Origin of the sequence: Streptomyces sp. NPDC001532 (assembly GCF_040298625.1) — a bacterium.
Lineage (GTDB): Bacteria > Actinomycetota > Actinomycetes > Streptomycetales > Streptomycetaceae > Streptomyces.
Window position 1 is genome coordinate 56,449 of the sequence record NZ_JBEPAL010000018.1, and the last position, 55,235, is coordinate 111,683.

Sequence of the window (55,235 nt, forward strand, 5' to 3'; positions counted from 1 at the left end):
CATCGCCCTCGGCCACCCGCTGGGCGCCAGCGGCACCCGGCTGACCACCACCCTCGTCCACGCGATGCGCGAGCGAGGCGCCCGCTACGCGCTGCAGACCATGTGCGAGGCGGGCGGACTCGCCAACGCGATGGTCCTGGAGCGCGTCTGACGGATCAGCGGCCCCGCAGGTGGTGGCGCTTGCGCCAGGCCACCACCGCACCCACCAGGGCCGGTACGGCGATGCACGCCATCGCGATCAGGAAGGCCGGCGAGGTGGGCGTCGAGGCGCGCGCGCCGGCGACGACGTACGCGGCGGTGTTCGGCACCGAGCCGAGCGCCGTCGCGAGCAGGAACGGCAGCCAGCCCATCCGGGAGACGGCGGCGCAGTAGTTCGCCGCCGAGAACGGCACCCCCGGGAAGAGCCGCACCGCGAGCATCGAGCGGAAACCGTGCCTGCTCAACTGCCCGTCGACCGTGGTGAGCACCTTGCCGCGCAGCAGCGGACGCAGCGCGTCCTGGCCCAGCAGCCGGCCCAGTCCGAAGGCGAGCCCCGCGCCGAGCACCGTGCCCGCCACCGCCGCGCCCAGCCCGAGCTGCGAGCCGAACAGGGCGCCCGCCGCCAGGTTGAGCAGCGGGCGCGGCACGAACGCCACCGTGCACAGCCCGTACGCCACCGCGAAGACCAGCGCCGCCACGGCGCCGCTCAGCTCCGGTGGCCAGCCGCCCGCCAGCAGCCGCTGCGGCTCCAACAGCAGCACCGAGGTCCCCGCTCCCACGAGCAGCGAGACGAGCAGCGCGAAACGGGCCCAGGGTGAGAGCAGCAGCCGCGCGCAGCGCGCGAGCGGTCCGGCGGGTGCGGGTGCGGTGACGGCGAGTTCCGAGGCGGCGGCCAGGGGAGCGGCCGTGGCGGTGCCCCCAGAGCGGGTGGTGGCATCGAGCATTCGGTGACAGTAACCGACGAGCTTGTGTGATCGCCGCAAAAGAGGCGCCCGTTCCCGCCCCTTGTGCGCTCCCGAGGCCGCGGAAAACCATTCGACGTGCGACGACGCGTCGACCATGATCTGCGTCATGTTCCGGTACGCCTTCCTCCTCGCAGCATCCGCGGTCGCGGACGCGCCGAAGGCTGCCGTGCCCGTTCTCCTCGCCGCCGTCGACGGCGCCCGAAGCTGACCCTCCCCGGATCGTCCGGCGGACCCCGCAGGGGGAGGGTCGGGCAGTCCTCGGGGTCCCGTTCTTCCTCACCTAGCAGCTTCGAGGTACCGCCATGTCCAAGACGGCGTACGTCCGCACCAAGCCGCATCTCAACATCGGCACGATGGGCCATGTCGACCACGGCAAGACCACCCTGACCGCCGCCATCACCAAGGTCCTCGCCGAGCGCGGCACCGCCGGCGCCACCCGCTACGTCCCCTTCGACCGCATCGACCGCGCCCCGGAGGAGGCCGCGCGGGGCATCACCATCAACATCGCGCACGTCGAGTACGAGACCGACACCCGGCACTACGCGCACGTGGACATGCCGGGTCACGCCGACTACGTCAAGAACATGGTCACCGGAGCGGCGCAGCTCGACGGGGCGATCCTCGTCGTCTCCGCGCTCGACGGGATCATGCCGCAGACCGCCGAGCACGTGCTGCTCGCCCGCCAGGTGGGCGTCGACCACATCGTCGTCGCCCTCAACAAGGCCGACGCCGGCGACGAGGAGCTGGTCGACCTCGTCGAGCTGGAGGTCCGCGACCTGCTCACCGAGCACGGCTACGGCGGTGACTCCGTCCCCGTCGTCCGGGTCTCCGGGCTGCGGGCGCTGGAGGGCGACCCCCGGTGGACGGCGTCCGTCGAGGCCCTGCTCGACGCGGTCGACACGTACGTGCCCATGCCGGAGCGGTATCTGGACGCGCCGTTCCTGCTGCCGGTGGAGAACGTGCTGACCATCACCGGCCGCGGCACCGTCGTCACCGGCGCCGTCGAGCGGGGCACGGTCCGGCTCGGTGACCGCGTCGAGGTGCTGGGCGCCGGGGTGGAGTCCGTCGTCACCGGCCTGGAGACCTTCGGCAAGCCCATGAGCGAGGCGCAGGTCGGCGACAACGTGGCGCTGCTGCTGCGCGGGGTCCCCCGGGACGCCGTGCGCCGCGGGCACGCGGTGGCCGCGCCGGGCAGCGTGGTGCCGCGCAGCCGGTTCACCGCGCGGGTCTACGTCCTGTCGGGGCGGGAGGGCGGTCGTACGACCCCGGTGGCGACCGGGTACCGGCCGCAGTTCTACATCCGCACCGCTGACGTCGTCGGCGACGTCGACCTCGGCGAGACCGCGGTCGCCCGGCCCGGTGACACCGTCACCATGACGGTCGAGCTGGGCCGTGAGGTGCCGCTGGAGCCCGGTCTCGGCTTCGCCATCCGCGAGGGCGGACGGACCGTGGGCGCCGGAACGGTCACGTCGGTCGAGTGAACGGCGGGGCCCGCCTCGATGCGGAGGCGGGCCCCGCCCAGGGGGTCACGGGGGTGCGGGCGGGTGAGGTTCGGGCCGGTCTGTCATCTGTGCGCCTGATACACGCCCTTGTGATGGCTTTGTCGATCCCTGACCGTGGTGTCCGGGCGGGGTGACAGCGCGGACACGAGAGGGGGCCCGGTGCGCGGAGTCCGGGGTGCGGCGGGGTGGGCGCTGGTCGGGTGGGCGGTCCTGCTGGAGCGCACGGTGGCCGGCAAGGCGGCCGTGGTACGGCTGAAGCGGGCGCGCAACGCGGCCCTGCGCGCAGCCCACCGCCGCGGCGTGCCGGCGGAGACACTGGCGGCACGGCTCGGTCTCTCGGAGGCCTGGATGCGCCGGGTGGTGACCGGCCGGCCCGTGCCCCCCAGCACAATGGACTTGTGAACGAGCCCATCCCCGTCAGCCGAGACGTCGATCACGGCACCGCCAAGCTGATGCCCGACGTGGACCGGAGGCGGGCCTGGCTGCTCACCGTCGACGGGGCGCCGCAGTCGTACGTCGACCTCGACGAGCCGACGCATCTGGAGTTCGAGTACGCCAGGCGGCTCGGGCACGTGCTGGACACGGTGGCCGAACCGGGCCGCGCGCTGGACGTCCTGCACCTCGGGGGCGGGGCCCTGACCCTGCCCCGGTACCTCGCCGCGACCCGGCCCGGCTCACGGCAGGACGTCGTCGACGCCGACCGGGCGCTGCTGGACCTGGTCGTCGAGCAGCTGCCGCTCCCGGCCGGCGAGCCCGTCGCACTGCACGCCGCCGACGCGCGGGCCTGGCTGGCGGCCGCCCCCGGCGACCGCGCGGACGTCCTCGTCGCCGACGTCTTCGGCGGCTCCCGGGTCCCCGCCCATCTGACCTCGCTCGCCTACGCCCGGGAGGCCGAGCGGGTGCTGCGCCCGAGCGGTGTCTACCTGGCGAACCTCGCCGACGCCGCGCCCTTCGCCTTCCTGCGCTCCCAACTGGCCACCTTCGCCGCGGTGTTCGAGGAGGTGGCGCTGATCGCCGAGCCTGCCGTGCTGCGCGGCCGCCGCTTCGGCAACGCCGTGCTCGTCGCCTCGCACCGGCCGCTCGACCTCGCCGCGCTGGCCCGGCGCACCGCCGCCGACGTCTTCCCCGCCCGGGTCGAGCAGGGGCCCGCCCTGCGGCGGCTCATCGGCGACGCCCGGCCCGTCCGGGACGAGGACGCCGTACCGTCACCCGAGCCCCCCGACGGGGCGTTCGGCATCGGCTGAGCCGTCGCCGGCGGCGGGCGGGACCTGGGTGACCCGGGCCGCGACCTCCTTGGTCCGCCGCCGCAGATTGCGGACGTCCGGCACGCACAGCACCGCCGCGGTGACCAGCACGACCAGCGTGGCGCATCCCCAGAGTGCCGGGGTACGGCCGAACGCCGTCTCCGCCGGACCGGCCAGCGCCGTCGCCATCGGCACCAGCGCGACCGAGCCGAACCAGTCGTAGGCGGAGACCCGGGAGAGCTTGTCCTCGGGTATCTCCTGGTGCAGGGCGGTCATCCAGGAGACGCCGAACACCTCCAGCGTCACTCCGGTCAGGAACATCACCGCGCACAGCAGCCCGGCCGGCACCGGCACGGCCAGCGCCGCCGACGGCAGCGCCAGCGGGAAGACGCAGAGCGTGCCCGCGAGCAGCAGCCGGCGCGGCTTCCAACGGGTCATCAGCAGCGCGCCGACGACGGTGCCCGCCCCGAAGAAGCCCAGCGCCAGACCCCAGGGCGCCGCCCCGCCGAGATGGTCGCGGGCGACCAGCGGGCCGTAGACGGCGTCCGCCGCGCCGACCACCGCGTTGGCGATCGAGAACTGCACCACGATGCCCCACAGCCAGGGCCGCCCGGCGAACTCCCGCCAGCCCTCCCGCAGGTCGGACAGCAGGCCGCCGCCCGGCTCGCGCGGCGGCACACCGCTCACGTCGAGGAAGGAGCGCAGTGCCCCGGCGACCGCGAAGGCCGCCGCGTCCGCCGCCAGTACCCAGCCCGGTCCGATCGCGGCGACCATCGCGCCGCCGAGGGCCGCGCCGCCCACCGCCGCGCCCTGCATCGCCATCCGGAACACCGCGAACGCCCGGCCCGCCTGTTCGCCCCGCACGGTGGAGAGCAGCATGCCCTCGGCCGCAGGGCTGAAGAACGCCTGGCCGGTGCCGCCGAGCGCGGTCAGCAGCATCATCTGCCACAGCTGCGGCTCGCCGGTGAGCACGAGCAGGGCGAACAGGCCCTGGGAGACGCAGTTGAGGGCGTTGGCGGCGACCATCACCCGGTGCCGGGGCAGGCGGTCCGCGAGGGCGCCGCCGATCAGCAGGAACAGCACCAGCGGCAGGGTGCGCGCGGCGGCGACCAGGCCCACGTCGCCGCCGTCGCCGCCCGCGTCCAGCACGGCGAAGGCGGCGGCGATCAGCGCACCGTGGCTGCCCAGGTGGGTGATGGCCGCGGCGGCGGTCAGCAGGCTGTAGTTGCGGCCCGCCCATTCGGGTCTGCGCGGGCGGCGCCCGGAGGCGGCGGAGTGGTCGGCGGCGGTGTTCACCGGGTGACTATCACCGCCCGGGGCCCGACTTGCCAAACCGGTTCCCGGGCCCCGCCGCGGCGGGACCCGGGAACCGGGGAAGCGCTGGACCGGCCGCCGGTCAGCCGCCGGTCGGTTCGCCGTGCAGCCGGACCGTGCTGAGGATCTTCAGGACGGTCGCGTCCGGAACCTCCTTCTTGACGCCCTTGGCGCCGAAGTAGCTCCACGACACGTAGTCGCCGGCCGAGTTCTTGAAGCCGAAGGTGAGCGCCTTGCCGTCGCTCGCGCACTTGCCCTTGCGGGGCGTGTCCTTCGACCAGGCCCAGGCGTAGCTGCCCTTGATGCCCGACTCGGTGGTGAAGGCCGTGGCCTTCTCGTCGAACTTGACGCTCTTCTTGTCGGGCTGGGTGTAACCGCCGTAGATCCACCAGGCCACGGTGTTGATCGCGACTTCGTCGGTGCTCTTGGCGCCGTCGGCGCCCTTGGTGCCGGCCGAGCCCAGCGAGGTGTCCTCGGTGCGGCCGTCCTTGTTGCTGTCCGTGGTGCACCACTTGGACTGGTAGACCGCGGCGCCGGTCATGGTGACCAGCGGCTTGAGCTCGTCGGAGTTCTCCTCCTCGAAGGCGATCATCAGGCCCGGGTCCTGCACCTCCCAGTCGGCCGGCACGTCGAAGGCCACGCCCCACTTCGGGTTGACGACGACCTTCCATCCGGCGATGGTCGGCTTCTCCGCCTCATCGTCGCGCGGATTGTCGTCGGTCCCGGAGGACGTGGCGGTGGGCTCGGCGGACTTGCTGGGCGCCTGGCTGGACGTGTTCTTGGACCCGCCCTCGGCCTTGTCGTCCTTGTCGCCGCCCAGGACCAGGAATCCGGTCACTCCGGCGGCGATCACCACGGCGGTCGCCGCCACGATCGCGACCAGCTTGGTCCGGTTGCCGCCGCCACCGCCGCCGTCCGTGGGCGGCTGCGGGGCGCCCGCAGGGGCGGGGGTGTGCCACTGCGGCTGCTGCGGCTGCTGCCCAAAGGGGTTGGGCTGCTGGTAGCCCGGCTGCTGGTAAGGATTCGGCAGCTGGTACCCCGGCTGCTGATACGGGTTGTTCTGCCCCTGCGGGTTCTGCTCGCCCCCGGGCTGCTGCTGTCCTGGCCACATGAGCCGTAACACTAGTGGTGTCCACGACACGATTCGGTCACCGGCCTTCGTCAGGGCCGTAGCGAATCCGTGCGCGTTCCGGGGACTTCGGGACCGGCCGGACTTCGGGACCGGCCGGACTTCGGGACCGGCCCGTCACCGCCCTTCTCTGGCCAGTCGAGGCTACTCGTGGGTAACATCAAGTCATGAGCGCAGACCAGATGTCGATCGGCGAGTTGCTCGCCGCCACGGTGCCGATGGTTCGGACCCTGAACCTGGAGTACCTGGAGACCACTCCGGAGAAGGCCGTGCTGGCCCTCCCGGACCAGAGCGAGTACCGCAACCACGTCGGCGGTCCGCACGCCGGGGCCATGTTCACCCTCGGTGAGTCGGCCAGCGGCGCGATCGTCCTGGCCGCCTTCGGGGATCAGCTCTCGCGTGCCGTGCCGCTGCCCGTCCACGCCGACATCGCCTTCAAGAAGATCGCCCTGGGCCCGGTGACCGCCACCGCGACCCTCGGCCGGCCCATCGCCGACGTCGTCGCCGAGCTCGACGAGGGCAAGCGCCCGGAGTTCCCGGTGAGCGTGGCGATCCAGCGCGAGGACGGCGCCGTCACCAGCGAGATGACCGTCGTCTGGACCCTGCGCCCCAACGGCTGAGCGGTACGGCCTTCAGGCCCCGGCCGTCCTGCCGGGGCCCTCGGCGTACGCCGGTGCGCTCAGGCGGCGGCCGGCCCGCACGCGGCGGCCGGCAACGCGGACCGGCTCCGCCGCACCGTCGAGCCCGGCGACGAACTCCCGCAGCCAGGCGACGAACTCCGGGCCGAGATCGGGTCGCTCGCTGGCCAGCCGCACCACCGTGCGCAGATACTCCGCTCGGTCGCCGGTGTCGTAGCGGGCCCCGGTGAAGACCACCCCGTGCACCGTGCCGCCCGCGGCCAGCTCCTGGAGCGCGTCGGTCAGCTGGATCTCGCCGCCCCGGCCGGGCCGGACGCGCTCCAGCACCGGGAAGACCGCGGGGTCGAGGACATAGCGGCCGATGACCGCGTAACGGCTCGGCGCGTCCCGCCGGTCCGGCTTCTCCACCAGGCCGGTGACCCGCACCACGCCGTCCTGCCCGGTCGGCGCCACGGCCGCGCAGCCGTAGCGGTGGATCTGCTCCTCGGGCACCTCCATCAGCGCGACCACGCTCCCGGCGTACCGGTCGCGCACCCGGAGCATCTCCGCGAGCAGGGACTCGCGCGGGTCGATCAGATCGTCGCCGAGCAGCACGGCGAACGGCTGGTCGCCGACGTGCCGGCGGGCGCACAGCACCGCGTGGCCGAGGCCCAGCGGCTCGCCCTGCCGGATGTGGTGGATGTTCGCCAGCCGCGCGGGATCGCGCACCGCGTCCAGCCGTACGGTGTCGCCCTTGGCGGCGAGCGCCCGCTCCAGTTCGACGGCGTGGTCGAAGTGGTCCTCGATGGCCCGCTTGTGCCGCCCCGTGACCATCAGTATGTCGTCGAGGCCGGCCGCCGCGGCCTCCTCCACGACGTACTGGATGGCGGGTTTGTCGACGACCGGGAGCATCTCCTTCGGGGTCGCCTTCGTCGCGGGCAGGAAACGGGTGCCGAGACCGGCGGCCGGCACGACCGCCTTGCGTACGGGGGAGTGGGGGGCGCTCATGCGGCCCATGCTGGGGAACCGGGATGGGAACCCGCTCGGAGCGGGGTGGGAACGCGCTGTGGAGAGGGCGGGCCCGCTCCGGACGCGGCGACGTCACCGCCGGACGCGGCACGCCGTCACCGTCCGATGAGTGATGCCGTCACCGTCGTATGCGGCACGCCGTCACCGTCCGATGAGTGATGCCGTCACCGTCGTATGCGGCACGCCGTCACCGCCCGCTCCCGGGCGGGCGCCGGGATCGCCGCCCGGACCGCTTCCGCCCGCTCGACGAACGAGCCTCGGCGCCGGACCGTCCGCCGGGACGGCGTCCGCTGCCCGGTGTCACGGTGACCCGGTAGGCTGCACCGGCACGCGCCCGGCCCGGGCGCCTGCCGTCTACGTCGGTTACATCGGGAGGAGCGGCGGTGCACGTCCAGGAGTGGCTCGAGACCGTACCCGCGGTCAGCATCTACGCGCTGGTGGGCGTGGTCATCGGTCTGGAGAGCCTGGGCATTCCGCTGCCGGGCGAGATCATCCTCGTCTCCTCCGCCCTGCTCGCCTCGCAGCACGGCGACATCGACCCGGTGATCCTCGGCGCCTGCGCCACCGCCGGCGCGATCATCGGCGACTCGATCGGCTACGCCATCGGCCGCAAGGGCGGACGCCCGCTGCTCGCCTGGCTCGGCAACAAGTTCCCGAGGCACTTCAGCGAGGGGCACATCGCCACCGCCGAGCGCTCCTTCGAGAAGTGGGGCATGTGGGCCGTCTTCTTCGGCCGCTTCATCGCCCTGCTGCGCATCTTCGCCGGCCCCCTCGCGGGCGTGCTGCGCATGCCGTACTGGAAGTTCCTGATCGCCAACGTCCTCGGCGGCATCGTCTGGGCCGGCGGCACCACCGCGGTCATCTACTATGTCGGCGTGGTCGCCGAGGCCTGGCTCAAGCGGTTCTCGTGGGTCGGCCTGGTCCTGGCCGTCTGCGTCGGTCTGGCCTCCATGCTGATCATCAAGCGCAAGGCGGCCAAGGCGACGGCGCAGCAGCCGGTGGCCGAGCCCGAGCCGGTCCCGGCCACCACCGACTGAGCCCGAGGGCCGGTCGCACGGCCCTCAGTCGTGCACCTCGCGGTGCGCCTTCGCCAGCTCCGCGTACATCGTGCCGTTGAGCGTGATGCCCTCGCGCTCCTCGGCGGTCAGCTCCCGGCGGACCTTCGCCGGCACCCCCGCGACCAGCGAGCCCGGGGGCACCCGCATGCCCTGCGGCACCAGCGCCTGCGCGGCGACCAGGGAGCCCGCGCCGATCACCGCTCCGTTGAGGACGGTCGCGCCCATGCCGATCAGGCAGTCGTCCTCGACGGTCGCACCGTGCACCACGGCGTTGTGCCCGATGGAGACCCGCTCGCCGACGCTGACGGCGAACCCGGGGTCGGCGTGCAGCGTGCAGTTGTCCTGCACGTTGCTGCTCGCGCCCACCGAGATCCGCTCGACGTCACCCCGCAGCACCGCCCCGTACCAGACGCTCGCGCCCGCCCCCAGCGTCACGTCCCCGATCACCGCGGCCGTCGGCGCCACGAACGCCTCCGCGTCCACCGCCGGTCGTCTGCCGCCGATACCCGTGATCAGCGCCTGGTGAGCCATCGAAAGCCTCCTCGTCCTCGATTACCCCCGCACCGTACGCCACCCGGTGGGGCGAAGATCACAGGCCTCCGGCACCGTCCCCGCCACCGGCCCTGAGTACGGTGAGCGGGTGCCGAAGCCCAAGAACACGTTCTCATCATGGCGTCGCAGCCTGGCGCAGCGCGCGGTGCACGCGGGCTGGGCCTGGGTGCAGCGCACGGGTTCGGTCACCGCCGACCACCCCGGACGGTTCCGCTTCGGCGCGCTGGGCACCGGCACCCGGCTCGCCTTCCCGCTCGGCACGGTGTTCGGCGAACCCTGGATCCACCTCGGCGCCCACTGCATCGTCGGCGAACAGGTCACCCTGACCGCCGGTCTGATGCCCGACCTCGACCTCGGCCCCGAGCCGATCCTGCGCATCGGCGACGGTGTGGTCCTGGGCCGCGGCAGCCACGTCATCGCGGACACCACGGTCACCATCGGCAGCGACTGCTACTTCGGCCCGTACGTCTACGTCACCTCCACCAACCACTCCTACGACGACCCGCACGAGCCCATCGGCAAGCAGTGGCCCCGCATGGAGCCGGTGGAGATCGGCCCCGGCTGCTGGATCGGCACCGGCGCGGTGATCCTGCCGGGGGCGCGGATCGGGCGGAACGTGGTGGTCGCGGCCGGTGCGGTGGTGCGCGGCACGGTGCCCGACCACGCCGTGGCGGCGGGGGCGCCCGCCAAGGTCGTACGGCGCTGGACGCCCGCCGAGGGCTGGCAGCCGCCGCTGCGCACCCCGGCGCCGGTGCCGATACCGGAGGGTGTGACCTCGGATCAGCTGCTGAAGCTGTCGGGGCTGGACGAGGAGGCGGTGGCCCGGCTCGCGGAGCTGGACGGAGCCGCCGAGCTGGACGGGGCCGCCGAGCTGGACGGGGCCGCGGAGCTCGACGGGGCCGCGGAGCTCGACGGGGCCGCGGAGTTCAGCGGGGTCGCGGAGCTGGACGGGGTCCGGGAGTCCTGAGTCAGCCGGTGGCCAGCAGCAGCGTGCCCGCTAGGGCCAGGCCGGCGCCCGCCGCCTGGATCCCGCGCAGCCGTTCCCCGAGGAGGCCGCGCGCGGCCAGGGCGGTCACCACCGGGTAGAGCGAGGCGAGCACGGCGGCCACGGTGACCGGGCCGTGCTGGGCGGCGATCGAGTAGGTGCCGTTGGCGGCCACGTCGGCGAGCCCCACGAAGGCGAGCGCGGGCAGCGCACGCCAGGTCAGGCCGCCCTCGGGCAGCGCGGGGGAGCCGCGCCGCACGGAGACGTACAACGCCGTGCCGCCCGCGACGACGTTGGTGACGCGCTGCACGAACAGGGCGAGGAACAGACCGGTGAGCGTGGTCGAGGCCTCGGCGATCAGGGCCATCACCGCGCCGAAGCCGAACGCCGCGAGCAGGGTGAGCAGGACCGCCTGCCGCTGCACCGCGGCACCCTTCGCCTGCGGCCCGCCCGCGAGCACCACGCCCGCCACCGCCACCACGATCCCAGCGAACTGGAGCAGCCCGGGCCGTTCGCCCAGGACGAGCCCCACGCCCACCGGCACCGCGACGCCCAGCGAACCCAGCGGTGAGACGACGCCCATCGGGCCGAGGGCGAGCGCCTTGTAGAAGGCGAGCATGGCCACCGGGCCCACCAGTCCGGCGCCCACCGCGAACCACAGCTGCGGGCCGGCCTCGCTCCAGCCGCCGGTCGCCACCACGATCGCGCCGAGCACCACGACCGCGATCGTCTGCGAGAGCACGACCACGGTGAGCGCGGGGGTGCGCCGGGTCAGCAGCCCGCCGCCGAAGTCGGCCAGGCCCCACAGCAGGCTGGTGGCCAGGGCGAAGAGTGCTGTCACGGGACGCCTCGCAGTACAGTTCGGTGGACGATCGAGTGCACCCCACCGTAGTGCAGTGAAGTGAACTATGCCATCCAAGATATTGGACGAGACTTTGGACGGAACGTGTCGGACCTCGACCTGCTGACCCAGTCCCTGGCCCGCAACGTCAAACGCTGGCGCGCGGAGCGGGGCTTCACCCTGGACACGCTCGCCGCCCGGGCCGGCGTCAGCCGCGGCATGCTGATCCAGATCGAGCAGGCCCGCACCAACCCCAGCCTCGGCACCGTCGTGAAGATCGGCGACGCGCTCGGCATCAGCATCACCACCCTGCTCGACTACGAACAGGGCCCCAAGGTCCGCATCGTCCCCGCCGACCAGGCCGTCCGGCTGTGGCACACCGACAAGGGCAGCTACAGCCGCCTCCTGGCCGGCACCGAGGCCCCCGGCCCGCTGGAACTGTGGGACTGGCGGCTGATGCCGGGCGAGTCCAGCTCTTCCGACCCGCACCCCGCGGGCACCGTCGAACTCATCCACGTCACGGCCGGCGAACTGACCCTCACCGTCGACGGCACCGAGTACCGCGTGCCGGCCGGAGCCAGTGCCTCCTTCGCGGCCGGCGCGCCGCACACCTACGGCAACGACGGCGACGTCCCGACGGAACTGGTGCTCGCCGTCTCGGTCCCTCCCGTCGGCTGAGACGTCCGAACGGCCGCCGTGGCACGGCTGTTACCGTGCGGCCATGCGTGCACCCATCGGAGACTTCGACCAGGCCACCCCCGCCCCCGACCGCCTCGACGAGCTGACCCGCCCGGTCGCCGACGCCGTCCGCGCATGGCGCGGCGCGGTCCCCGCCGAGCAGATCCTGTACGTCGACACCGACCCGCTGTGGGCGGACACCTCCGTCTTCGTGCAGCACTACGGCCAGGACCTGCTGGAGCGGTCGGCGAACTGCGTGGTCGTGGCCGGCAAGCGCGGCGGCGAGAGCACGCTCGCCGCGTGCGTGGTGCTGTCCACCACCCGCGTCGACGTCAACGGTGTCGTGCGCCGCCATCTCGGCGCCCGCAAGGCCTCGTTCGCGCCGATGGACACCGCGACCGGGGAGACCGGCATGGAGTACGGCGGCATCACGCCGATCGGCCTGCCCGGCAGCTGGCCGGTGCTGGTGGACGCGGCCGTCGTCGACCTGCCCTACGTCCTGGTCGGCAGCGGCCGGCGACGCGGCAAGCTCCTGGTGCCCGGCAAGGCGTTCGCGGAACTGCCGGGCGCGGTGGTGCTCGAAGGGCTGGGCCTGCCGGGCTGAGCCCTTCCGTCCCTCTCCGGGGTCAGGTCGCGGTGTGGTGGGCCAGTGCGAGGTGCGGGTCGGTCTCACCCGGTACGGGCGCCGGATCGGCGTGCACCAGGGCGGCGGTGAGGCGCGGGACCGCGTGCAGCAGCGCGTGCTCCGCGTCGACCGCGATCGCGTGCGCACGGCGCACCGTCACCTCGCCGTCCACCACCACCGCCACCTCGGCCCGCAGCCGGTGCCCGATCCAGCGCAGCCTCAGCTCACCCACCCCGCGCACCCCCGGCACCTCGCGCAGCGCCCGCTCGGCCCGGTCGACCAGCGCCGGGTCGACGGCGTCCATCACCCGGCGGAACACCTCGCGCGCCGCGTCCCGCAGCACCAGCACGATCGCCGCGGTGATCGCCAGCCCGACGACCGGGTCGGCCGCCTGCCAGCCCAGCGCCGACCCGCCGGCGCCCAGCAGCACCGCCAGTGAGGTGAACCCGTCGGTCCGGGCGTGCAGACCGTCGGCGACCAGCGCGGCCGAGCCGATCTCACGGCCCACCCGGATCCGGTACCGGGCCACCCACTCGTTGCCCGCGAAGCCGACCAGCGCGGCCACGGCCACCGCCGGGACATGTGCCACCGGCCGCGGATCCAGCAGCCGGTCGACCGCCGCCCAGCCGGCGAAGGCCGCGGACGCGGCGATGGTCAGCACGATCGCGATGCCCGCGAGGTCCTCGGCACGGCCGTAGCCGTAGGTGAAGCGCCGGGTGGCCGCGCGACGGCCGAGCAGGAACGCGATGCCGAGCGGTACGGCGGTGAGCGCGTCCGCGGTGTTGTGCACCGTGTCGCCGAGCAGCGCGACCGACCCCGAGACCGCCACGACCACCGCCTGCGCCAGTGCCGTCGCCCCCAGCACCGCCAACGAGACCCACAGGGCGCGCAGACCTCGAGCGGACGACTCCAGCGCGGGGTCGACCTTGTCGGCGGTGTCGTGGGAGTGCGGGGTGAGGAGGTGGCCGAGGCGGTGCCGGAGACCGGGGCGGCGGCCGTGCGCGTGGCCGTGACCGTGATTGTGGCCGTGCCCGTGACCGTGACCATGACCATGGCGGTGATCGCGGTCATGGCCGTGGCTCGGTCCGTCGCCGTGGCCCGGTGCCTCGCCGCGGCGGAGTGCGTCGCCGTGGTCGTGCGGGTGTGCGTGCGCCTGTCGGTGCGGGTGGTCGTGTCCGGGGGCCTGGTCGTGGCGGTCGTTCACGGGGCTCTCCTCGGCGGTGCGCGCGGCGGAGGCGGATGCGCTCCCTCGGCCATTATGTGCGTATGAGCGCACGCATGCACCTATTAACTGCGCATGCTGCGCAGCAGCGCCTCGGCCGCGGGCCGCTACCAGGCGGAGAGCGCGGTCTTGCCGAGGTACTGCTCGGCGAACGCGGTCGCCGCGCCGGGCGATGAGAACAGCCGGCGCAGCCGGGCGAGCGTGGTGCCCGCGCGGTACGGATCGCCCGAGGCGGCCCCGTGGTACACCTCGGACAGCCACTGCGAGAACTCCTGGTAGTCCCACACCCGCCCCAGGCAGGCCGCCGAGTAGCCGGCCAGCCCGTCGCCGTCGCCCCGGCCCAGGTACGCCACCAGCGCGTCGCCGAGCAGGAAGGCGTCGTGCAGGGCGAGGTTCATGCCCTTCGCGGCGATCGGCGCGGTCAGATGCGCCGCGTCACCGGCCAGGAAGAGCCGCCCGTACGCCATCGGCTCCACGACGTGGTTGTGCAGGTCCAGCACCCGCTTCTCGATCAGCCGGCCCTCGGCCAGCGGCGCCGCGTCCGCCGCGTGCAGCCTGCGCCGCAGCTCGGACCAGACCCGCTCGTGCGGCCAGTTCGCCGGGTCGTCGCCGGGCGGGCACTGGAGGTAGTAGCGGGTGACCTCGGGGCTGCGGGCCATGTGCCCGGCGAAGCCGTCGGGGTGGACGCCGAACACCACGCAGTCGGAGGACGGCGGCGCCTCGGCGAGCAGCGCCAGCCAGCCGACGCCGTAGTCGTGCCGGGCGGTCCGGGCCCGCGGCAGCGCGGCGCGGGTCACCCCGCGCGCGCCGTCGCAGCCCGCCACGAACGCGCAGCGGATCAGCTGCCGGCGGCCGGACTCCGGGCAGCGGTAGGACACCGAGGGGCGGTCGGTGTCCAGGTCGTGCAGCCGGACGTCGCGCACTCCGAACCGGATGTCGCCGCCGCGCACGTCGGCGTACTCGCGCACGAGGTCGGTCACCAGCAACGGCTGCGGATAGACGAAGTGATGATGACCCGTCAGTTCGGTGTACGACAGCCGGTGGCGCTCCCCGCCGAAGCGGAACTCGCACTGCGTGTGCCGCTGCGCCCGCGCCAGCAGGTTCCCGGCCAGGCCGTGCCGCTCCAGGCCGCGCACCGCCCATTCCTCCAGGACCCCGGCGCGGGGCCGCCGTTCGATGAACTCCCTGCTCTCCACCTCCAGCACCACGCAGTCGACGGACGCGGCCCGCAGGATGTTGGCGAGGGTGAGCCCGGCGGGCCCGGCGCCGACGATGACGACCGGAAAGCCCTGCGGGGCAGGGGAGTTGGAGTGGGGGGAGGCGGAGGACATCCGAGCATTATGGCGGCCCTCCCCGGCCTGCCTGGCCGAGGCCTAGCCGAGCTGCGGGATCTCGATCGCCGGGCACCGGTCCATGACCATGTCGAGGCCGGCGGCGCGGGTGCGGGCGTAGGCCTCCTCGTCGACGACGTCCAGCTGGAACCAGACCGCCTTAGCGCCCTTCGCGACCGCCTCGTCGGCGACGGCCCCGGCGAGGTCGCTGTTGACGAAGACGTCGACCACGTCCACGGGGAAGGGGATGTCGGCGAGCGAGGCGTACCCCTGCTCGCCGTGGACGGTCTCCGCCTTGGGGTGGACCGGCACGATCCGCTTGCCGAAGCGCTGGAGGACCCGGGCGACGCCGTAGGCCGCGCGCCGCTCGTTCGACGACAGGCCCACCACGGCCCAGGTGTCGCCGCTCTCGGTGAGGATCTTGCGGATCGTCGCTGCGTCGCCGTACACCGTGGGGCCTCCCGGGCCTCGATGGCCTTGTTCTCGCCGTATTCGCCGTCTGCGTCAGGGCGGGAAAGTCCCTCTTCCCGCCCGTGAGCAGCACAACGGCCGACGGCGGGTGAAGATTCCCGCCCCGCACACCTGCGCGAGACCGGGGCCGGGCCTAGGCTCGCAGACGTGCTGCGCATCATCGACGCCCGAACCGGAGACCCCGTCGAGGCGGCCCCCGCCCGCCGCGGTCTCACCCGTGTCGAGGCGCACGCGCCGGGCCTCGACACCACCGCCCTGCGTGTGCTGCTGGTCGCCGATGTCCTGGTCCGGGCCCTGGAGCTCGCCGGGACGCCGGTCTGGGGCCTGCTGTCCGCCGAACGGCAGCGCGACGAGCTGCGGGCGGCCTCCGCCGCGCTCGGCGTCCGGCCGTTCGAGGACCGCCGGGAGGCGGGGCCGGGGCTCGGGGAGCGGCGGGTGCTCCATGTGGCCGCGGCGGACGGCGCCGCGCCGGACGGGGTGCGGGTGGACGTGGCCGCGGTCGAGCCGGACACCGTGGCGCCCGACGCCGACCCGGCCGCGGTACGGCTGGCCCTGCTGTCCCGGCGCAGACACGAGCCGGCCGTGCTGGACGCGGACGCCCTGGCCGCGGCGGGCGAGACGCTGGCCGGCTGGCGGCGGGCCGTCGCCGGATGGGCGCGGCAGCCCTCCCGGCCGGTCCCCGAGGAGGTGCGCGGACGGCTCCGCGCCGCCTGGGAGGACGACCTGGACGTACCCGGTGTGCTGGGCGTACTGCGGTGGGTCGCGGGCGAGCCGGAGCTGCCGGACGGCGCCCGCTTCGAGACGTACGTCTACGCCGACCGGCTCCTCGGGCTCGACCTCGCCATCGACATCGGGGCCCCGACATGATCACCCGCGCGGCGGTCGGGCCGCTGCACCGCCTGGTCGTGCTGCGGCACGCCAAATCCGCCTGGCCGCCCGGCGTCCCCGACCACGAGCGGCCGCTCGCCCCGCGTGGCCGCCGCGACGCCCCCGCCGCCGGGCAGGCCCTGGCGGTGGCCGACTGCCTGCCGGACCTCGCCCTGTGCTCCACCGCCCTGCGCGCCCGGCAGACCTGGGAGCTGGTGTCCGGGCAGTGGGGCACCCCGCCGCCCGTCCGGCACGACCCGCGGCTGTACGCGGCCGACGCGCCCGAGCTGCTCGCCGTGGTGCACGAGACACCGCCCGAGGTACGGATCCTGCTCGTCACCGGACACAATCCCGGCCTGGAGGAGCTGATCCTGACGCTCGCCGGGGACGGCCTGGACGACACCCTGGAGCGGGTCCGCGCCAAGTTCCCGACCTCGGCGCTCGCCGTCCTCGCCTGGCACGGCCCGGACTGGCGGGCCCTGCGCGCGGGCACCGCGCTGCTGACCTGGGTGACCGTACCGAGGGGGAAGAAGAAGTAGCCGCCGCATAGGCTGGCCCGATGCAGGACGAGTACCGCACGGTGGCCCGCGCGGGCGTGCACGAGACCGAGGTCAACCGCTCCCGCTTCCTGTGCGCCCTCGCACCGGCGGCCACCGAGCGCGAGGCCCAGGACTTCGTCGCCGCCGTGCGCAAGGAGCACGCCGACGCCAGCCACAACTGCTGGGCCTATGTGATCGGCGCCGACGCCTCGGTCCAGAAGGCCAGCGACGACGGCGAACCCGGCGGCACCGCCGGCGTTCCCATGCTCCAGATGCTGCTGCGCCGCGACATGCGGTACGTCGTCGCCGTCGTCACCCGCTACTACGGCGGCGTCAAGCTCGGCGCGGGCGGGCTGATCCGGGCCTACGGCGGAGCGGTCGGCGAGGCCCTGGACGCGCTCGGCACGATCACCCGGCGGCGCTTCCGGGTGGCCACGGTGACCGTCGACCACCAGCGCGCGGGCAAAGTGCAGAACGATCTGCGCGCCACCGGCCGCGAGGTGCGCGACGTGCGCTACGGGGAGGCGGTCACCATCGAGATCGGCCTGCCGGACGCCGACGTGGCCGCCTTCCGCGCCTGGCTCGCGGACGCCACCGCGGGGACCGCCGGGTTCGAACTGGGCGGGGAGGCGTACGGGGACGCGTGATCTGCCCGACGGACAAAAGGGGCAAAAGTTCCCAACGTTCCTATATGCCTGCGGTCATGACGGGCGATACAGGAGTAACCGGCCGTGATGTCGGACCCGGCCGTTAGTCTCGGGGATCATGCGACTGCTGCACACCTCCGACTGGCACCTCGGCCGGGCGTTCCACCGGGTGAACATGCTCGGCGCCCAGGCCGGGTTCATCGGCCATCTCGTCACCACCGTGCGCGAGCGCGGCGTGGACGCGGTGGTCGTGTCGGGGGACGTGTACGACCGCGCGGTGCCGCCGCTCGCCGCGGTCGAGCTGTTCGACGACGCCCTGCACCGGCTGGCCGACCTCGGCGTGCCCACCGTGATGATCTCCGGCAACCACGACTCGGCCCGCCGCCTCGGCGTGGGCGCCGGACTGATCGGGCGCGCCGGCATCCATCTGCGCACCGACCCGGCGGCGTGCGGCACCCCGGTCGTCCTGCGCGACGAGCACGGCGAGGTCGCCTTCTACGGGCTGCCGTACCTCGAACCCGCCCTCGTCAAGGACGAGTTCGCCGTCGACCGGCCCGGACACGAGGCCGTGCTGGCCGCCGCCATGGACCGGGTCCGCGCCGACCTCGCCGGCCGTCCGCCGGGCACCCGGTCCGTCGTCCTCGCCCACGCCTTCGTCACCGGCGGCGAGGCCAGCGACAGCGAACGGGACATCACCGTCGGCGGAGTGGCCGCCGTCCCGGCCGGCGTCTTCGACGGCGTCGACTACACGGCCCTGGGCCATCTGCACGGCTGCCAGACCATCACCGAGCGCGTGCGCTACTCCGGCTCCCCGCTGCCGTACTCCTTCTCGGAGGCCGGGCACCGCAAGAGCATGTGGCTGATCGACCTCGACGCCGACGGCGCGGTCACCGCCGAACGCCTCGACTGCCCGGTGCCGCGCGCGCTCGCCCGGCTCCGGGGCACCCTGGACGACCTGCTCGCCGACCCGGACCTCGCCCGGCACGAGGACGCCTGGGTCGAGGCCACCCTCACCGACCCGGTCCGCCCGGCCGAACCCATGGCACGCCTCACCGAGCGCTTCCCGCACACCCTCAGCCTCGTCTTCGACCCCGAGCGAGCCCCGGACGACCCGGAGGTGAGCTACGCCCGCCGCCTCGCCGGCCGCACCGACCAGCAGATCGCCGAGGACTTCGTCGCCCATGTGCGTGGTGCCGGACCCGACGACCGGGAGAAGGCAGTGCTGAGCGAGGCCTTCGACACCGTCCGCGCGGACCGGACCGTGCGGGAGGTCGCCCGATGAGGCTGCACCGGCTCGACATCACCGCCTTCGGGCCCTTCGGCGGCTCCCAGAGCGTCGACTTCGACGCGCTCTCCGCGGCCGGACTGTTCCTGCTGCACGGCCCGACCGGCGCGGGCAAGACCTCCGTCCTGGACGCGGTGAGCTACGCGCTGTACGGATCGGTGCCCGGCGCCCGGCAGAGCGGTCAGGGCACCGGCCTGCGCAGCGACCACGCCGCACCCGGCACCCGCACCTCGGTGACGCTGGAACTGACCGTCGCCGGACGCCGCCTGGAGATCACCCGGCAGCCGCCCTGGGAACGCCCCAAGAAGCGCGGCACCGGCACCACCCTCGACAAGGCCCAGACCTGGCTGCGCGAGTACGACACCGCGGTCGGCGGCTGGAAGGACCTCAGCCGCTCCCACCAGGAGATCGGCGAGGAGATCACCCAGCTGCTCGGCATGAGCCGGGAACAGTTCTGCCAGGTGGTGCTGCTGCCGCAGGGCGACTTCGCGCGCTTCCTGCGCGCCGACGCCGAGGCCCGCGGCCGGCTGCTCGGCCGGCTCTTCGACACCCAGCGCTTCGCCGAGGTCGAGAAGCGGCTCGCCGAGCGCCGCCGCGCCACCGAGACCGACGTCCGCGACGGCGACACCGCCCTGCTCGCCGACGCCCACCGCATGCAGCAGGCCGCCGGCGACGCCATGGAGCTGCCCGAGCTGGCCCCCGGCGACCCCGGCCTCGCCGACGCCGTGCTGAGCGCCGCCGCCGTCGCCCGCAGCACCGCCCGCGAACAGCTGACCGTCGCCGGCTGTCGCCTCACCGCCGCCGAGTCCGCGCGGGCCGCCGCCGACCGCGCCCTGGACGACGTACGCGAACTGGCCCGGCTCCAACGGCGGTTCACCGAGGCGCGGCAGCGGGCGCTGCGGCTGGAGGAGCGGGCCGGCGCCCACCGGGAGGCACAGACCCGGATGGAGCGCGCCCGCAAGGCCGAGGCGGTCGCGCCCGCCCTCGAACTGCGCGAGGCCGCCGAGGCCGAGCACCGGCGCGCGGCCGCCGCCGAGGCCCACGCGCGCGGACAGCTGCCCGAGCGGTACGCCGACGCCGGGGCCGCCGGACTCGCGGCCGACGCCCGCCGGGCCGCCGAGGAACTGGGCGGTCTGGAGTCCGCCCGCCGCGCCGAGCGCCGGCTCGCCGACCTCGTCGCCGAGCGCGCCGACCTCGACCGCCAGGAGCGCGCCGACGAGGAGCTGCTGGAGGACGCCGAGAGCTGGCTCGCCGGGTGGGAGACGGCCCGCGCGGACCTGCGGTCCCGGATCGAGTCCGCGCAGGAGGCCGCCGGGCGGGCCGACCAGCTCGCCGAGCGCCGCGACCTCGCCCGGCGGCGCCTCGACGCCGCCCGCCGCCGCGACCGGCTCGCCGAGGACGCGGACGCCGGCCGGCAGCGGGCCCTCGCCTCCGCGGAACGGGCCGCCGAGGCCCGCGCGCACTGGCTCGACCTCAAGGAACAGCGCCTCGACGGCATCGCCGCCGAACTCGCCGCGAACCTCGCCGACGGCGAACCCTGCGCCGTCTGCGGCGCCACCGACCATCCCGCCCCCGCGCGCAAGATCGCCGGACACGTCGACCGCGAGGCGGAGGGGAACGCCCTCGCCGCCTACCAGCGCGCCGACGAGCAGCGCGCCGAGGACGAACGCCGCCTGGGCGCCGTACGGGAGTCGCTGGCCGCCGCCACCGCCGAGGCCGGCGACCTGCCGACCGCGCGACTGGCCGACGAGGTCGAGGAAGCGGAACGCGGGTTCGCCCAGGCGCGCGAGGCCGCCTCCGTACTGCACGCCGGCCACGAGGAGCTGCGCCGCGCCGAGCAGGAGCACGAGCGGCGCACCGCCGCCCGGCAGCAGGCCGCCGTACGCACCGCCGCCCGGGTGGGCCACCGGGAGCGGCTGGACAGCGAACGCACCGCCCTGGAGGAGGAGCTGGCGCAGGCGCGGGGCGCGGCGGACAGCGTGGCCGCGCGGGCCGCGCAACTGGAGCGGTGGGCCGCCCGGCTCACCGAGGCCGCCGAGGCCGCGCGCGCCGCCGAGGACACCGCGCAGCGCCTCAAGGACGCCGACGCCCGGCTCGCCGACGCCGCCTTCCGGGCCGGCTTCGACACCCCGCAGGACGCGGCCGCCGCCCTCCTCGACGACGCCGCCCACCGCGAGCTGCAACGCCGGCTCGACGACTGGCAGACCGAGGAGGCCGCCGTCCGCGCGGTGCTCGCCGAGGCCGACACCACGGCCGCCGCCGCCCGGCCCCCGGCCGATCCCGCCGCCGCCGAACGGGCCGCCGCCGCCGCGGAGCGCCGGGTGCGCGAGGCCGCCTCCGCGCGGGACGCCGCCGCCCGCCGCTGCGCGGAACTCGACCGGCTCTCCGCCCGCGCCACCACCGGCGCACGACGGCTGGCGCCGCTGCGCGAGGAGTACGACCGGGTCGCCCGGCTGGCCTCCCTCGCCGCCGGCACCTCGGCGGACAACGAACGACGGATGCGCCTGGAGGCCTACGTCCTGGCCGCCCGCCTGGAGCAGGTCGCCGCCGCCGCGACCGTACGGCTCCAGCGGATGTCGTCCGGCCGCTACACCCTGGTGCACTCCGACGACCGGGCCGGACGCGGCCGCAGCGGCCTCGGACTGCATGTCGTCGACGCCTGGACCGGACGCGAGCGGGACACGGCGACGCTGTCCGGCGGCGAGACGTTCTTCGCCTCCCTCGCGCTCGCCCTCGGCCTCGCGGACGTCGTCACCGACGAGACCGGCGGGGTACGCCTGGACACCCTCTTCATCGACGAGGGCTTCGGCAGCCTGGACGACCAGACGCTGGACGAGGTGCTGGACGTGCTCGACTCACTGCGCGAACGCGACCGCAGCGTCGGCATCGTCAGCCATGTCGCCGATCTGCGGCGGCGCGTCCACGCCCAGCTGGAGGTCGTCAAGGGCAGATCCGGGTCGGTGCTGCGCCAGCGCGGTCACTGAGCGACGGGGCGGCCGGGCAGCGGAGAGGAGTAGACGACGCTCGTCGTCACCGAGCCCAGCGTCCCGATCCGCCCGGACACCTCCTCCAGGTGCCGCATCGAGCGGGCGGCGACCTTGATCACGAAGCAGTCGTCGCCGGTGACGTGGTGCGCCTCCAGGATCTCCGGCGTCGCGTCGACCAGGTCGTGGAACGGCTTGTAGTTGCCGGTCGGGTACCTGAGACGTACGAAGGCGAGGATCGGCAGGCCCAGCCGCTCGGGGTCCACCACGGCCGCGTACCCCTTGATGACGCCCGCCTCCTCCAGCCGGCGCACCCGCTCGGTGACGGCGCTCGGGGACATGGAGACGGCCCGCGCCAGCTCGGCGAAACTGGCGCGGCCCTCCCGCTGGAGGACGTCGAGGATGCGCCAGTCGGTGGCGTCCGGGGAAAACGCGGTCATGCCCGATGAATAGCAGGGGAATCCCCGGTCGATCAAGCATCGGGCCGGGGATCGGGCCTTCTGGAGACGGGTCGGCGACCGTAGATTTCTGGTCATCGGACACCACGAGAAAGGCCCCGCGATGACCACCGCCACCACCGCCGCCAACCCCGTTCTGCGCGTCGCTCCCGCCGCCCCCGCCGAGGCCGCCGCCTACTTCCGCCACAGCCTCGTCTTCCACGCCGATGTCTCCGACGTCGCCGCCGCGCTCGCGGCCGACGGCGACCCGGGCTTCGTCGTGCTGGACTCCCGCTCCACCGCGGCCTGGGACCAGGGACACATCCCCGGCGCGGTGCACCTGCCGACCGCGCTCATCGCGGAACAGGCCGAGCAACTGCTCGACAAGTCGGTGCCGGTGGTGACGTACTGCTGGGGCCCCGGCTGCAACGGCGCGACCCGTGCGGCCCTCGCCCTCGCCGAACTCGGCTACCGGGTCAAGGAGATGCTGGGCGGCTTCGAGTACTGGGCGCGGGAGGGCTTCGCGTTCGAGACGTGGCAGGGCGGCGAGCAGCGTGCGGCGGACCCGCTGACGGCGCCGGTGGACTCGGAGGACTGCGGCTGCTGAGGCCTCCGGCGGGCGGGCGAGCGCGCCTTCCGTGGAGGGTGGGTGCGGTCGTCGGGCGGGTGAGGGTCGTGGGGGCTGGTCGCGCAGTTCCCCGCGCCCCTGGGGGTGGGGGAGTGGCCGCCGGTCGGTCTGTGCTGTCGGTCTGTGCGGCCCTGGGTCGGCGACCAGCCCCTTGCTGGTCCGTGCTGTCAGCTCACAGTTGTGACAGTTCGTCCACCAGGTCGTCCAGGCCCAGGGAGCCCTGGGAGAGGGCCGCCATGTGCCAGGCCTTGAGGTCGAAGGCGTCGCCGTGGCGTTCGCGGGCCTTGGCGCGGCCCAGGAGCCAGGCACGCTCGCCCAGCTTGTAGCCGATCGCCTGGCCCGGGATGGTCAGGTACCGGGTCAGCTCGCTGGACACGTAGTCCGCGGGACGGCTGCTGTGCGCGCCGAAGAACTCCTCGGCCAGCTCCGGCGTCCACCGCTCGCCGGGGTGGAACGGGGAGTCCGCCGGGATCTCCAGCTCCAGGTGCATGCCGATGTCGACGATGACCCGGGCCGCCCGCATCATCTGCGAGTCCAGGTAGCCGAGCCGCACCTCCGCGTCGGTGAGGAAGCCCAGCTCGTCCATCAGCCGCTCCGCGTACAGCGCCCAGCCCTCGGCGTTGGCGCTGATCATGCCGACGGAGGCCTGGTAGCGGGAGAGGTTCTCGGCGACGTGCACCCACTGCGCCAGCTGGAGGTGATGGCCGGGCACGCCCTCGTGGTACCAGGTGGAGACCAGGTCGTAGACCGGGAACCGGTTGAGTCCCGCCGTGGGCAGCCAGGTGCGGCCCGGACGGGAGAAGTCCTCCGACGGCGGCGTGTAGTACGGGGAGGGCGCGCCGCCGGGCGGGGCGATCCGCGCCTCCACCTTCCGCACCCGCTCGGCGAGCTCGAAGTGGGTGCCGTCCAGCGCGTCCATCGCCTGGTCCATCAGGCCCTGGAGCCAGTCCCGGACCTCCTCGACGCCCTCGATGTGCCGGCCGTGCTCGTCGAGGTGGGCGAGCGCCACCCACGGCGTCGCCGCGCCCGGCAGGATCTTCTCCGCCGCCTGCCGCATCTCGCCGAGGATGCGGTGGAACTCCGACCAGCCGTAGGCGTAGGCCTCGTCGAGGTCGAGGTCGGTGCCGTTGTAGTAGCGCGACCAGCGGGCGTAGCGCTCGCGGCCCACCGGGTCGGGGGCGCCCTCGACGGCCGGCGCGTACACGTCGCGCATCCAGTCCCGCAGCTCGACCACGGCCGCCGTCGCCGCCCGCGCCGCCTCGCCCAGCTCGGCGCGCAGCGCCTCGGGCCCGGCGGCGGCGAAGTCCTCGAACCAGCCGCGGCCCGAGCCGTCGGAGTCCGACCACTCGTCGAGCTGCCCGACGAAGACGCCGGTGGTCCGCGGACCCGCGTACAGCTTGCGGTCCAGGCCGAGCGCCAGCGACTCCCGGTAGCCCGCCAGCGCGGCCGGCACCGCCCGCAGCCGCTCCGCGATCGCCGCCCAGTCCTCCTCGGTGTCGGCCGGCGTCACCGCGAACACATCGCGCACCAGGTGCGGCGGCGTGGCCATGTTGCCGACCGCGCGCAGCCCCTCGTCGGCCTCGTGCACGGCGAGTTCGGCGGTCAGCCGCTCCCGCAGCAGACGGCCGCAGCGGCGCTCGCTGTCGCTGTCCGCGCCCGGCAGGCGCTCGGCCTCGTCGAGCCGCGCCAGGGTCCGGCGCGCCAGCTCCGCCCGCGCCTCCTGTCCCGCGGGCGAGGTGTCGGGCAACCGGCTCGAACTCTCCGGGACGCCGAGGAAGGTACCGGTGACCGGGTCGAGGGCGATGAGCTCGTCGACGTAGGCGTCGGCGACTTCGCGAGGCAGCGGGCTCTTGGTCTCAGACATACCGCCCATCCTCGTACGAAGGTCCGGGCGACGTCAGCCGAATGGCGGGGCGGGCACGGGCGGCAGCAGCGGACCGCAGTCCCATTGCTGGAAAATCAAGCGAGTCTCGACTCGCGCTACTTCCCGGTGGGCCGTGAACTCGTCCAGGACCAGCCGTTGCAGGTCGGTCATGTCGGCGACCGCGACATGGACGAGATAGTCGTCCGGGCCGGTGAGATGGAAGACCGTCCGGGACTCCGGCAGCGCCCGGATCCGCTCCACGAACGGCCCGACCAGCTCCCGCCGGTGCGGTCTGACCTGCACCGACAGCAGTGCCTCGAGGCCGCGCCCCAACTTGGCCGGATCCAGCCGCAGCTGATGCCCGAGGATCACGCCCGCGCGGCGCAGCCGGGTCACCCGGTCCAGGCAGGTGGACGGCGCGACCCCGACCTGGGCGGCGAGGTCCCGGTAGGTGGTCCGGGCGTCGTTCTGCAACAGCCGCAGCAGATGGAGGTCCACCGGATCCAGTACGACAGATTCGGCCATGGGCCGAACGTAACACGGCTTTCGCATACCTGTCCCCGGTCGGTGTTCACCCTCTCCGTCCATGGAGACAGCGCGCACACACACCCGCACCCGTCCCCGGGCACTGGCCACCGAGGCCGTGCACGCCGGCCGCGACGACCTCGCCGCCCAGGGCCTGCACGTCCCGCCGATCGACCTGTCGACCACCTACCCGTCGGCCGACAGCCGTGGTGAAGCCGCTCGTATCGACGCCTTCGCCACCACCGGCGCGGAACCGGACGGCCCGCCCGTCTACGGCCGCCTCGGCAACCCGACCGTCGCCCGCTTCGAGACCGCCCTGGCCCGGCTGGAGGGCACCGAGACGGCCGTGGCCTTCGCCAGCGGCATGGCCGCGCTGAGCGCGGTGCTGCTGGTGCGGGCCTCCATGGGCCTGCGGCACGTGGTCGCCGTCCGCCCGCTGTACGGGTGCAGCGACCATCTGCTCACCGCCGGGCTGCTCGGCTCGGAGGTCACCTTCACCGACCCGGCCGGGATCGCCGACGCGCTGCGCCCGGACACCGGTCTGGTGATCGTGGAGTCCCCGGCGAACCCGACCCTCGCCGAGCTGGATCTGCGGGCGGTCGCGCACGCCTGCGGCTCGGTGCCGCTGCTGGCCGACAACACCTTCGCCACCCCGGTGCTGCAACGTCCGGCCGAGCAGGGTGCGCGGCTGGTGCTGCACAGCGCCACCAAGTACCTCGGCGGCCACGGCGACGTGCTGGCCGGTGTGGTCGCCTGCGACGAGGAGCTCGCCGGGCGGCTGCGGCAGGTCAGGTTCGCCACCGGCGGCGTGCTGCACCCGCTGGCCGGCTATCTGCTGCTGCGCGGCCTCGCCACCCTGCCGGTCCGGGTGCGGGCCGCGTCCGACAGCGCCGCCGAGCTGGCCCGCCGGCTCGCCGCCGACCTGCGCGTCGCCCGGGTGCACTACCCGCGCATCGGCGGCGCGATGATCGCCTTCGAGGTGCACGGCGACCCGCACGCGGTCATCGGCGCGGTCGAGCTGGTGACCCCCGCGGTGAGCCTCGGCAGCGTCGACTCCCTCATCCAGCACCCGGCGTCGATCAGCCACCGCATCGTGGACGCCGACGACCGCCGGGGCGCCGGCGTCAGTGACCGGCTGCTGCGCCTGTCGGTGGGCCTGGAGGACGTCGACGACCTGTGGGCCGACCTGGACAAGGCCCTGGGGTGAACGCGTGAACGGCCCGGTGTCACCGGGCCGTTCACCGAGGCGTGGGAGCGGTCAGTCGCCGACCGGGAGCCCGGTGGGCACCGCGGCCTTCTCCAGCCGGGCGGTGATCACCAGGGTGCCCTCCTCGATCTGGTAGTCCAGGGGCAGGCCCAGGCCGCGCATCGCGGCGACCATGCCCGTGTTGGAGGCCTGGGTGACCGCGTACACGCTCTCGCAGCCCGCCTCGACCGCCATCGCCACCAGCCGGGCGAGCAGTTCGCCGCCGACACCGCGCCGCTGCCACTCGTCCTCGACCAGCAGCGCGACCTCCGTCTCGTCACCGTCCCACAGCAGGTGGCCGAGCCCGACGATCCGCCCCGACGTGGTCCGCACGGCGAGCGTCCGGCCGTAGCGCGGGGAGAGCAGGTGGTTGAGGTAGCGGTCGGCGTCCCCCACCGGGCCGTGGTAGCGCATCGACAGGGTGCGCGCCGAGCAGCGGTCGTGCATCTCCCGCGCCTCGACGAGGTCACCGGTGTCGGCCCGGCGCACCGTGATGTCGTTGCCCTCCGGCAGCGTCAGCACGTCCTGGCTGAGCGGGATCCGCGGACCGAGCCGGGTGTCCAGCTCCACCAGCGCCCGCGCCCGCGCGAACTCGGTCGGCGTGAACGGCAGATACGGCCGCTCCACGCTGATCACTCCGCCCTCCGGAGCGCGCAGCCGCATCACCGTGTCCTCCAGGACCCCCTCCGCGGGCACCCCGCCGTCGGCGCGCCCGGCCGGGGCGGCGGGCAGCTGGCGGATGGTGCAGCGGCCCAGCAGCTGGCGCAGGGCCAGCGGCAGCTCGGCCGCGTCCAGGGCGGTGCGGGTGGCGAGGCTCAGGATCCGCGTCGGGGCGTCCACCAGATCATGGGTGTCGGCCCGCTCGATCCAGGTGTCCGAGCCGCCGGACAGGGACACCGCGCGGGTGATCTCGGCGCCGCCGAGCGTGCCGGGGGCGCGCAGCAGGAACTCGTCCACCGTGCCGTGGCCCAGCGGGTGCGTCTGGAGGCTCAGGATGTCCACCCGGTGGCTGGCGAGCGCGGTGCACAGCGCCGCCAGCGAGCCGGGCTCGTCGCGCACGGTGGTCCGCAGCCGCCACAGCACGCTCTCCTCGGGCACGGCCCCGGACGCCGCCTCCGCCTCGGACCGCCCGGAACTCGGCCGGGCGCCGGTATCGTCGGCCGGCGGAGCGTGGCCGTGGCGGCGTGCCCACCATGTGTGGAAGGCGGCGGTGGCGAGCAGCACGATCGCCGAGACCACGAGCAGCTGGGGCCCGTCGGGGCCGTGCCCGATCAGGTTCGCCACGGCGTCGGCCACCGCGACGGCGGTGAACAGGGCGGCGAGCTCGACGACGTCGCGCCGCCAGTGGTGCACGGGACGCCCGTTCTTCGCGCGCGTCACATCAGTGATTTTCCGCTTCATGCACCCACTGTGAAGGAACGGTGTTGCGTGATCACGAACAGTGTGTGACTCATGGGTTAAGCAGGCTTCTGACCGATTTGCTCCGATGTGGAGGCCGCTTCCCGCCATGTCGCGCACCGCGGGATGACGGCGGTGCGCGACACGGCACGAGAGTACGGGATCTACTGCCCGACCCGCCCCGGCCGCAGCACCTTCGTGAACAGCACCGTGCCGTCCTGCTCGCGCAGCCGCACCGTCAGTTCCGCGCTGTCGCCGTCGATGTCCACCTCGCCGAAGAACTGGTAGCCCTCGGCGGGAGAGACGTTCGACCTGGTCGGAGCCTTCACGAAGACCCGCTCCGGGCCGAACGTGCCGTCGAGCGTGTTGGCCGGGAACGCCCCGGCGTTGAGCGGCCCCGAGACGAACTCCCAGAACGGCTCGAAGTCGGTGAACGCGGCCCGCTCCGGCTGGTAGTGCTGCGCGGAGGTGTAGTGCACGTCGGCCGTCAGCCAGACCGTGCCGGTGATCCTGCGGTGCTTGACGAACCGCAGCAGCTCGGCGATCTGCAGCTCGCGGCCGAGCGGCGCGCCCGGGTCGCCCTGGGCGACGGCCTCGATGTTCGGCAGACCGTCGCCGGTGTCCGGCACGACCAGGCCGAGCGGCATGTCGGAGGCGATCACCTTCCACACCGCGCGCGAGCGGGACAGCTCCCTCTTCAGCCACTCCAGTTGCTCCCGGCCGAGGATGCCTTGCGGGTCGGTGGCCTGGTCGTCCGGGGAGTTCGCGTTGCGGTGGGTGCGCATGTCCAGGACGAAGACGTCCAGCAGCGGGCCGTGGTGCTGCACCCGGTAGACCCGGCCGTCGGGGCGGCGCAGCGTCGAGATCGGGAAGTACTCCGAGAACGCCTGCCGGGCCCGCGCGGCGAGCACGTCGACGCTCTTCTCCGTGTACCGGGCGTCGGCGAGGATCTCCCCCGGGTACCAGTTGTTGGTGACCTCGTGGTCGTCCCACTGGATGATCGACGGCACCTGGGCGTTGAACGCCCGCAGGTTCTCGTCCAGCAGGTTGTAGCGGAAGTTGCCGCGGAACTCCGCCAGCGTCTCGGCGACCTTGGACTTCTCCTCGGTGGTGACGTTCCGCCAGATCCGCCCGTCGGGCAGGGTCACGCTGCCGGTGATCGGGCCGTCCGCGTACACGTTGTCGCCGGAGCAGAGGAAGAAGTCCGGGTCGAGGGCGGCCATCGCGTCGTAGATCCGGTAGCCGCCCAGCTCCGGATTGATGCCCCAGCCCTGCCCGGCCAGGTCGCCGGACCAGACGAACCGCACCCCGTCGCGCCGTTTCGCGGACGCGGTGCGGAAGGTGCCGGTGACCGGCTCACCGGTGCGGCGCGGGTCGTCCGGGTCGGCGAGCAGCACGCGGTAGTGGATCTGCTCGCCCGGCGGCAGCCCGTGCAGCCGGGTGGTGCCGGTGAAGTCGGAGTCCGCGCCCAGCAGCGGGCCCCGCCATCTGCGCGGATCGCGGAAGGACTCGGTGGCGGAGGTCTCGACGATCATCCGGGCCGGCCGGTCGGAGCGCACCCACACCAGACCCGAGTCCGTCGTCACATCGCCCGTCTGCACGCCCCAGCCCGCCCGGGGACGCCCCGACAGGGCGAGGGCGGGCGCCGCGCCGAGGCCGAGCGGCAGGGACAGGGCCGCGGACGCGGCGAGCGAGCCGCGCAGCACGGAGCGGCGGTCGGGGAGCGGACGCTGTGACATGAAGAGGGCCTCCAGAACGGGTTCCGGCCGGTGTGTGAAGCCACAACTACTGGTGCGCCGCAGCGCCCACGGAAACCACAAGTGAACAACTGACCGCATCCACCCCGGAACCACCGGACCGGCCAGGTCCGACGGGGAAACACGCACCGCCCAAGCGCTGTCCCGCACCCCCCGAGCCCTTTCCCGCACCGCCCGAGCCCTTTCCCGCACCGCCCGAGCCCTGTCCCGCACCGCCCGAGCCCTTTCCCGCACCGCCCGAGCCCTGTCCCGCACCGCCCGAGCCCCCCGCCCTCAGCTCGCGGCAGCCATCAGCCGCACCCCCTCCCTGATCCGCCCCGGCGGCAGATGTGCGTAGCCCAGTACCAGGCGTACCGCCGGGTTCGGTGGCTGGCGGGAGCGGGCGTGTGCGCAGTCCGAGAGCGGGCGGAGGGCGATCCCGGCCGCCGCCGTCCGGGCGAGGAAGCGGTCCTGAGGGCCGTAGCGGTCCGGCAGGGTGGCGATGACATGGAGGCCCGCCGCGATCCCGGACACCTCGGCACCGGGGAAGTGCTCCTCCAGCGCGGCCACCAGTGTGTCCCGCCGCTCCCGGTAGGCGCGCTGGCAGCGGCGCAGCTGGCGGTCGTAGTCGCCGTGCTCCAGGAAACGGGCGAACAGCGCCTGGTCGAGGCTGGGATGGCCGAGGTCCATGGTCCGCTTGCGGGTGACGATCTCCTCCGCCAGCCACTGCGGGACCAGCATCCAGCCCAGCCGCAGCCCCGGTGCCAGGGACTTGCTCACCGACCCGGTGTAGACGACGCGCTCCGGGTCCAGGCCCTGGAGGGCGCCGACGGGGGCGCGGTCGTAGCGGAAGTCGCCGTCGTAGTCGTCCTCCAGCACGACCCCGTCCACCTCCCGCGCCCAGTCGAGGAGTTGCGCGCGGCGCCGCGCGGAGTAGGCGATGCCGGTGGGGTACTGGTGGGCCGGTGTCGTCACCACCGCCCGGACGCCGGAGTCCCGCAGCGGGCCGAGCGCGAGACCGTCGCCGTCCAGGGGCAGCGGCACGGTCGTGATGCCGGCCGAGGCGTACACGTCGTCGTGCTGCGGGCTCCCCGGGTCCTCGACGCCCACCTCGCGCAGCCCGCGCGCGTGCAGTGCGAAACCGAGCAGCGCGGTCGCCTGCACCACCCCGGAGACCACCACGATCCGCTCCGGGTCCGCGACCACGCCCCGGCGCCGCGTGAGCAGTTCGGCCAGCGCGGTGCGCAGCCGGGGCAGACCGCGCGGGTCGGGATAGCCGAGGTCGTGGTGCGGCAGCTCCGCCAGCACCCGCCGCTGCGCCGCCGCCCACGCCGCCCGCGGGAACAGCGACAGATCCGGGGTGCCCGGCACGAAGTCGGCGCGGGCGCCGGGGGAGCGCGGCGCGAGGTCGTGCGCGCCCGGCCGGGCCGCCCGTACCGCCTCGCCCACCCAGGTCCCCGCGCCGCGCCCGCTGCGCAGATAGCCCTCCGCGGTCAGCTGCTCGTACGCCTCGGTGACCAGCCCGCGCGACACCCCGAGGTCGGCGGCCAGGTCCCGGCTCGACGGCAGCCGGGTGCCCGGCACCAGCCGCCCCGACCGCACCGCCTCCCTCAGCGCCGACTGCAACGCCCGCCCTCGGGAACGGGCCGGCGCGGCGGCGGCCGGAAGCAGCACCTCCCAGGCGACCGAGCCGCCGTCGGTACCGTGCGCCGCAGGGAAATTGGTCCGGGACGTCGTCATGGAAGTGGACCTTAAACCGGACCGCCGCCGCTCCTAGCGTCGTTCCCATGAACGCCACCACCACCCGCGGCTCCCTGCTCGCCGCGCTCGCCTGCGTCCTCGTCGGAGGATCCTTCACCGCCAACAGCGTCCTCGGTGACTACCCGTACGCGGGCGGCCAGTTCCTGCGCTACGCACTCGCCTGTCTGCTGCTGGTCCCGCTGGCCGGCCCTGGCTCCGTCGCCCGGCTGCGCGGCCTCGTCCCCCGGCAGTGGGTGCGGCTCGCACTGCTCGCGGCCGTCGGCATGGTCGGCTTCAACCTGGCCGTCCTCGCCGCCGAGCGCACCGCCGAACCCGCCGTGCCGGGCGTCCTGGTGGGCTGCGCGCCCGTCGTGGTGGCCGTCGTCGTCCCCCTGGCCGAGGGGCGCCGGCCCCGGCGCACCGTGCTGTACGGCGCCTCGCTCGTCGCGGTCGGCGCCTGCGCCGTCCAGGGCTGGGGCCGCACCGACGGCGTAGGACTCGCCTGGTCGGTGTGCGCGCTCGCCGGTGAGGTCGGCTTCGCGGTCCTCGCCGTGCCGGTGCTGCGCCAGCTCGGCCCGCGACTGCTGTCCGCCACGGTGTGCGGGATCGCCGCGCTGGAGTCCGCGGCGGCCGGGCTGCTGCTCGACGGCTCCGCCTGGCTGCGCCGTCCCGACGCCACCGAGACCGCCGCCCTGCTGTGGCAGGCGGCGATCGTCACCGTCGTCGGCTTCGTCTGCTGGTACATGGGCATGCAGCGGATCGGCGCCGAACGTGCCACTCTCTTCTCCGGCCTCATCCCGGTCGCCGCCGCCTGCACCGCCCCGCTCGTCGGCACCGGCTCCTACGGCCTCGCGCAGGCCGCCGGCAGCGCCCTGGTGGGCCTCGGGGTCGCCCTGGGCTCCGGGGCACTGAAGCGGACCTCGCGGCGCCAGTCGCTTCCTGTTTACGAGGGGTCGCGCCCGCTCGCGCGTAAGCAGGAGTGAAAGACCACAGTGAGGGGGCAGGCCGACCGTGGATGCAAAGAACCGGTTCGAGACCAGGACCACCTTCGCGTTCTCCCGACTCGAATGGCTGGCCTTTCTGGTCATCTCACTCGTGCTCGCCTACCAGCATCTCGCCGAGATCCGCTGGTGGGTGTTCGCGGCCTTCTTCCTGGTGATCGACCTCATCGGGTACGTCCCCGGGGCGATCGCCTTCCGGCGCAGTCCGGACCAGCGCGTCGCACGCGGCTACTACGTGGCCTACAACGTGATGCACAGCCTCGTCACGGCGCTTCTGCTGGCCGGTGCGTGGGCCTGGTTCGTCGAGCCGGAATGGGCCCTGCTCGCGCTGCCCGTCCATCTCATGGGCGACCGGGCGCTGTTCGGGAATTCGTTGAAGCCCTTCGGTGTCGCGTTCGAGCCGGAGACCGATCCGGCCTACCGGGAGTTCGAGAAGAGATACGGCGCCACGGCCATCGGCGGTTCCCGGACGCCGAGGGAGGGCGCGAATGCAGTCGGCGCTTGACACACTCGCCGAATACAGCGACAACCCCAGCTCATTTCTCGCGCTCAACAGCGGGAACGAATTCTTCCGGGACGACCGGCTCGCGGGCGCCTGCGCCTACCGCCGTTCCGGGCGCTACACCCTCCAGTTCGGCGGCCCGTTCGCCGCGCCGGAACACCGGGAGCAACTGCTCCAGGCCTTCGCCGCACACGCCGGCCGACGTCTTGTCGCCGTCCAACTTCAGCGCGCTGACGCGGAGTTGTACGCGCGGAGCGGCTTCACCGTCAACCAGCTCGGGGCATCCTACGCAGTCGACCTGACCCGCTTCACGCTGCGCGGCTCCCGCTTCGTACGGCTGCGCAACAAGATCTCCCGGGCCCGGCGGGCCGGCCTGGAGGTGACCGAGACCGAGCCCGGCGCCGACCGCGCCGCGCTCGACCGCGTCGACGACGACTGGCTGCGGGACAAGGGCCGGCACGTCAAGGAGCTGCGCTTCCTGGTCGGCCAGCGCACCGGCCCGCTGCAACACCACCGCCGGCTGTTCGTCGGCCGGATCGACGGCGAGGTCGTCGGCTACATCAACTACTCACCGGTCTACGGCAGCCGGCCCGGCTGGCTGCACGACCTCAGCCGCCGGCGGCCCGACGCGCCGCCCGGTGTGATGGAGGCGCTGAACGCCACCGTCATCGAACGGTTCACCGCCGAGGGCGCGCCGTGGCTGCACTTCGGGTTCACCCCGTTCACCTCGCTCTCCGAGGAGCACGAGATGCCCGGCGCCAGCCGCGGCTTCACCCGGTTCGCGCGGCTGCTCGCCACCCACGGCCAGGCCGTCTACCCGGCCGCCTCCCAGCTCGAGTACAAGGAGAAATGGGCCCCGCACGCCGTCCTCCCCGAGTACATCGCCTTCCGGGGCAGGCCCCGGCCGGGCGCCGTCTGGCAGCTGCTGCGCGCCACCAACTCCGTGTGACGGACGCGGCGTGACCGATCCGGCGTGAGCGACCAGATGTGGCCGATCCGACGTGACCGATCCGACGTGACCCGTCCGGCCTCACTGACCCGACGTGGCCGGCCCGGCGTCACTGACCCGACGTATCTGACCCGATGTGACTGACCCGACGTGACTGGCCCGACCTGACCGATTCCACCAGGAGGACTGGACGTCCATGAGATTCCTCGAACGAGAACGCACCACGCTGGCCAAGCTGCTGCCCGACCTGGACCCGGCCCTGCGCGAGATCCCGCTGATGGAGCTGGAACGCGCCGGCAGCCCCGGCATCGGCCTCTTCCGGGACTGCGGCGGCCCCGGCCTGCTGGTGCCGGAGTCCCATCAGGGCCGCGGGGCCGGGGCGCTGGACGCGCTGCGGGTGCAGCGGGCCATCGGCAGCCGCTCGCCGTCCCTCGCCGTGGCGACCACCATGCACCACTTCTCGATGGCCACCCTGGTCGGCCTCGGCGCCCTCGGCGGCGACGGACTGGAATGGATGCTCATCGAGGGCGTGGCGTCCGCCAACCGCATCATCGCCTCCGGCTTCGCCGAGGGCCGCAGCGGCGCGGGCATCCTGGAGCCGTCGATGACCGCCACGGTCACCGGCGACGGCGTCCGCGTCAACGGCGTCAAACGCCCGTGCAGCCTCGCCCGCTCCATGGACCTGCTCACCGCCAGCGTCCTGGTGCCCCGCGAGGACGGACAGGGCGACGAACTGGCGGTGGCGCTGGTGCCCGCCGAGAGCGAGGGCCTGAGCGTCAGCGGCTTCTGGTCCAGCACCTTCCTGGCCGGCGCCGAGAGCGAGCAGGTCACCCTCACCGACGTCCTCGTCCCGCCCGAGCTGCTGCTGCGCACCGCGGCCCCCGCCGGCAAGCAGCTCGACGACCTCCAGACCGCCGGCCTGATCTGGTTCCAGGTGCTGATGACCGGCAGCTACCTCGGCGCGGCCGGCGCCCTGGTGGAACGCGTACTGCTCAACGACCGCATCCCCGAGCACGAGCGGGTCCGGCTGTACGTCGAGACCGAGGCCGCCGCGGCCACCGCCGAGGGCGTGGCGCGCCGGGTCGACGACGGCGACCTCGACGAGTCCACCCTCGCCCAGGCGCTCGCCGTGCGCTACGGCGTCCAGGACGCCCTCGCCCGGATCGTGCCCCGCGCGGTCGAACTGCTCGGCGGGCTGAACTTCATGACCTCCGACGAGATCGGCCACCTGGCCGCCTGCGCCAACGGCCTCTCCCTGCACCCGCCGTCCCGCTCCCGGATGACCGCACCGTTCGCCGCGTACCTGGCCGACCGGCCGCTCACGATCGCCTGAGGCGGGCGCCGGTCACCGGCACCGCCCGCCATCCCACGGCAGTAGAGACCCGTTGGGGGAACCACTCATGTCACGTGACACCCTGCGAACCGCCCTCTCACCGACCCCTCGGCCGGTCGCCCGCGACCGGCCGACCCTGCTGCTCACCGGCGCCTCCGGAGTCCTCGGACGGGCCCTCATCGAGGAGCTGCACCCCGACTTCGACCTGGTCTGCCTGCGCCGCGACCGGCCCGTCGCGGACCCGAGGGTCCGCGAGCTGCGGGGTGATCTGCTCGCGCCGCGCCTCGGCCTGACCGCGCTGCAGTGGCACCAGCTCGCGCTGGAGGTCGACGTGGTGCTGCACTCCGCCGCCGCGACCAACTGGCGCCTGCGTCCCGAGGACATCGTCCGCACCAACACCCTCGGCACCGAGACCATGCTCGACCTGGCGGCCCGCGCCGACGCACCGCTGTACCTGGTGAGCACCGCGTTCGTCGGCAACACCCCGAGCCCCGAGGACGAGGAACGCTTCCCCGGCGCCGCCGCCTACCTGGTCTCCAAGGCCGCCGCGGAGCAGCAGTGGCGCGACGCCGACCTGCCCGGTGCCCTGGTCCGCCCGTCCGTCGTCATGGGCGACTCCGCCACCGGCCGGATCGCCGGCGAACAGGGGCTCACCAGGACGATCGGCGCCATGGTCCTCGGCCAGGTCCCGGTGCTGCCCGGTGCCCCCGACGCCCGCGTCGACATGGTGCCGCAGGACTACGTCACCCGAGCCGTCGGCGACCTCATCCGCGGCGGCGTCGGCAACGGCGAGTACTGGCTGACCGCCGGCAAGGAGGCGATCCTGCTGCGGGAGATCGCCGACACCTGCGCCGAGTTCGCCGTCCGGTACGGGCTGCGCGAGCCGGCCCGGCCCCGGCTCATCCCCGTCGAGGCCGTCCACCGGCTGCTGCTGCCCATGCTGGAGGGCACCGCGCTGCCCGGCTCGATGCGACAGCGCTTCCGCCACTACGCGGAACTGCTGCTGGTCTTCCAGAGCGAACTGCCCCTCGACTCCTCGCTCGGCGAACCCCACTGCGGCATCCGGCCCACCCACGACGACATCCGCGCGGCGCTCTTCCGCAACCTGGAGAGCTGGGCCGAGGGACAGGCCGCGCTGCTGAGGAAGCACCGCGCACGACCGATCACCCCGATCCCCGCGGAGGCCGCGTCATGACGATGTCCCCACCCCTGCCCACCGACCCCGGCACCGACGTCGCCGACCTCTACGCCCGCCACATCGGCTCCGGCCGCGCCGTCATGGGCCGGGTCATGGGCGGCATGGCCGAGATCTTCTCGGAGGGCCCGTGGATCCACACCGACGACGGGCGCCGCTTCCTGGACTTCGGCGGCTACGGCGTCTTCCTCCTCGGCCACCGCCACCCGGCCGTCGTCGAGGCGGTGCACCGCCAGCTCGACACCCACCCGCTGGCCAGCCGGGTCTTCCTGGAACCGGTCGCCGCGCGGGCCGCCCAGGCACTGGCCCGGCACACCCCGCCGGGCATGGACTACGTGCACTTCGTCAACTCCGGCGCGGAAGCCACCGAAGGCGCCCTCAAGCTGGCCCGCGCCCACGGCCGCAACGCCGTCGTCACCACCCGCAAGGGCTTCCACGGCAAGACCCTCGGCGCGCTCAGCGTCACCGCCAACAGCCTCTACCAGGCCCCGTTCCAGCCGCTCGTCCCGGACGTCACCCAGGTCGAGTACGGCGACCCGGACGACCTCGGACGGGCCCTCGCCGACCGCCGCGACCGGGCCTGCGTGATCCTGGAACCGGTCCAGGGCGAGGCCGGGGTGCGCATCCCGGAGCCCGGCTACCTCACCCGGGTCGCCGCCCTGTGCCGGGAGTACGGCGCCCTCCTCGTCGTCGACGAGATCCAGACCGGCATGGGCCGGCTGGGCACCTGGTGGGGCGTGGACTCCGAGGGCGTACGTCCGGACATCATGCTGGTGGGCAAGGGCCTCAGCGGAGGCGTCGTACCGATCGCCGCGATCGCGGCCACCAAGGAGGCCTACGCCCCCTTCAGCAGCGACCCCTACCTGCACACCTCCACCTTCGGCGCCTCCCCGATCGCCTGCGCCGCCGCCCTCGCCACCGTCGAGACGATGGAACGCGAGGACACCGTGGCCCGGGCCGCCGCCCTCGGCCCGCGCGTCCTCGACGGCGTCCGGGCCGCCTGCGCGCCCCACCGCGAGGGCCTGGTCCGCGACGTCCGCGGCCGGGGACTGCTGATCGGGATCGAGTTCACCGCCGAACAGGCCGTCGGCGAACTGCTGCTGGAGCTGATCGCCCGCGACATCCTCGTCAACCACTCCCTCAACTCCACCCGGGTGCTGCGCCTGACCCCGCCCGCCGCGGTCGACGACGCCACGCTGGAGCGGTTCCTCGCCACCTTCGCCGAGGCCCTGCGCACCGTGGCGGCCCGGATGGCCGGGTGACCCGCGACCGCCCCCACCCGTTGGCAACCAGACGGAAGGAACCGAACCCCCCATGCGCCATGTGGTCCTGCACGCGATCGCCGACGGCCTCGCCCCCGACGCCGTCTACCAGCGCATCAGCGACTTCCGCAGATATCCGGAGCTCACCGGGACGGTCCGGGACGTCCAGGTGGACACCCTGGCCGACGGCTCGCTGGTCTCCGACTGGACCGTGCTGTTCCGCGGCGGCCTGATGCGCTGGCGGGAGCGCGACACCCTGTCGCCGGAGACCGGCTCCCTCACCTTCGAACAACTCGACGGCGACTTCCAGACCTTCGAGGGCAGCTGGCGCTGCGCACCGCACGACGACGGCACCCTCATCACCTTCACCGCCGCCTTCGACCTCGGCATCCCCACCCTCGCCGACATCCTCGACCCGGTCGCCGAGTCCACCCTGCGGACCAACATCGCCCAGATCGTGGCCGGCCTGGTGCAGGCCAGGGTCGTCGACGCCGGTCCCGCCGACGGGGCCGACGCGGCGGACGCGGCGGACGCCACCGGCGTGCACGGCGTGAACGGCTCGGAGGTGACCGATGAACGCGCCGTCGCCCCCGCTCGCGGCTGATCCGCGGGCCGCCGAACCGCTCCACGAGGAGCCGGGCCCCGGCACCGCCCGCTGCCTCGGCCTGTACGCCAAACTCGCCGCCGGGGTGAGCGTGGTGACGGCCCGCGGCGAGGGCGGCCCGCTCGGGATGACCGTCTCCGCGGTCACCTCCCTGTCGGCCCGGCCGCCGCTGCTGCTGGCCTGTCTGCGCGACGGCTCCCGCACCCTGGCCGCGATCCGCGCCCACGGGGCGTTCGCGGTGCACCTGCTGCGTGACGACCAGCACACCCTGGCCACCCGGTTCGCCTGCCCCACCACCACCGCCGCCCAGCGCTTCGCGGGCACCGACACCCGGCAGGTCCTCGGCGTCCCCGTGCTCCCCGGCGCGCTCGCCTGGTCGGTGTGCCTGCTGACCGACGTCCGCCGCTACGGCGACCACCACCTGGTCATCGGCCAGCCGGCGGCGGTGCACGTCGGCGGCGGCCGGCCGCTGCTCTGGCACGACCGCCGGTTCCGCTCCCTCGCCGAGCCCGCCCCGGACGGCACCGGATGAACCAGCCGGCGGCCGGCAGCCCCGCCTGGGAGCCCGCGGAGGTGCCGCCGCAGCCCCCGCTGCACGGCGTGGTCACGGCGGACGTCGCCGTCGTCGGCGCCGGACTCGCCGGCCTGTCGTGCGCCTACCATCTCGCGGAACGCGCGCCCGGCCTCGACATCGCCGTCGTCGACGCCGGACACCCCGCCGCCGGGGCCAGCGGCCGAGGCACGGGACTGCTCGGCCCGCGCGCCGGACCGCCCGTCGACCGCGCGGTGCGCCGCCACGGCATCCGGCAGGCCCGCCGGATGCACCTGGCGAGCGTACGGGCGGTGGACACGGTCCTCGACCTGTGCGGACGGCTCGACACGTCCGTCGGGCTGCGGCGCGGCGAGCAGATCATGGCGACCCGCGCCACCGCGGGCCTCGCCGCACTCGCCCGGCAGGCCCGCGCCTACCGGGCGCTCGGCGTGGACGTCCCCGTGCTGCCCGGCGCGGAGGTGCACGCCCGGGTCGGTGTGCCGTACACCGCGGGCCTGCTGCACCGCACCGCCGCCACCCTGGACCCGGCCGCGCTGACCTGTGCCCTGGCCCGCGCCTGCGCCGCCAAGGGCGTGCGCTTCTACGGCGACAGCCCGCTGCGCGCCGTGCACCCCGGCGACCTGGTCGGCCCCGAACTGGTCTTCCCGCACGGCCGCCTCTACGCCGGACAGGCCGTGCTCGCCGTCAACTCCGCCGCCCGCGACCTGGACCTGCCGGTCGGCACCGTGCTGCCGATGGAGGTGTACGCCGTCGCCACCGCGCCGCTCGGCGTCGACGCCTACCGCGCCCTCGGCGGCCACGAGGGACGGGCCGTCGTCGACGCGCTGCCCATGGCGCCCTACTTCCGGCTGCTCCCCGACCGGGGACTGGTGGCCGGCGGCGGCACCGTCACCGTCCCCACCGGACTCGCCCCGCACCGCCTCCAGGCCCTGCGCGAACGGGCCTGGGACTGGCTGGGCGGCTGGCTGCGCAGGCTGCACCCCGAACTGTCCGACGTGCCGGTCACCCACCGCTGGTCCGGCCGCATCGGCATGACCGCCGACGGACTGCCCGTGGTCGGACCGGTCCACGGCTTCCCCGACGTCTGGTACATCGGCGGCTGTTGCGGACACGGCCTGGCGATGTCCGTGGCGCACGGCGCGTACGTGGCCGGCGCCCTGCTGGGCGTCTCCGAACCGGCCGAGCCGCTGCCCTGGCACCGCTCGGCGGCCCCCTCGCTGCCCGTCCGCGGGCCCGCCCGCCCCCTGCTGCGGGCCTACGTGGACACGCTCGGCCGGGTGACCCGGCGCACCTGCTGAGCCGGGCCCGCATGTCCGACCGGGAGACCAGATCCGACAGGGAGATTCCATGCTGCTGCCCGACCTCGGCTCCGACGGCCTGCCCGTCACCCTCGCCATGGGAGCCGCGGACGCCGCCTACCACCGGGCCACGGGCGGCAGACCGCTGCCCGCCGGGTTCCTGTTCGACTTCACCGGCCGCGCCCCGTCCCTGGACGCCGTACGGGCCCGGGTGGCCGAACGGGCCCACCGCATCCCGGTGCTGCGCTACGGCATCGTCCGCGACCACAAGGTGTTCCGCAGGGCCGACCGGATCGCGGTGGAGCGGCATGTGCACGAGGCCCGCCTGCCCGCCGGGGACGACGGGACGGGCGCCGGACGGCTGATGGTGGCCCAGCCGCTGACCGGCGGCGACCGGCCGCCCTGGGACGTCTGGCTGATCCACGGCCCCGACGGCCGCTACCACCTCTGCTACCGCAACGACCACACCCTCCAGGACGGCGTGGGCGCCGCGCACACCGCCCGCGCCCTCCTCGACGACCACCCCGTCGGCGGCCCGGCCCCGCACCGCCCCGCCCGGCCCACCCTGCGGGGCCTCACCGGCGCCCTGGGCGACGTGACGGCCTCCCTGCGCCCGACCGCCAAACCGGCGTTCGACGGCGCCGTCAGCGGACGGCTGGCGGTATGCCACGCGGTGACCCCGCTGGCCCGGCTGCGGGCGATCGGCCGGGCGTACGGCGGGACGGTCAACGACGTCTTCCTCGCCTCGTACGCCCACGCCGTGCACACCTGGCACCGGAAGGCCACCGGCACCGTCCACCCGCCGCTGCCCGTCGCGGTGCCGATGTCGCTGCGTGGCCCCGGCAAGGAGTGCGCCCCCGGCAACCACATGGTCGTCGCACGCGTGCTGCTGCCCTGCGACGAACCGACGCCCCAGCGGGGCATCGCCCGGGTGATGGCGCACACCGCGCGGCTGCGCGGCAGCCGGCAGCGCGACGCCTTCCGGCTGCTGCTGGCGGCCGGCCCGCGGGAGCTGGGCGCCCGCATCGGCACCCGGATGGTCAACGGGGCGGCCGTCGCCGGACCGGTGAGCAGCGTCGACTTCGGCGACCCGCTCCTCCACCAGGGCACCGCCTCCACGCGCGCCGTCGTCTTCTCCGGCCTCGCCTCCGGCATCCGCTGCCTGATCACGCTGACCAGCCAGCAGGGCACCTCCTGCCTGACCGTCGTCCACGACGAGAACCTGGCCACCGCCGACCAGCTGCCGGACCTGTGGCTCGCCGCGCTGCTGGAACTGGAGCGCGGCTGACGGAGTCCGCCCGGAGCCCCGGACCACGCGGTCCGGGGCTCCGCTCGTGCCACGAGCCGGTCGGTCAGCGGCGAAGGGTGCCGGTGGTCAGGAACACGCACCGGGCGGCCGCCTCGGTGAGCAGCGGCAGGTGGGGCGCGAGCCGCTCCATCACGTACGGCAGGGTGAACAGGTCCGCCACCCGCGCGTCCCAGCCCCGGCCCGCCCACCAGACCTCGGGCTCGGCGAGCTGCCAGAGCCAGTGGACGCCGGTGGCCGACAGGGCGTCCAGGAACGGTGCCACGAACGCCGACGCCGTCTCCTGGGCGTTCACGCACTCCGCGGCGAAGATGCTGCCCGGCGCGGACAGTTCCGTCGCCGTGCCGACGATCGGCTCCACGGCCGCCGGGTCCAGGTGGTACAGCAGCGTCTCGGCGAGCCAGACCGTGGGCCGCCGGGGATCGAGCCCCGCCGCGAGCAGGGCCTCGCGCAGGGAACCGCCGGCCGGGTCCGCGGCGACCGTCGTGCGGCGGCCGCAGGTGGGCCGCTCCCCGTCCAGCACCCGGTCCTTGAACCGCAGGACGGCGGGCTCGTCGACCTCGAAGACCTGGACCCCGCGCGGCCAGTCCAGCCGGTGCGCGCGGGTGTCGAGCCCGGCGCCGAGCAGCACCACCTGACGGCAGCCCGAGCGCGCGGCGGCCAGCAGCTCCTCGTCGAAGAACCGCGAGCGCACCACCGCCCAGTCCGGCAGCAGCCGCCGCAACGGCCCGTCGCCCGGCGGCCCGCCCCGGAACCCGGCGGCGTGCAGGAAGTCGGCGGCCCAGGGATCACGTACGTACGGGACGGCCCGCCCGAACTCGGCGGCGTGCGCGGCGGCGGTCCAGAGCGCGACGGGGGACAGAGCGGTGGGTGGGACGGCGCCCCGCGGGACGGCGGCCGGTGCGGCGGGGGCCGGCACGGCAGGGGTCGGCACGGCGGGTGACTCGGGCGGGGCGGGTGACTCGGGCGGGGCGGTGTCCGGCATGGGGCCTCCGTGAGGGATGACGGCAGGGCGTGACGGCAGGGCGTGACGGCAGGGCGTGACGGCAGGGCGTGACGGTCGGGCAGGCCGGCAGGGCGTGTCGGCAGGGCGTGACGGTCGGGCAGGCCGGCAGGGCGTGACGACGGGTGGGTCGGCGCTGCGGGGCGCGGCACGGGGGGCGGCCGGCCGTGGCGGGGGCTCAGCGCCGGCGGGCCATCAGGTACGCCAGCGCGCCCAGGGCCAGCAGGCCGCCGGAGGGTCGGGTCGGGCGCTGTCCGCCCATCGCGGCCGGGGTCCGCGGCTCGTGCAGATGGAGCGCGAACCGGCGGTTGGCCAGGTCGCCGAGCAGCCCGCGCAGCTGCTCGGGGCTGGTGGCCGCGGCGAGCAGCAGCTCCATGGAGTTGCGGGCGAACTGATGGCGGCCCAGGAACTCGCGGCCCAGCGAGAACAGGATCTTCGGCACCTCGCCCTGGAAGACCTCCGGAAGGGTGATCTCCGGGGCGAGGCAGCGCACCGAGCCGTCCAGGTTGGCGAAGGACTTGCCGAGCAGCGAGACGGCCGGCGGCGAGCCGATGCCGCGTTTGGTCGCCTTCGCCAGCACGGTGGTCAGGGAGACGCCGAAGTTCATCTCCTCCAGGGACAGATGCGAGACCTTGGGCACGAACGCGGCCATGTCCGCGGCGAACGCCGGCATGTTGGCCCAGGGCGTGAGCCGGCCCATCTCCGCCCAGTGGTGCGCCAGCCCCGGCCCGTCGTTCTGCGCCAGCGTCATGAACAGCGGCAGCAACTGGAGGCTGGTGCGCCGGTCGAGGCGGCCGACCATGCCCCAGTCGATCAGCGTCGCGGGCCCGCCGGGCGACGCGAAGACGTTGCCCGCGTGCGGGTCCGCGTGGAACATCCGGTGCACGAAGTAGCCGTGGTACATGAAGCGCAGCAGGTCCCGGCCGATCTCGATGCGTTCGTCGTCGGTGAAGTGGTGCCGGTCCAGGTGCCGTACCGAGGTGCCGGACGCCAGCGACTGGACCAGCACCCGGGGGCTGGCGTGCAGCACCCGGGGCACCTCCAGGGTCCGGAAGGCCTTGATGTTCTCCCGGGCCTCGTCCATGTTGCGGGCCTCGCCGGTGAAGTCCAGCTCCGGTTCCATCGCGTCGAAGACCGAGCCCAGCATGGCCTCGATGTCGATGACCTCGTTGAACCGGGGCGCGACCCGCGCCACGATCTTCGACGCCCGGCGCATCAGCGCCATGTCGGCGAGCACGCCCTCACGGATCCCCGGGCGCTGGATCTTGACCACCGCGGGCCGTCCGCCGGGCAGGGTCACCCGGTAGACCTGGGCGAGGGAGGCCGCGCCGAGCGGGGCGACGGTGTCGATGTCGTCGAAGCGCAGCTTCCAGTCCGGCCCCAGATCACGGACCAGCTGGGGTTCGAACGCCGAGAACGGCTGCACGTCGACCTCGTCGTGCAGGTTCTGCAGCTCGTCCCGGATGGACTGGGGCACCATGTCCGGCCGGGTGGAGAGCATCTGGCCGAGCTTCACATAGAAGGGCCCGAGGCTCTCCAGGGCGTGCCGCACTGCCTTGGCGCGCCGCTGCTCGGCTCCGGCGGAGGCGTCGGCCGCCTCCGCCGGGGTCCGTAGGGACCGGCCGTCCCGCTTGGCACTTCTGCGCAGCCGGGTGGCCTGGCCGACCTCGTCGGCGACGAGACTGCCCAGCACCTTGACCACGAGACGCAGGCGGTCACCTACGACAGACGCCATCGTGAGCGATCCTTTTCGTTCGGAACCGCGGAACCGCGGGACCGCGGGCGGCCGTGGAGCGGCGGCGCGCGGGGGAGAGGCGGGACGGATCGGGGACGGTCAGGGCTTATGGGGTTCGCCGCCGCGTTCGGACGCCGGAGAGGCGCCCGCTCCGGCCCCGCCGAGCAGCCCGCCCACCCCGGGCACCGCACCCGCGAGCCCGGCGGCGGCTTGCCCGACGCCCGGCACCGCGCCCGCGAGCCCGGCGGCCGCCTGCCCCACTCCCGGCACCGCTCCGGCGAGCCCGGCGCCGGCCTGCGCCAGCTGCCCCGGCACGCCCGCCAGCTGCCCCGGCACGCCCGCCAGTTGACCGAGCTGGCCCGGCAGTCCGGCCGCGGTGTTGAGCACGTTGCCCACTCCGCCCGCCGCATGACCGACCCCGCCGGCCAGCTGGCCGACGCCGCCCGCCAGTTGGCCGAGGCCGCCGAGTCCGCCGGCCGCGCCGCCCAGCATGTTCAGCGCGGCGAGCGGGTTCGCGGCGGCGCCGCCTCCGGTGAGCGCGTTCAGCGCGCCGAGGGCGGCCAGCGGGTTGGCGCCGCCACCGCCGGTGAGGGCCTGGAGCGCGGCGAGCGGGTTCCCGGTGGCGCTGAGGAACTGGGCCGCGCCGACCGGGCTGAGCGCCTGCGACAGCGCGCTCAGCGCGTCGACGGGCAGTCCGGTCAGGGCCTGCACCGGGTTGGCGGACGTACCGCTGTCCGACCGGTTGATGAGATCGTCGACCATCTGTTTCCAGCTGTCGGTCACCGACCCGACGAAGTCCTTCATGATGTCCTGAAGGTTCTTGTTGCTGCCCATGGAAGGATTCCCTTTCACTGTCTGGGCGGAGCGGCAGCGCTTTTGCTGCCGCCGTTCATCCGACGCGGTCGTCCAAGGCCTTCACGCAGGCCATTTTCAGTCGCGCCCGGCCCCGGGTGAATGCGGATTCGGCCGCCTTCACGGAGATGTTGTGCATACGCGCGAATTCCGCGGTGGAAATTCCGGCGGCGCGGGCGAGTATCACTTCCTGTTCCCGGCCGCGGAGCTGGTGGACCTGGGTGAGCAGCCACCGTCCGAAATCCTCGTCGCAGACGTCTTCCTCGGTCGTGCCGGGGTCGTCCAGAAAGGCGGTGCGTTGCAGCAGCCGCTTGCGTCGCTCCATGTCACGGTAGAAGTCGATGCAGAGGCGAAGGGCCACGGAGGTCAGGAAGGGGCCCAGTCGATTCCGGTCCAGGGTGGTGTGCGCCGCGGCCCGGGCCATCGTCTCCTGAACGCAGTCCTCGGCGTCCTGATAACTCGGGAGTCTTCGTCGAACCAACCGCATGAGACGGTCCTGATGCTGGAAGATTTCTTCCCAGGAGCATGCAGCGGGCGATTGGCAGGTGGAATTCAGCACCATGGGAATTGCAGCCCGTTGTCTCTCGATCAGGCAGGGGAAAGGGCAGCCGGGAATTCATTTCGCTCGGCCGTGTGGTTTTCCTACCCGAGGCCTCGGGGCGGCAAACCGGAACGTTGCGTTTCCGAATCAGCAGGAATGATTTTTCATTTCTCCCGCCGCCCCCTGGGATTCGCGGTGCGCGGAGCCGGCCGCCGCGTCCAGTCCTGGTTCCAGTTGACCCACATGTCCCGGACCGTCTGATGCACCACGGAGCCGCCGTCCCGCAGGCTGGCGGTGAACGCCTCGACCGCCTCCTTGCCGACCATCCGGCCGCCGCCGGTGAAGTAGGAGCCCCGTACGTGCCGCGGGGAGCGGAACCTGCCCCACAGCAGGATCCGCATCAGCGGCCAGAGCGTGAACACGCCCGACGGGCAGCGGTCCTCGGGGTCGAGGGTGCCCCACACGTCCGGGCACAGTTCGCTCTCGCGCAGCAGCTCGAAGATCCGCGCGACGGTCTGCTCCTTCGTCAACTGGCCCTTGCGGTACGCCAGTACGGCGTCCCGCGACTGGTTGAAGAGCCGTTCGACCCACGGGTTGTCGACGCCTTGGAGACCCCGGTACGGAGTCGACTCCAGAGCGTCGAAGACCGCCCGGTCACGGGTCTTCTCGAACCTCACCGCGGCCTGGTTCTGCGCGTTGGTGCCGTACAGCGTGGTGATCGTCCAGACCCGGTTCCAGGCGTTCCACAGCTCGAAGTCGTCGAAGGAGATGTAGCTGCACGACACCAGGTCGTCGTAGAAGCGGAACATCCGCTTGATCCACGTCTCCAGGTAGGCGAACCGCTCGGTGGCGAAGTCGTCCCGTCGGACCGCGTCGATGAGCCGGTGGCCGAGCGCGTTGAGCGACATGACCGTCACCGCGAGCCCGCTGGAGAACAGCGGATCGATGAAGTCGCTGGCGTGCGGCAGCAGGCACCAGCGGTCGCCGACCACGGTCCGCGTGGAGAACTGGGTCCGGTCGGTGGAGACGTACGGCCGCACCGACCGCGCGTGCTCGAACTGCCGGGCCACGCTGGGGAACCGCCGCACATGGCTCCAGAACTCGTCCTCCGCCGAGACCCCCTCCGGGCGCGGATACCGGTCCAGGTCCAGATTGACGCCGACGCTGCACAGCTCGCTGGTGCTCGCCGAGTGGTTGTCGAACGGGATCACCCAGAACCAGCCGCCCTCGAAGAGATGGTGCAGCGTGCCCTGGCCGAACGGGCTCGGCATCCCGTGCTCCTCGCGCGGCGGCGCGACGGTGTCGAAGGGGCGCACGTTCACCATGTGGGTGAAGATCGTGCGTGAGCGGGTGCGGTACGGCGGGTCCTGCCGCAGCCCCAGCCGCTCCGGCAGGATCGCCCGCATCCCGCCGGCGTCCACCACGTACGACACCCGGAAGGTGCCCTTCTCGCGGGTGACGACGGTGGCCCCGTCCTCCTCGAACTTCACGTCGTCGACCAGCGTGTGGGTGTACGCGGTCGCGCCGTAGGAGACGGCCACGTGGAACATGTACGCGTCCACGTCCTGCCGGAAGTAGTGCGAGTCGGGCCCGAGCGGCGGCCCCCACGTCGGGTACTGGGTGCACTCCTCGCCACGGGTGGGCTCACCCTCGCGGTGATAGACGAAGCTGAAGTTGCGCTTCACCCCGCAGTTCGACGACACATGGCGGCGCAGCGCCCCGTTGGTCGCCAGATGCTCGATCTCGGGGACGTCGTAGCGGCGGGCCAGCACCCTGAGGCCGAAGGTGGTCTCCGGGACGGTGGACTCGCCGATCGCGAACCGGGGGTGCCCGCTTCCCTCCAGCAGCAGCACCCGCACGCCGTGGCGTGCCAGGATCGCCCCGAGCATCGTCCCGCCGATGCCGCCCCCGATGACGGCGACATCGAACTCACGCTGGTCGTCCTGCCCGTCGGCGGTCCTGCCGGCGGTCATGTCTACGGTCATGTCTACGGTCCTTTCGCGTCGGGAAGAGCGAGTGGCCGTGCCGGAGTTCAGCCCGTGGCGGCCGAGGAGTCCGGCAGGACCCGGCGCAGCCCGCAGACGGCCACCCGGGCGGTGAAGGAGACGGCGAACCAGGGCGTCGGCGCCAGACCGGCCAGCCGGCCCCGCTCACCGGGCAGCCGGCGGCGGCCTCGCCCGGTGACGTCCAGCCAGGCCCCGAAGTGCAGCAGCCGCGCCTCGGCGCCGGCGTCGCGGGCCGGCCGCGGCCGCATGTGCTCGCGCACCGCCCGGGTCAGCGCCGCCCGCCGCGCCCCGGCCACCCCGTGCCCGGCCAGGAAGCGGTCGAGCAGCACCGCCGAACGGCACGGGAAGCCGCCGCGCACCCGTGGCGCGGCCCCGGTCAGCCCGGTGTCGTGGAAGGCCGCGGCGGCGAGCAGTCCTGCCTCGTCGTAGCGGATCCCGCGGGCCCGCGCGCAGGCGTCGGCCAGCAGGAAGGTCCGCAGCGAGTGCAGCGCGGCGCGCGGCGGCAGCAGCCGGCGCAGCTCCCGCAGTGCCGCGTCCGCCAGCGGGTCCCCGCACAGCTTCGCCAGGCCGGGCTCGGCGAGCAGCGGGCGCCACGCGTGCGGCAGCGGCTCGGGCGGTCCGTCGCACCGGCCACCGTCACCGCTCCGGGAATCACGTGCGTCGGGCAGCCACGCGGACATGCCCCACCCCCTCGCATATGCGCCATGCTGGTTGCGCCTGTCTCATCTCTCTTTACGCTGCGGATTCCGCTTCCCCTCCCGTCTCCCTCGGCGGAATCGCAGCTTGGCCGGTCTTCACCCCGGCGCGCGGCGCGAACTCAGGTCTCCAGCAGGGCCATTCACTCGTACAGGGCACAAAGGGGCGATGCATACCGGCCGTTGAAGGGGTGCTGTCAGCGGCTACGCGGCCGACTCCGTTTCCCCTCACGCGCGTGGACGCGCGGCCGCGGGGCGCGGGTGGCACGCCCGCCGCGCCGCCCGCGCCGGTGTGCCTCCGGCGACCCCGTTCGGGGGAGTGCCCGGGCGCCGGGGGCCGGGCAGCCTCGGGGAAAGGCGAGACCCGGCTCGCAGCTCCCCGGCTCCGCACGTCCGCACCTCCGCACCTTCGAGGCCCGCCCATGATCGCTGTCCTGAACGTCCACGAGCGCGAACTGCCCGCTTCGGAGGGAGCCGTCGGAGCCCTGATCGACTCCCTGGGCGGCGCGCAGGACCGGCTGTGGCCGCCCGACTGGCCGCCGGTCCGCTTCGACGGGCCGCTCGCCGTCGGGGTGTCCGGCGGCCACGGGCCCGTGCGGTACGTGGTGAGCCACTACGTACCGGGTCGGTGGGCGCGGTTCCGGTTCACCGGACCGCGGGGCTTCGAGGGCTTCCACGAGTTCAGCGTCGAACGGCTCGGCGACGACCGCACCGTACTGCGCAACACCCTCGTGCTGCGGCCCACGGGAGTGCGCTGGCTGGCCTGGCTGCTCTTCTTCCGGCCGCTGCACGACGCCGCCTTCCGGCACAGCCTCGACTGCGCCGAGCGCGCACTCACCGGACGGGTGGCGCACCCCGTACGCCGGGGGCCGTACGTCCGGCTGCTGCGCGCCGCGACCGCCCGCCTGGCACCCCTGCTCGTCACCTGAGAGGACCCGCCATGAGCATGTTCCCCGAGCCCCATCTCCCCGGTCTCAACGACGAGCGCGTCGAGACCGGCCTCATCGAGGCGCCGCACCGGCTGGCAGGGCTGACCGAGGCCGGCGCCGCCGCCCTGATCGCGGGGGTCGACGTCCAGGCCGGACAGGACGACTGGGACCTTCCGCTGACCCCGGAACACCCCCGTCCGGTCGTCCTGGTGCACGGCACCTTCGGCAACCGCGGCTACACCTGGACCAAGGCCGCCCCGCTGCTGCGGTCGCACGGGTACCGGATCTTCCGCATCGACTACGGCCAGCACCTCAGCCCGGTGCTGTTCGGCCTCGGCGACATCAAGGAATCCGCCCGCCAGCTCGCGGTCTTCGTCGACGAGGTGCTGCTGCGCACCGGCGCCGAGCAGGTCGACATCGTCGGCTTCTCGCAGGGCGGCATGATGCCGCGCTACTACATCCAGGCCCTCGGCGGCGCCCCGAAGGTGCACCACCTCGTCGGCATCGCGCCCGGCACCCGCGGGGTCACCGCGCAGGGCCTGATGCGGCTGGCCCGCCAGATCCCCGGCGCCAAGGAACTGGTCGAGGCGGGCCCGGTGCAGGTGACCGTGCCGGCCTGGCCGCAGCTCCAGTCCGACAGCGCCTTCATCCGCGAACTCGGCGACCTCGGCGAGACCAGCCCGGGCGTGCGCTACACGGTGATCGCCACCCGCTACGACGACGTCGTCACGCCGTACGAGTCGTGCGCCCTGAAGGAGACCGAGGGACACCACGTCAGGAACCTCGTCCTCCAGGACATCGCCCCCGAGGACCGCACCGCGCACGCCGGAATGCCGTACAACCCGACGGTGCTGAACGAGGTCCTGAAGGCGCTCGCCGACTGAACCGCGCGGACGCCTCTCAGCGGCTGCCGTCCAGCAGCACGCGCGCCACCAGCGCCGGGTCGTCGTTCATCGGGACGTGACCGCAGCCGGGCAGCCGGACCAGCCGGGCCCGCGGGATCACGGTCTTGGCGCGGACGCCCTGCCGGGGCACCAGCAGCCGGTCCCGGCTGCCCCAGGCCACGGTGACCGGAAGCCCGGCCACGTCGTCGGTGAAGCGCACCTGCCGGCCCGAGCGCAGGGTCTCGGCGAACCCCTCGGCGGTCGCCAGCGCCCGCGTCTCGGCGACCACGGCCTCGGGTGAACGGCGGGCCGGCCGGGCGTAGATGGTGCTCGTCAGCAGCGTCCGTCCGACCGCCGAGGGCGCCAGCCGCTCCACCACGGACGGGGGCGTCCGGCGGGCGATCTGCCGCATCGCCGTCAGCACGCCGAAGGCGTACCGCCGCTCGGCCTCCGACCAGAAACCGGCCGGGGACAGCGCCGTCACCGAACGGACCAGGCCCGCACGGCCCAGCTCCAGCGCCAGCAGCCCGCCCAGCGAGTTGCCCGCCACATGCGGCCGGCCGAGCTCCAGCGCCTCGCAGAGCGCGGAGAGCACGGTGGTCATCGTGGGCAGGTCGTGCGCCAGTCCGTCCGGGAGCCGCGGGGACGCGCCGAAGCCGGGCAGGTCCACGGCGATCACGTCCCGCTCCTTGGCCAGCACGGGTATCACCGGGTCCCAGGCCTGCCGGTGGTGACCTATGCCGTGCAGCAGCAGCAGCGGTTCGCCGTCGCCCTCGCGCGCGTAGGAGACGGTCATCGGCCGCGGCCCGCTGGGCGTCGGGACCTTGAAGGAGACGGAGGCGGACATGCTGCTCCTCGGGGATAGGCGCCGGGGACATTGCGTAGACACCTTGTCAGCAATTGCTACCGACGGGTAGCCCCTTGGCGCGCCTCGCTGCGCCCGATCGCGCGCCCCGGCTCGAAGGGCGCGCGCCGCACCGGAATTCGCCTGGACACCGCCCGGCGCGTCGGCTGGGATGAGTGCTGTGACCACCGACACCGCCACGGACGTCTTCGAAGCGCACCGCCCCCTCCTCCTGGGAGTCGCCTACCGCATGCTCGGCCGCGTGGCCGACGCTGAGGACGTGGTCCAGGACGCCTGGCTGCGCTGGGCCGGCGCCGACCGCAGCGAGGTGCGCGAAACCCGCCCCTACCTGGTGCGCATCACCACCCGCCTCGCCATCGACCGGCTCCGCCAGATCAAGGCGCGCGGCGAGACCTACGTCGGGCCCTGGCTGCCCGAGCCCTACGTCACCGCCTACGAGGACACCGTTCCGGACACCGCCGAGCGGGCCGTGCTCGCCGACTCGGTCTCCTTCGCCGTCCTCGTCGTCCTGGAGTCGCTGTCCCCGCTGGAACGCGCGGTGTTCGTGCTGCGGGAGGCCTTCGGCTACCCGTACGCCGACATCGCCGCCCTGCTCGACCGCGGGGAACCGGCCGTACGCCAGCTCGCCGGACGCGCCCGCAAGCACGTCGACGAACGCCGGCCCCGCTACGACGTCGACCCCGCCCAGCGCCGCGACCTCACCGAACGCTTCCTCACCGCCGCCGCGGGAGGCGACCTGGAGAGCCTGATGGCGCTGCTCGCGCCCGACGTCCGGCTGGTCGGCGACAGCGGCGGCAAGTCCCGGGCGCCGCTGCGGGTGCTGGAGAGCGCCGACCACGTGGGCCGCTTCCTCGTCGGCGTCGTCGAGAAGAGCGCCGCCGAGGTGTCCGTCCGGTTCCTGGAGGTCAACGGCGGACCCGCGGTCCTCGTGCTCTCCGAGGGCCGGCCCGACTCCGTGCTCCAACTGGACGTCCTCGACGGACGGATCCAGTCCGTCTACATCGTCCGCAACCCCGACAAGCTGCGGTCCCTGGACACCGCGGCCTGACGGACTCCCGCCCGGCGCCACCCGAGCCCCCGTTTCACGACGGGGGCTTTGCCGTGGTGTCACGAACCCTGTCTCGTGCGAACGCCCCGTGAACGCTCCGCGGCAGCGCTCCCACGCGCCGGTCACGGAGTCGAGGATTGGTCTTGACCAAGGGTGGGGGCCGCCTTATGGTCGCAGACAAGTGCAACAACCTTTAATAAACAAGGGCGCTAAAACGCCGCGGGGAACACCGGCGATCGCGGAGGACAGGGTGGGGACCACGCAGCTGGAATCGGTGCCGGAACCGAAGTACTGGCATCTCAAGACCGTGCTCACCGAGGCACTGGACTCCGAGTTCTCCGTCGGCGAGATCCTGCCCAACGAACGCGAACTGGCCGCCCGCTTCGGCGTCGCCCGCGCGACCCTCCGCCAGGCCCTGGAACAGCTGGAACTGGAAGGCCGGCTCCAGCGCCGCCGCGGTGTCGGCACGACCGTGGCGCCGCCGCGGGTCGGCGTCGCCGTCGGCACCGAACAGCACTCCTGGCCGGGTGCGGCCGGCGACGGGTGGCAGGCCGTCGACTGCGCCACCGCGGCCCCGCCGGCCGCCGTCGCCGAGGCCCTCGGCACCGGGCGGGACGAAGCCGTCCACATCGTCCGGCGCACCCGCACCACTCACGGACAGCCGGTCGCCGCGGAACTGCTGTACATCCCCGCGGCCTCGGTGCCCGACCTCTCGGCCATAGACGCCCCGTCCGGCCCCGCCCGCGCCCGAGCCGTCCTGCGGGAACTCCAGCGGCTGGAGCTGGAGGGCCGGGACAGCGCGGTCGAGCTGGGCTCGGCCCGCGCGGACGACGCCAAGGAGCTCGACCGGCTGCCCGGCGCCCCCGTCCTCGTCGTCACCACCCGCTTCTCCGCCGTCGGCAGCACCGCCGCGCTGTCCGTCGCCACCTACCGCGCGGACACCTGCCGGCTGACCTTCGGCGACTCCGGCAACGTCGAGATCCACGAGGACCCGGAACGCCGGGCGTCCTGAACCCGCCGCGAGCCCCGGGGAACGGGCGTCAGCGGCGGGCCGTCACCGTGCCCTCGACCGCGAAGAGCTGCTCCTCCACGTGGTCCAGGGCCAGACGGAGCGCGCCGGTGGCGACGGCGGCCTCACCGAGGAGGGAGAGGGCGACCTTCGGAGGCCGCAGGCAGTAGCGGGCCAGTTCGCGGCGCAGCGGTTCGAGGACGCCGTCCAGGCCGGCCGCCCAGCCGCCGACGACGACCAGTTCCGGGTCGAGCGCCAGGACCAGCGCGGCCACGTCGTGCACCAGCCGCTGGATGAAGCGGTCGACGGCCGCGCGGGCGCGCTGGTCGCCCTCGCGGGCCCGGGCGAACACCTCGGCGACCTGCTGCTCGTCCAGCGGGTGCAGCGGCTCGTCCGTCGTGGACAGCAGCGTCTCCGGCGTCGCCTCCCGGCCCAGCAGATGCAGGGCGCCGATCTCGCCCGCCGCCCCGCCGTACCCCCGGTGGAGCCGTCCGCCGATCAGCGCCCCCGCGCCCGGGCTGAGCCCGGCCAGCACGAACACCATGTCGTCGGACTCGGTGGCCGAGCCCTTCCAGTGTTCGGCCACGGCCGCCGCGTTGGCGTCGTTCTCCACCAGCACCGGGCATTTGAAGGACCGGCTCAGCCGCTCGCCCAGCCGCAGCCCCGTCCACCCGGGCAGCGCGGTGCCCAGCCGGACCGTGCCGTCGGCCTCGACGATCCCCGGTGTCGCCACCCCCACCGCGCGCAGCGAACCGCGCGACACCCCGGCCCGGCGCAGCAGCTCGGCGACCGCCGTCCGCAGCCGTTCCAGCCGTTCGTCCGCCGGGGCCGTCTCGGAGATGTCCTTCGCCTGCGCGCCCAGCACCTTGCCGTCGAGGTCGGAGAGGAGCGCCGCGACCCGGTGCGGCCCGATCTCCAGGCCCAGCAGATGACCCGCCTCGGCCCGGAACCTGAACCGCCGCGCGGGCCGCCCCTGACGCCGGGTGGCGCCTTCCTCGGCGGCCTTCTCGACGACCAGCCCGGCCTCGATCAGCCCTTCGACGACGCCTTCGACCGTCGGCCGGGACAGCCCGGTCACCCGGGTGATCTCGGTCAGCGTCGCGCAGTCCGTGGCTCGCAGTGCGTGCAGCACCACCGCGGAATTGATCCTTCGCAGCAGCGAGGGATCCCCGCCGGTCAGCCCTGCCAACGTCCCGTCCTCCCAGCTCGTGCGCGTGTTGGCCGGATCGTACTCGGCGCCGCCCACCCCGGCGAGCGCCCCCGGCCCCGGCTCCTGACGGCGGCCCGGTCAGCCGGGGGAGACGAACCCCGACTCGTAGGCCGCGATCACCGCCTGGGTGCGGTCGCGCGCCCCCAGCTTCGCCAGCACCGCGCTGACATGCGACTTCACCGTCTCGCCGCCCACGACCAGCCGCTCGGCGATCTCCGCGTTCGACAGGCCCCGCGTCATCAGCCGCAGCACCTCCGCCTCCCGCTCGGTCAGCTGCGCCCGCTCCATCGCGGCCCGCGCCGCCGGGTCACCGCCCTCGCCGCCGTGCTCGGCGGCCAACCGCCGCACCGACGCCGGGAAGAGCAGCGACTCGCCCTCGGCGACCAGCCGCACCGCGTGCACGATCTCCGCCGGCCGGGCCCGCTTCAGCAGGAACCCGTCGGCACCGGCGCGCAGCGCCTCGTAGACGTACTCGTCGTTCTCGAACGTCGTCACCACCAGGATCTTCGGCGGCTCCGGCACCGTCCGCAGCACCGCGCGCGTGGCTTCGATCCCGTCCAGCAGCGGCATCCGCACGTCCATGGCGACCACGTCCGGCCGCAGTCGCCGGACCAGCGGGATCACCGCGGCCCCGTCGGCGGCCTCCCCGACCACCCGCAGATCCGGCTGCGCCTCCAGGACGGCACGCAGGCCCGCGCGGACGAGCGGTTCGTCGTCGACGAGCAGGACGGTGATCGGCGGCATCCGCCCAGCGTAGATCAGCCCAGCGGCAGCTCGACGTGCACCTGCCAGTCGCCGTCGGCCGGGCCGGTGTGCGCCCGGCCGCCCAGCAGCGCCGCCCGCTCGCGGATCCCGCGCAGCCCGCTGCCCCGGCCGGGCCCGGGTATCGGCACCGGCAGCGGATTGCGGACCTCCAGCTCGAGCCGGCCGGCCACGACCGAGACCCGCACCCGGGCCGGCACGCCGCCCGCGTGCCGCAGCACGTTCGTCAGCGCCTCCTGCAGGATGCGGTAGCCC

General features: G+C 74.0%; 55 protein-coding genes (2 of these 55 only partly in view). 30 read left to right on the forward strand and 25 right to left on the reverse strand.

Annotated features, from left to right (window positions below):
* Positions 1-151, forward strand: partial view of a thiolase family protein gene (locus ABT232_RS18405; RefSeq protein ID WP_351841035.1) — the 3' portion only. It extends 1,019 nt beyond the left edge of the window; only the last 151 of its 1,170 coding nucleotides appear in the window; its start codon lies beyond the left edge, outside the window; its stop codon occupies positions 149-151.
* A 4-nt stretch (positions 152-155) separates the two neighbouring features.
* On the opposite strand, the gene ABT232_RS18410 is transcribed toward ABT232_RS18405, so the two are convergent.
* The gene (locus ABT232_RS18410; RefSeq protein ID WP_351841037.1) at positions 156-923 is read right to left on the reverse strand and encodes a TVP38/TMEM64 family protein; all 768 of its coding nucleotides are present in this window, start codon (positions 921-923) and stop codon (positions 156-158) included.
* Positions 924-1,246: 323 nt separating this feature from the next.
* Between ABT232_RS18410 and tuf the strand changes: the two genes are divergently transcribed.
* The 3 genes from tuf to ABT232_RS18425 all read left to right on the forward strand — a co-directional run bounded on the left by tuf (position 1,247) and on the right by ABT232_RS18425 (position 3,690).
* On the forward strand, positions 1,247-2,425 hold the full coding sequence (gene tuf, locus ABT232_RS18415; RefSeq protein ID WP_351841039.1) for an elongation factor Tu: 1,179 nt from the start codon (positions 1,247-1,249) through the stop codon (positions 2,423-2,425).
* A 180-nt stretch (positions 2,426-2,605) separates the two neighbouring features.
* The gene (locus ABT232_RS18420; RefSeq protein WP_351841041.1) at positions 2,606-2,848 is read left to right on the forward strand and encodes a hypothetical protein; all 243 of its coding nucleotides are present in this window, start codon (positions 2,606-2,608) and stop codon (positions 2,846-2,848) included.
* The gene (locus tag ABT232_RS18425; protein ID WP_351841042.1) at positions 2,845-3,690 is read left to right on the forward strand and encodes a spermidine synthase; all 846 of its coding nucleotides are present in this window, start codon (positions 2,845-2,847) and stop codon (positions 3,688-3,690) included. Before ABT232_RS18420 ends, ABT232_RS18425 begins: the two co-directional genes overlap by 4 nt.
* On the opposite strand, the gene ABT232_RS18430 is transcribed toward ABT232_RS18425, so the two are convergent.
* Together ABT232_RS18430 and ABT232_RS18435 are read right to left on the reverse strand one after the other, a co-directional pair.
* Positions 3,652-4,986 (reverse strand): MFS transporter, encoded by a 1,335-nt coding sequence (locus ABT232_RS18430; protein ID WP_351841044.1) that lies wholly within the window; start codon positions 4,984-4,986, stop codon positions 3,652-3,654. The two genes, ABT232_RS18425 and ABT232_RS18430, sit on opposite strands and share 39 nt — an antisense overlap.
* A 100-nt stretch (positions 4,987-5,086) precedes the next feature.
* Entirely contained in the window at positions 5,087-6,115 is a 1,029-nt protein-coding gene (locus tag ABT232_RS18435) for a DUF8017 domain-containing protein (protein ID WP_351841046.1), read from the reverse strand.
* Positions 6,116-6,315: 200 nt separating this feature from the next.
* On the opposite strand from ABT232_RS18435, the gene ABT232_RS18440 reads away from it, so the two are divergent.
* Positions 6,316-6,753, forward strand: a complete 438-nt coding sequence (locus tag ABT232_RS18440) for a DUF4442 domain-containing protein (protein ID WP_351841195.1) — start codon at positions 6,316-6,318, stop codon at positions 6,751-6,753.
* A 12-nt stretch (positions 6,754-6,765) separates the two neighbouring features.
* Here the strand turns inward: ABT232_RS18440 and galU are convergent, their stop codons facing one another.
* Positions 6,766-7,767, reverse strand: a complete 1,002-nt coding sequence (galU, locus tag ABT232_RS18445; protein WP_351841048.1) for a UTP--glucose-1-phosphate uridylyltransferase GalU — start codon at positions 7,765-7,767, stop codon at positions 6,766-6,768.
* Positions 7,768-8,162: 395 nt separating this feature from the next.
* On the opposite strand from galU, the gene ABT232_RS18450 reads away from it, so the two are divergent.
* Entirely contained in the window at positions 8,163-8,816 is a 654-nt protein-coding gene (locus ABT232_RS18450) for a DedA family protein (RefSeq protein WP_351841050.1), read from the forward strand.
* Positions 8,817-8,840: 24 nt separating this feature from the next.
* On the opposite strand, the gene ABT232_RS18455 is transcribed toward ABT232_RS18450, so the two are convergent.
* Positions 8,841-9,368, reverse strand: a complete 528-nt coding sequence (locus tag ABT232_RS18455; protein WP_351841052.1) for a gamma carbonic anhydrase family protein — start codon at positions 9,366-9,368, stop codon at positions 8,841-8,843.
* 109 nt (positions 9,369-9,477) lie between these two features.
* Between ABT232_RS18455 and ABT232_RS18460 the strand changes: the two genes are divergently transcribed.
* Positions 9,478-10,356 (forward strand): acyltransferase, encoded by an 879-nt coding sequence (locus tag ABT232_RS18460; RefSeq protein WP_351841054.1) that lies wholly within the window; start codon positions 9,478-9,480, stop codon positions 10,354-10,356.
* A 1-nt stretch (position 10,357) separates the two neighbouring features.
* Here the strand turns inward: ABT232_RS18460 and ABT232_RS18465 are convergent, their stop codons facing one another.
* Positions 10,358-11,215 (reverse strand): EamA family transporter, encoded by an 858-nt coding sequence (locus tag ABT232_RS18465; protein ID WP_351841056.1) that lies wholly within the window; start codon positions 11,213-11,215, stop codon positions 10,358-10,360.
* A 105-nt stretch (positions 11,216-11,320) separates the two neighbouring features.
* On the opposite strand from ABT232_RS18465, the gene ABT232_RS18470 reads away from it, so the two are divergent.
* Both ABT232_RS18470 and ABT232_RS18475 read left to right on the forward strand, forming a co-directional pair.
* Complete coding sequence (locus ABT232_RS18470; RefSeq protein WP_351841058.1) at positions 11,321-11,893, forward strand: helix-turn-helix domain-containing protein; 573 nt, start codon at positions 11,321-11,323, stop codon at positions 11,891-11,893.
* Positions 11,894-11,936: 43 nt separating this feature from the next.
* Positions 11,937-12,497, forward strand: coding sequence for a YbaK/EbsC family protein (locus ABT232_RS18475; protein WP_351841060.1), 561 nt, complete (start codon positions 11,937-11,939; stop codon positions 12,495-12,497).
* A gap of 22 nt (positions 12,498-12,519) precedes the next feature.
* Here ABT232_RS18475 and ABT232_RS18480 read toward each other — a convergent pair whose 3' ends face one another.
* From ABT232_RS18480 to ABT232_RS18490, 3 genes are all read right to left on the reverse strand, one after another.
* The gene (locus ABT232_RS18480; RefSeq protein ID WP_351841062.1) at positions 12,520-13,722 is read right to left on the reverse strand and encodes a cation diffusion facilitator family transporter; all 1,203 of its coding nucleotides are present in this window, start codon (positions 13,720-13,722) and stop codon (positions 12,520-12,522) included.
* A gap of 125 nt (positions 13,723-13,847) precedes the next feature.
* Positions 13,848-15,071 carry a 4-hydroxybenzoate 3-monooxygenase gene (locus ABT232_RS18485; protein WP_351841064.1) on the reverse strand — a complete coding sequence of 408 codons (1,224 nt, stop codon included), beginning with the start codon at positions 15,069-15,071 and terminating at the stop codon, positions 13,848-13,850.
* 42 nt (positions 15,072-15,113) lie between these two features.
* The gene (locus tag ABT232_RS18490; protein ID WP_351841066.1) at positions 15,114-15,521 is read right to left on the reverse strand and encodes a CoA-binding protein; all 408 of its coding nucleotides are present in this window, start codon (positions 15,519-15,521) and stop codon (positions 15,114-15,116) included.
* A 168-nt stretch (positions 15,522-15,689) separates the two neighbouring features.
* On the opposite strand from ABT232_RS18490, the gene ABT232_RS18495 reads away from it, so the two are divergent.
* The 5 genes from ABT232_RS18495 to ABT232_RS18515 all read left to right on the forward strand — a co-directional run bounded on the left by ABT232_RS18495 (position 15,690) and on the right by ABT232_RS18515 (position 21,864).
* Positions 15,690-16,409, forward strand: a complete 720-nt coding sequence (locus ABT232_RS18495; protein ID WP_351841068.1) for a hypothetical protein — start codon at positions 15,690-15,692, stop codon at positions 16,407-16,409.
* Complete coding sequence (locus tag ABT232_RS18500; RefSeq protein ID WP_351841070.1) at positions 16,406-16,948, forward strand: SixA phosphatase family protein; 543 nt, start codon at positions 16,406-16,408, stop codon at positions 16,946-16,948. Before ABT232_RS18495 ends, ABT232_RS18500 begins: the two co-directional genes overlap by 4 nt.
* A 20-nt stretch (positions 16,949-16,968) precedes the next feature.
* Positions 16,969-17,595, forward strand: a complete 627-nt coding sequence (locus tag ABT232_RS18505) for a YigZ family protein (protein WP_351841072.1) — start codon at positions 16,969-16,971, stop codon at positions 17,593-17,595.
* Positions 17,596-17,713: 118 nt separating this feature from the next.
* A complete protein-coding gene (locus ABT232_RS18510) occupies positions 17,714-18,877 on the forward strand; it encodes an exonuclease SbcCD subunit D (protein WP_351841074.1) in 1,164 nt (387 codons plus the stop codon).
* Complete coding sequence (locus tag ABT232_RS18515) at positions 18,874-21,864, forward strand: AAA family ATPase (protein WP_351841076.1); 2,991 nt, start codon at positions 18,874-18,876, stop codon at positions 21,862-21,864. Before ABT232_RS18510 ends, ABT232_RS18515 begins: the two co-directional genes overlap by 4 nt.
* Here the strand turns inward: ABT232_RS18515 and ABT232_RS18520 are convergent.
* Entirely contained in the window at positions 21,858-22,304 is a 447-nt protein-coding gene (locus ABT232_RS18520) for an Lrp/AsnC family transcriptional regulator (RefSeq protein WP_351841078.1), read from the reverse strand. The genes ABT232_RS18515 and ABT232_RS18520 overlap by 7 nt on opposite strands.
* 121 nt (positions 22,305-22,425) lie before the next feature.
* On the opposite strand from ABT232_RS18520, the gene ABT232_RS18525 reads away from it, so the two are divergent.
* Positions 22,426-22,908 (forward strand): rhodanese-like domain-containing protein, encoded by a 483-nt coding sequence (locus ABT232_RS18525; RefSeq protein ID WP_351841080.1) that lies wholly within the window; start codon positions 22,426-22,428, stop codon positions 22,906-22,908.
* Between the two features lie 193 nt (positions 22,909-23,101).
* On the opposite strand, the gene ABT232_RS18530 is transcribed toward ABT232_RS18525, so the two are convergent.
* Positions 23,102-24,793: a DUF885 domain-containing protein gene (locus ABT232_RS18530; protein ID WP_351841082.1), complete on the reverse strand. Its 1,692-nt coding sequence runs from the start codon at positions 24,791-24,793 to the stop codon at positions 23,102-23,104.
* Between the two features lie 33 nt (positions 24,794-24,826).
* On the reverse strand, positions 24,827-25,318 hold the full coding sequence (locus ABT232_RS18535; RefSeq protein WP_351841084.1) for an Lrp/AsnC family transcriptional regulator: 492 nt from the start codon (positions 25,316-25,318) through the stop codon (positions 24,827-24,829).
* Positions 25,319-25,379: 61 nt separating this feature from the next.
* On the opposite strand from ABT232_RS18535, the gene ABT232_RS18540 reads away from it, so the two are divergent.
* Positions 25,380-26,525, forward strand: coding sequence for a trans-sulfuration enzyme family protein (locus ABT232_RS18540; RefSeq protein WP_351841087.1), 1,146 nt, complete (start codon positions 25,380-25,382; stop codon positions 26,523-26,525).
* 51 nt (positions 26,526-26,576) lie between these two features.
* On the opposite strand, the gene ABT232_RS18545 is transcribed toward ABT232_RS18540, so the two are convergent.
* The 3 genes from ABT232_RS18545 to pdxR form a co-directional block, all read right to left on the reverse strand.
* Positions 26,577-27,965 carry a GNAT family N-acetyltransferase gene (locus tag ABT232_RS18545; protein ID WP_351841089.1) on the reverse strand — a complete coding sequence of 463 codons (1,389 nt, stop codon included), beginning with the start codon at positions 27,963-27,965 and terminating at the stop codon, positions 26,577-26,579.
* Between the two features lie 161 nt (positions 27,966-28,126).
* Positions 28,127-29,701, reverse strand: coding sequence for an alkaline phosphatase D family protein (locus ABT232_RS18550; RefSeq protein WP_351841091.1), 1,575 nt, complete (start codon positions 29,699-29,701; stop codon positions 28,127-28,129).
* 291 nt (positions 29,702-29,992) lie between these two features.
* Entirely contained in the window at positions 29,993-31,438 is a 1,446-nt protein-coding gene (gene pdxR, locus ABT232_RS18555; protein WP_351841093.1) for a MocR-like pyridoxine biosynthesis transcription factor PdxR, read from the reverse strand.
* 47 nt (positions 31,439-31,485) lie between these two features.
* On the opposite strand from pdxR, the gene ABT232_RS18560 reads away from it, so the two are divergent.
* The 10 genes from ABT232_RS18560 (at position 31,486) to ABT232_RS18605 (ending at position 41,423) form a co-directional block, all read left to right on the forward strand.
* Positions 31,486-32,421, forward strand: a complete 936-nt coding sequence (locus tag ABT232_RS18560; protein WP_351841095.1) for a DMT family transporter — start codon at positions 31,486-31,488, stop codon at positions 32,419-32,421.
* 28 nt (positions 32,422-32,449) lie between these two features.
* Positions 32,450-32,944, forward strand: a complete 495-nt coding sequence (locus tag ABT232_RS18565; protein ID WP_351841097.1) for a hypothetical protein — start codon at positions 32,450-32,452, stop codon at positions 32,942-32,944.
* The gene (locus ABT232_RS18570) at positions 32,928-33,890 is read left to right on the forward strand and encodes a bifunctional lysylphosphatidylglycerol flippase/synthetase MprF (protein ID WP_351841099.1); all 963 of its coding nucleotides are present in this window, start codon (positions 32,928-32,930) and stop codon (positions 33,888-33,890) included. The genes ABT232_RS18565 and ABT232_RS18570 overlap by 17 nt, the downstream gene beginning before the upstream one ends.
* 196 nt (positions 33,891-34,086) lie before the next feature.
* Positions 34,087-35,223, forward strand: coding sequence for an acyl-CoA dehydrogenase family protein (locus ABT232_RS18575; protein ID WP_351841101.1), 1,137 nt, complete (start codon positions 34,087-34,089; stop codon positions 35,221-35,223).
* Between the two features lie 67 nt (positions 35,224-35,290).
* The gene (locus ABT232_RS18580) at positions 35,291-36,418 is read left to right on the forward strand and encodes an SDR family oxidoreductase (RefSeq protein WP_351841103.1); all 1,128 of its coding nucleotides are present in this window, start codon (positions 35,291-35,293) and stop codon (positions 36,416-36,418) included.
* Positions 36,415-37,680: an aspartate aminotransferase family protein gene (locus ABT232_RS18585; protein ID WP_450871986.1), complete on the forward strand. Its 1,266-nt coding sequence runs from the start codon at positions 36,415-36,417 to the stop codon at positions 37,678-37,680. Before ABT232_RS18580 ends, ABT232_RS18585 begins: the two co-directional genes overlap by 4 nt.
* A 52-nt stretch (positions 37,681-37,732) precedes the next feature.
* Positions 37,733-38,284 carry a type II toxin-antitoxin system RatA family toxin gene (locus tag ABT232_RS18590; RefSeq protein WP_351841105.1) on the forward strand — a complete coding sequence of 184 codons (552 nt, stop codon included), beginning with the start codon at positions 37,733-37,735 and terminating at the stop codon, positions 38,282-38,284.
* Positions 38,253-38,816 (forward strand): flavin reductase family protein, encoded by a 564-nt coding sequence (locus tag ABT232_RS18595; protein WP_351841107.1) that lies wholly within the window; start codon positions 38,253-38,255, stop codon positions 38,814-38,816. The genes ABT232_RS18590 and ABT232_RS18595 overlap by 32 nt, the downstream gene beginning before the upstream one ends.
* On the forward strand, positions 38,813-40,135 hold the full coding sequence (locus tag ABT232_RS18600; protein ID WP_351841109.1) for an NAD(P)/FAD-dependent oxidoreductase: 1,323 nt from the start codon (positions 38,813-38,815) through the stop codon (positions 40,133-40,135). The genes ABT232_RS18595 and ABT232_RS18600 overlap by 4 nt, the downstream gene beginning before the upstream one ends.
* Before the next feature lie 49 nt (positions 40,136-40,184).
* The gene (locus ABT232_RS18605) at positions 40,185-41,423 is read left to right on the forward strand and encodes a wax ester/triacylglycerol synthase domain-containing protein (protein WP_351841111.1); all 1,239 of its coding nucleotides are present in this window, start codon (positions 40,185-40,187) and stop codon (positions 41,421-41,423) included.
* Positions 41,424-41,487: 64 nt separating this feature from the next.
* On the opposite strand, the gene ABT232_RS18610 is transcribed toward ABT232_RS18605, so the two are convergent.
* From ABT232_RS18610 to ABT232_RS18635, 6 genes are all read right to left on the reverse strand, one after another.
* Positions 41,488-42,426 carry an SAM-dependent methyltransferase gene (locus ABT232_RS18610; RefSeq protein ID WP_351841113.1) on the reverse strand — a complete coding sequence of 313 codons (939 nt, stop codon included), beginning with the start codon at positions 42,424-42,426 and terminating at the stop codon, positions 41,488-41,490.
* 196 nt (positions 42,427-42,622) lie between these two features.
* Positions 42,623-44,179 carry an ABC1 kinase family protein gene (locus ABT232_RS18615; RefSeq protein WP_351841115.1) on the reverse strand — a complete coding sequence of 519 codons (1,557 nt, stop codon included), beginning with the start codon at positions 44,177-44,179 and terminating at the stop codon, positions 42,623-42,625.
* 99 nt (positions 44,180-44,278) lie between these two features.
* Positions 44,279-45,013: a hypothetical protein gene (locus tag ABT232_RS18620; RefSeq protein ID WP_351841117.1), complete on the reverse strand. Its 735-nt coding sequence runs from the start codon at positions 45,011-45,013 to the stop codon at positions 44,279-44,281.
* Positions 45,014-45,068: 55 nt separating this feature from the next.
* The gene (locus tag ABT232_RS18625) at positions 45,069-45,593 is read right to left on the reverse strand and encodes an RNA polymerase sigma factor (RefSeq protein ID WP_351841119.1); all 525 of its coding nucleotides are present in this window, start codon (positions 45,591-45,593) and stop codon (positions 45,069-45,071) included.
* A gap of 143 nt (positions 45,594-45,736) precedes the next feature.
* The gene (locus ABT232_RS18630; RefSeq protein WP_351841121.1) at positions 45,737-47,557 is read right to left on the reverse strand and encodes an NAD(P)/FAD-dependent oxidoreductase; all 1,821 of its coding nucleotides are present in this window, start codon (positions 47,555-47,557) and stop codon (positions 45,737-45,739) included.
* A 47-nt stretch (positions 47,558-47,604) separates the two neighbouring features.
* Complete coding sequence (locus ABT232_RS18635) at positions 47,605-48,258, reverse strand: HD domain-containing protein (RefSeq protein WP_351841123.1); 654 nt, start codon at positions 48,256-48,258, stop codon at positions 47,605-47,607.
* 440 nt (positions 48,259-48,698) lie between these two features.
* On the opposite strand from ABT232_RS18635, the gene ABT232_RS18640 reads away from it, so the two are divergent.
* The gene (locus ABT232_RS18640; RefSeq protein WP_351841199.1) at positions 48,699-49,202 is read left to right on the forward strand and encodes an SRPBCC family protein; all 504 of its coding nucleotides are present in this window, start codon (positions 48,699-48,701) and stop codon (positions 49,200-49,202) included.
* Between the two features lie 11 nt (positions 49,203-49,213).
* Positions 49,214-50,086: an alpha/beta fold hydrolase gene (locus ABT232_RS18645; protein ID WP_351841125.1), complete on the forward strand. Its 873-nt coding sequence runs from the start codon at positions 49,214-49,216 to the stop codon at positions 50,084-50,086.
* A gap of 16 nt (positions 50,087-50,102) precedes the next feature.
* Here the strand turns inward: ABT232_RS18645 and ABT232_RS18650 are convergent, their stop codons facing one another.
* The gene (locus ABT232_RS18650; protein ID WP_351841127.1) at positions 50,103-50,933 is read right to left on the reverse strand and encodes an alpha/beta fold hydrolase; all 831 of its coding nucleotides are present in this window, start codon (positions 50,931-50,933) and stop codon (positions 50,103-50,105) included.
* Positions 50,934-51,111: 178 nt separating this feature from the next.
* Here ABT232_RS18650 and ABT232_RS18655 point away from each other — a divergent pair, with 178 nt between their 5' ends.
* Both ABT232_RS18655 and ABT232_RS18660 read left to right on the forward strand, forming a co-directional pair.
* Positions 51,112-51,999, forward strand: a complete 888-nt coding sequence (locus ABT232_RS18655; protein WP_351841129.1) for an RNA polymerase sigma-70 factor — start codon at positions 51,112-51,114, stop codon at positions 51,997-51,999.
* Between the two features lie 250 nt (positions 52,000-52,249).
* Positions 52,250-53,011, forward strand: coding sequence for a GntR family transcriptional regulator (locus tag ABT232_RS18660; RefSeq protein WP_351841131.1), 762 nt, complete (start codon positions 52,250-52,252; stop codon positions 53,009-53,011).
* A gap of 28 nt (positions 53,012-53,039) precedes the next feature.
* Here ABT232_RS18660 and ABT232_RS18665 read toward each other — a convergent pair whose 3' ends face one another.
* The 3 genes from ABT232_RS18665 to ABT232_RS18675 all read right to left on the reverse strand — a co-directional run.
* Complete coding sequence (locus tag ABT232_RS18665) at positions 53,040-54,197, reverse strand: ROK family transcriptional regulator (protein WP_351841133.1); 1,158 nt, start codon at positions 54,195-54,197, stop codon at positions 53,040-53,042.
* A gap of 99 nt (positions 54,198-54,296) precedes the next feature.
* On the reverse strand, positions 54,297-54,962 hold the full coding sequence (locus ABT232_RS18670; protein WP_351841135.1) for a response regulator transcription factor: 666 nt from the start codon (positions 54,960-54,962) through the stop codon (positions 54,297-54,299).
* A 14-nt stretch (positions 54,963-54,976) separates the two neighbouring features.
* Positions 54,977-55,235, reverse strand: partial view of a sensor histidine kinase gene (locus ABT232_RS18675; protein ID WP_351841137.1) — the 3' portion only. Its footprint extends 896 nt past the window's final position; the window shows 259 of its 1,155 coding nt (coding positions 897-1,155); its start codon lies off the right edge, out of view — the gene reads right to left on this strand; it ends in the stop codon at positions 54,977-54,979.

Coding starts and splice junctions, on each gene's coding strand:
- ABT232_RS18410 (WP_351841037.1), bottom strand. CDS start 923: ATGCTCGATGCCACCACCCGCTCTGGGGGCACCGCCACGGCCGCTCCC.
- tuf (WP_351841039.1), top strand. CDS start 1,247: ATGTCCAAGACGGCGTACGTCCGCACCAAGCCGCATCTCAACATCGGC.
- ABT232_RS18435 (WP_351841046.1), bottom strand. CDS start 6,115: ATGTGGCCAGGACAGCAGCAGCCCGGGGGCGAGCAGAACCCGCAGGGG.
- ABT232_RS18440 (WP_351841195.1), top strand. CDS start 6,316: ATGTCGATCGGCGAGTTGCTCGCCGCCACGGTGCCGATGGTTCGGACC.
- galU (WP_351841048.1), bottom strand. CDS start 7,767: ATGGGCCGCATGAGCGCCCCCCACTCCCCCGTACGCAAGGCGGTCGTG.
- ABT232_RS18455 (WP_351841052.1), bottom strand. CDS start 9,368: ATGGCTCACCAGGCGCTGATCACGGGTATCGGCGGCAGACGACCGGCG.
- ABT232_RS18475 (WP_351841060.1), top strand. CDS start 11,937: ATGCGTGCACCCATCGGAGACTTCGACCAGGCCACCCCCGCCCCCGAC.
- ABT232_RS18485 (WP_351841064.1), bottom strand. CDS start 15,071: ATGTCCTCCGCCTCCCCCCACTCCAACTCCCCTGCCCCGCAGGGCTTT.
- ABT232_RS18500 (WP_351841070.1), top strand. CDS start 16,406: ATGATCACCCGCGCGGCGGTCGGGCCGCTGCACCGCCTGGTCGTGCTG.
- ABT232_RS18505 (WP_351841072.1), top strand. CDS start 16,969: ATGCAGGACGAGTACCGCACGGTGGCCCGCGCGGGCGTGCACGAGACC.
- ABT232_RS18510 (WP_351841074.1), top strand. CDS start 17,714: ATGCGACTGCTGCACACCTCCGACTGGCACCTCGGCCGGGCGTTCCAC.
- ABT232_RS18515 (WP_351841076.1), top strand. CDS start 18,874: ATGAGGCTGCACCGGCTCGACATCACCGCCTTCGGGCCCTTCGGCGGC.
- ABT232_RS18520 (WP_351841078.1), bottom strand. CDS start 22,304: ATGACCGCGTTTTCCCCGGACGCCACCGACTGGCGCATCCTCGACGTC.
- ABT232_RS18525 (WP_351841080.1), top strand. CDS start 22,426: ATGACCACCGCCACCACCGCCGCCAACCCCGTTCTGCGCGTCGCTCCC.
- ABT232_RS18530 (WP_351841082.1), bottom strand. CDS start 24,793: ATGTCTGAGACCAAGAGCCCGCTGCCTCGCGAAGTCGCCGACGCCTAC.
- ABT232_RS18535 (WP_351841084.1), bottom strand. CDS start 25,318: ATGGCCGAATCTGTCGTACTGGATCCGGTGGACCTCCATCTGCTGCGG.
- ABT232_RS18540 (WP_351841087.1), top strand. CDS start 25,380: ATGGAGACAGCGCGCACACACACCCGCACCCGTCCCCGGGCACTGGCC.
- ABT232_RS18545 (WP_351841089.1), bottom strand. CDS start 27,965: ATGAAGCGGAAAATCACTGATGTGACGCGCGCGAAGAACGGGCGTCCC.
- ABT232_RS18550 (WP_351841091.1), bottom strand. CDS start 29,701: ATGTCACAGCGTCCGCTCCCCGACCGCCGCTCCGTGCTGCGCGGCTCG.
- pdxR (WP_351841093.1), bottom strand. CDS start 31,438: ATGACGACGTCCCGGACCAATTTCCCTGCGGCGCACGGTACCGACGGC.
- ABT232_RS18560 (WP_351841095.1), top strand. CDS start 31,486: ATGAACGCCACCACCACCCGCGGCTCCCTGCTCGCCGCGCTCGCCTGC.
- ABT232_RS18570 (WP_351841099.1), top strand. CDS start 32,928: ATGCAGTCGGCGCTTGACACACTCGCCGAATACAGCGACAACCCCAGC.
- ABT232_RS18575 (WP_351841101.1), top strand. CDS start 34,087: ATGAGATTCCTCGAACGAGAACGCACCACGCTGGCCAAGCTGCTGCCC.
- ABT232_RS18580 (WP_351841103.1), top strand. CDS start 35,291: ATGTCACGTGACACCCTGCGAACCGCCCTCTCACCGACCCCTCGGCCG.
- ABT232_RS18585 (WP_450871986.1), top strand. CDS start 36,415: ATGACGATGTCCCCACCCCTGCCCACCGACCCCGGCACCGACGTCGCC.
- ABT232_RS18590 (WP_351841105.1), top strand. CDS start 37,733: ATGCGCCATGTGGTCCTGCACGCGATCGCCGACGGCCTCGCCCCCGAC.
- ABT232_RS18595 (WP_351841107.1), top strand. CDS start 38,253: ATGAACGCGCCGTCGCCCCCGCTCGCGGCTGATCCGCGGGCCGCCGAA.
- ABT232_RS18600 (WP_351841109.1), top strand. CDS start 38,813: ATGAACCAGCCGGCGGCCGGCAGCCCCGCCTGGGAGCCCGCGGAGGTG.
- ABT232_RS18605 (WP_351841111.1), top strand. CDS start 40,185: ATGCTGCTGCCCGACCTCGGCTCCGACGGCCTGCCCGTCACCCTCGCC.
- ABT232_RS18610 (WP_351841113.1), bottom strand. CDS start 42,426: ATGCCGGACACCGCCCCGCCCGAGTCACCCGCCCCGCCCGAGTCACCC.
- ABT232_RS18615 (WP_351841115.1), bottom strand. CDS start 44,179: ATGGCGTCTGTCGTAGGTGACCGCCTGCGTCTCGTGGTCAAGGTGCTG.
- ABT232_RS18620 (WP_351841117.1), bottom strand. CDS start 45,013: ATGGGCAGCAACAAGAACCTTCAGGACATCATGAAGGACTTCGTCGGG.
- ABT232_RS18625 (WP_351841119.1), bottom strand. CDS start 45,593: ATGGTGCTGAATTCCACCTGCCAATCGCCCGCTGCATGCTCCTGGGAA.
- ABT232_RS18630 (WP_351841121.1), bottom strand. CDS start 47,557: ATGACCGTAGACATGACCGCCGGCAGGACCGCCGACGGGCAGGACGAC.
- ABT232_RS18635 (WP_351841123.1), bottom strand. CDS start 48,258: ATGTCCGCGTGGCTGCCCGACGCACGTGATTCCCGGAGCGGTGACGGT.
- ABT232_RS18645 (WP_351841125.1), top strand. CDS start 49,214: ATGAGCATGTTCCCCGAGCCCCATCTCCCCGGTCTCAACGACGAGCGC.
- ABT232_RS18650 (WP_351841127.1), bottom strand. CDS start 50,933: ATGTCCGCCTCCGTCTCCTTCAAGGTCCCGACGCCCAGCGGGCCGCGG.
- ABT232_RS18670 (WP_351841135.1), bottom strand. CDS start 54,962: ATGCCGCCGATCACCGTCCTGCTCGTCGACGACGAACCGCTCGTCCGC.